Genomic DNA, 56529 nt, shown 5'->3' on the forward strand with positions numbered 1-56529 from the left:
GCGGGGGAGGGGGCGGGGCGGGGGGAACGGGAGACGCGGGCGGCTGCGGAGAGCCCGGCCGGCGGGGTGACGGACGCGGTGTGGCCGGTTGACGGGGGGCCGCGGGGGCGGCCGGTGGTGGAGCGGGGGTTCGAGCCGCCGCGTTCGCCGTACGGTCCCGGGCATCGCGGGGTCGACCTGCGGGCCGGCGCGGGGCTGCCGGTGCGGGCCGCGGCGGCGGGGCGGGTGTCGTTCGCGGGGCGGGTGGCGGGGCGCGGGGTGCTGGCGGTGGACCATCCGGGCACGGGCCGCCCGCCGCTGCGCACGACGTACGAGCCGGTGGTGCCCGCCGTGCGCAAGGGCGAGCGGGTCCGGGCCGGGCAGGTCGTCGGGCATCTGCAGGGCGGCGGGTACCACTGCGCGACGGCCTGTCTGCACTGGGGGCTGCGGCGCGGTCCTGCCTACCTCGACCCGCTGTCGCTGCTGCCGCCCCGGCTGCTCACGGCGGGGCACGCCCGGCTGCTGCCGGTGTTCGGCATCCCGCCGCCCGCCGGCGGCGGCTGACACCGGGCCGACGGCGGCGCCGTCAGCGTGCGGCGGCGCCGCGGAGGGCTACGGCGACGGCCGTGTCGGCGACGGTCTCCGGGGCGTCGGCGCCGAGTTCGGTGCGGCGGACGGCCGCGTCGACGACCCCCTGGAGCAGGGTGGCGGCGAGGCGGGGTTCGTCGTGGCCGAGGTCCGCCAGGGCAGCGACGACCATCGTGACGAGCCCGCCGTGCGCGGCGCGGATCTTCTCCCGGGCGCCGGCGTCCAGTTCGCCTGCGGAGATGGCGACGACGGCGCGGTGGCGGCGGTCGCCGACCAGCGCGAGCTGCGTGCGTACGTAGGCCTCGACCTTCGCCTCGGGGGCGTCGGCCCGTTCCATGGCGGCCTCCACCTCCGCCGCCCAGCGCGGGAAGTCGACCGCGCACAGCTCCTCGACCACGGCGGCGCGGCTGCGGAAGTACTCGTAGACCGACGAGCGCGCGAGGCCGGTGCGCTCGGCGAGCGCGGCGAAGTTCAGCGCTTCGGTGCCGCCTTCGCCGAGGAGTTCGCGCGCGGCGTCGAGCAGCGCGTCGTGCTGCATGGTCCGGTGCTCGGCCACGGAGGCCGCTCGAATCTTCGGCACGGTCCGACTTTAGACCGCACAGGCCGTTCAGCCGCTGGAGTCGGCCAGCTTCGCGCGCAACTGCAGGACGGACTTGGTGTGGATCTGGCTGACTCTGCTCTCGGTGACGCCGAGCACCTGGCCGATCTCGGCGAGCGTGAGGCCCTCGTAGTAGTAGAGGGTGACGACGGTCTTCTCCCGGTCGGGCAGGGTGTTCACGGCACGGGCGAGCAGCCGGCGCAGCTCGCGGTCCTCGGCGACCTCGACGGGGTTGTCGGCGGCGGTGTCCTCAAGGGTGTCCATGAGGCTGAGGCGGTCGCCGTTGTCGGAGCTGACGTGCAGCAGTTCTTCGAGGGCGACGACGTTGGCCAGGGAAAGCTGGCTGAAAACCCCGTGCAGCTCTTCCAGCTGGATGCCCATCTCGGCGGCGACCTCGGCTTCCGAGGGGGTGCGGCGGAGGGCGGCTTCGAGGGTGGCGTAGGCGCGTTCGACGGCCCGGGCCTTCTGCCGTACGGAGCGGGGGATCCAGTCCAGCGCCCGGAGTTCGTCGATCATCGCGCCGCGGATGCGGGTGATGGCGTACGTCTCGAACTTGATGGCGCGCTCGGGGTCGAACTTCTCGATGGCGTCGATGAGCCCGAAGACTCCGGAGGAGACGAAGTCGGCCTGCTCCACGTTGGACGGCAGGCCGACGCTGACGCGTCCGGCGACGTACTTCACCAGGGGTGAGTAGTGCAGGATGAGCTGCTCGCGCAGCCGGCCGTCACGCGTCTCCTTGTACGACCGCCACAGCTCGTCCACCGACGAGGGCGCTGTGCGTGAGGCGGCACGGTCGGACCCGGAGATGTGCTGGGGCATGCGTCGTCGCCTTGAACCGTTCTGGTGGGGGGCCTGGGTTCGGGTGGGGCTGCGGGGGGGGTGCGAGCAGGGTGTGGACGGGGAGCGGAGGGGGAGAGTGAAGCGGTGGGGAGTGCGGGAACGTTCCGCGAGCGTAGCGTGACCGTACCGTCGCATTCTGCGACTGACGGCTCTTCATGAGTACGCAGATTCGTTCCGCGGACCGCACCTGCGGGTTATCGGGAGGTCACAGCGGGGGGACCGCCGCTGGGGCACCGGGTGGGGGTCGGTTTGCATCTCCCCCACCCTTTCACCCGAACGTCCCAGGTCAAGGAACGGCTCGTCACCTTTTGGGGTGCTCACTGGAGCGCGGGGCCAGCCGCCAGCCGGTGCCGTCGCGGCGAACGAACCCGAGGGACTGCAGCTCATGAAGCCTGCCCAAGGCTTCGTCGCGCTCCGTACCCGTCTCTCGTGCGATCTCTTCCGGCCGGGCGGTCCCCCGACCGGGGACGGCTTCGAGCACGCGTGCGGTGGCGGGCGGGAGCAGATCGCGTGGTACGACGGGGCCACGGCGGGCCGGGGCGAGGTCGGCGCCGATGCGGCCGACCAGTTCGACGACCTCGGCGGCCTCGGTGACGAGCTCCGCCTCGCCGCGCAGCAGCTCGTGCACCCCTGAGGAGAGCCCGGAGGTCACCGGGCCGGGCACGCCCATGGCCGGGCGACCGAGGCGCTGTGCCCAGCGGGCGGTGACGAGGGAGCCGCTGCGGCGCTCGGCTTCGACGACGACGGTGCCGCGGGTGAGGGCCGCCATGACGCGGTTGCGCAGGAGGAATCGCGACCGGGTGGGGTGGTCGCCGGGGACGAGCTCGGCGACGATGAGGCCCTGTTCGGCGACGCGGCCGAGGAGCTCGCTGTGGCCGGGCGGGTATACCCGGTCGACACCGCAGGCCAGGACGCCGACGGTGGCTCCAGCGGCGGCGAGCGCGCCGCGGTGGGCGGCGGCGTCGATGCCGTAGGCGGAGCCGGAGACGACGGTCCATCCGGCGTGGGCGAGGCCGTCGGCGAGGGTCCCGGCGACGTGGGCGCCGTATTCGGTACAGGCGCGGGCGCCCACGACGGCGACGGACTTCAGCGCCCACAGCCGCAGGTCGGCGCGGCCGCGGACCCAGAGGCCCACAGGTCGGGCGGCGGCCAGGTCGTCGAGCTGCCGGGGCCACTCGGGGTCGCCGGGGCAGACGAACCGCGCTCCGACGGCTTCGGCGGCGGCGAGGTCCTGCCGGGCGTCGGGGCCGCCGAGCCGCCGCCGGTACCGGACGAGGCGGGTCTCCGCTTCCGGTGAGGGCGGCGGGGCGTCGCCGGTCACCCAGCGCAGGAGCCTCACGGCCCCGTGCGTACGCAGCCACCGCCCGGCGACCTCGTCCCCGGGCTCGACGAGCCGCGTCAGCGCCACCCGCGCCAGCCGTTCCGCGTCGCGGTCCCCGGCCTCGGCGGGAGCAGCCGGCGCGGGCTCCCTCCCCGGGCGGTTACGGCCCTCCGGCGGGGCGCCGGAGTCGCTGCCGTGCCAGGGCCCTGCCGCCGGGTCCCGCGTCATGCCCGGTGCCGGACCGGCCACCGCGACGGAGGGCCCGGCCGGCGACGGGCCCGGGCTGTCGGACGGAGGGCCCGGGTCGGCAGCCTCCGAGCCACCGTCGCCCGCCGCCGGGCCGCCGTACGCGGCAGCCGTGTCCGCCGCGTAACGCGGCGCGGACTCCGGACGCGCGCAGGTCCCGGCCGGCGTCTCGGCCCCCTGCCCCGTCTGCGGCGCGCTGGCCGCCCCGCTCTGCGGGCTCGGCAGCCCGTCGCGCGGCTTCCATACGGGCTTGTCGGTCGTGTTCATTCCACGGGCTCCAGGGTGGCCGGGGTACGGGCGCCTCGGGGCACCCCTGTGCGGAGTTCCAGGGCCGCCGCGACGTCCTCCGGCCCCGGGCGGTCGTGGCCCGCGAGGTCGGCGATGGTCCAGGCGACGCGGAGGACGCGGTCGAGGCCGCGGGCGGTGAGCAGGCCCCGTTCGAGATCGCGTTCGGCCGGGGCGAGGACGCCCGGGGCCGGGTGCCAGCGGCGGCGCAGCTCGTGGCCGGGGACTTCGCCGTTGGTGCGCCAGGCGGTGCCGGCGTAGCGTGCGGCGGCGCGGTCGCGGGCGGCCCGGACCCGGGCGGCGGCGTCGGCGGTGGGCTCGGCGCGCTCCCCGGCGGCCGAGAGTTCGGCGCGGCTGACGGCGTCGACGGCGACCCGGAGGTCGACGCGGTCGAGGAGGGGGCCGGTGAGCCGGCCCTGGTAGCGCCGGATGGCCATGGGCGGGCATTCGCAGCCGCCTTCCTGACGGGCGAAGCGGCCGCAGGGGCAGGGGTTGGCGGCGAGGACCATGAGGAAGCGGGCGGGGAACTGGACGACGCCCGCCGACCGGGCCACGACCACGTGCCCGGACTCCAGCGGCTGTCTGAGGGCGTCGAGGATCCGGCCGCTGAACTCGGGCGCTTCGTCCAGGAAGAGCACCCCGCGGTGGGCCAGGGAGACCGCTCCGGGCTTGGGCAGCGCGTTGCCGCCGCCGATGAGGGCGGGCAGGGTCGCGGAGTGGTGCGGGGCCGCGTAGGGGGCGTCTCCGACGAGGGGCCGGCCTGCGGGCAGGGTGCCGGCCACCGAGTGGATGGCGGTCACTTCGAGCGCCTCGGTCTCGGTCAGGGGCGGCAGCAGCCCGGGCAGCCGTTCGGCGAGCATCGTCTTGCCTGCGCCCGGCGGGCCTTTCAGGTACAGGTGGTGGCCGCCCGCGGCGGCGACTTCGAGGGCGAAGCGGGCCCGGTGCTGGCCGGCGACGTCGGCGAGGTCGGGGCGGTACGCGCCGGGGCCGAGGGCCGCGGGGGTGCACCAGCCGGCGCCGGGCACGGCGAGGCGGGGGGACAGGACGGCCGGGGTGCTGTCGGGGTCGGCCGGCTCGTCCGGGGGCGGCTCGTCGTTGAGGATGGCGATGAGCTGGCGCAGGCTGCGCACGCCGAGGACGGAGACGTCGGGGACGAGGGTGGCCTCGCCCGCGGCGGCTTCGGGGACGACGACCTGGCGGCAGCCGGCGTCGGCGGCGGCGAGCACGGCCGGCAGCACGCCGGGGACGGGCCGGACGCGGCCGTCGAGGCTCAGCTCGCCGACCATGACGAGCCCGGTGAGCGCGTCGGGGGCGATGCGTCCCGCGGCGCCGAGTGTGGCGCAGGCGATGCCGAGATCGAAGCCGCTGCCGGACTTGGGTACGGCGGCGGGGCTGAGGCCGACGGTGAGCTTTTTCTGCGGCCAGTCGACGCCGGAGTTGACGACGGCGGCGCGCACCCGGTCGCGGCTTTCGGTCAGGCTCTTGTCGGGGAGCCCGACCAGCGTGAACGTGGCGACGCCGGGCTCCAGGCCGGCCTGGATCTCGACGACGACGCCTTCGACGCCGACGAGGGCGACCGAGCACGTACGGGCGAAGGCCATCAGGCGGCCCCCCGTACGTGCTCGACGACGGGGGCACCGCGCTCCGGCAGCACCACGCCGACGACGTCGATCCGCATGCCGCCCGGCGGGGCGCCGCCGTGCCGCAGGGCCCAGGCTTCGGCGAGGCGCCGCAGCCGGTCGGCCTTGGCCGGCGGGACGCCGGCCATCGGATGCTCCCAGCCGCCTTCCCGTCTGGTCTTGACCTCGCAGACGACGAGGGCTTCGCCGTCGAGCGCGACGATGTCGATCTCGCCGTCGCTGCATCTCCAGTTCCGCGCCAGGACGGTCATTCCCGCCTGGACGAGCCGCCGCTCCGCGAGCCGTTCCCCGTACTGTCCGAGCGCCTGCCGCTGCTTCGGCATCCGGCACCACCTCCCGCGTCCGACTGTGTCGTGCCGCGGGAAAAGTTGTTGATCTTGGTGGATAACCGACGGGTTGTGGACAACTCCCTCACCCATGAGGGTGAGGGAACAGGGGAACTCAGCCGAGGTCGTCGGAGGGCATCTCCAGGTCGGACTTGCTCAGCTCCTCGATGTTCACATCCTTGAACGTGAGGACCCGCACCTGCTTGACGAACCGGGCCGGCCGGTACATGTCCCAGACCCAGGCGTCCGCCATCGACACCTCGAAGAACACCTCACCCTGGACCGAGTGGACCTGCATCTCGTAGTCATTGGTGAGGTAGAAACGCCGCTCGGTCTCGATCACGTATTTGAACAAACCGACGACGTCGCGGTACTCCCGGTAGAGCTTCAGCTCCATCTCGGTCTCGTACTTCTCGAGGTCCTCGGCGCTCATGGCACGTTCCCCTTCCGCCTGTGCGTCACCCCATTGTGCGTTGCCCGGGCGCGACGGGCCCGGGCATAGCCGGAAACCGGCCCGTAGGCGGCACCGCCCAGGATCAGCGCCGCCCCGGCGACGACCGCGAGCAGCAGCGGCCCCAGCGGCCCGGGCCCGGAGATCCCGCCGGGCAGCGCCGCGAAGCCGTCCGGGCGCTCCAGCGTGCCCACCCTGCCCGGCGGCCACGCCGTCGCGTCGACCCGGCCCTTGACGGCGTCGCGGGGTATGGCGCCGCCGCCCGATTCGGCCAGATGGTGACGGGAGTCGACGGAGTCGCCGCGGCGGTCGCCGAGCAGGAAGATCATCCCCTCCGGCACGGTGGTCGCGGGAAAGCCCTCCTGAGCCGCCCGCTCACTCTCCGTGACGTACGGCTCGGCCACCGGAGCGCCGCCGACCGTCAGCCGCCGCTGCCCGTCGCAGCACCGAACCGTGTCCCCGCCGACCGCGACGACCCGCTTGACCATCGGCAGGTCGCCCCACGCCGCGTCCTCGAAGACCACGACGTCGCCGCGGCGCACCTCGTCGCCCGAGATCCGCTCGGCCAGCACGCGGTCACCGGAGTCGACGGTGGGCGCCATGGAAGACGTCGGCACGGTGTACGGCACGTACACCGCGGCGCCCCAGGCGAAGCCGCCGAGGAACAGCACGCACCCGACCGCCACGGCCAGGCCCGACAGCACGTTCCCCCGGCGACCGGCTCCGCTGCTGCTCATGGCCGCACACTACCCAGCGGCCCGGCAGGCAGTCAGCCCGCTCGGTGAACCACCGTGATCAGCGACACCGACCCCCGCCACGACACCGGCCCCGGCCCGTAAAGCCGCAGATCAGCAGGGCGCGTACGTCATGGAAGGCGCCGCCGCCCCGACGATCACGTCACCCGGACGGCCCCATGCCCCCGCGCACCCGGCGCGGGCCGGCAGCCGGACGCGCGCAGGAGCGAGGGCCCGCCTCAGCCGTTCAGGTCCGCCTTGCGGATCAGCCGGCGCCGCCGCCACAGCACCAGCGGCACCGCACCCAGCAGCCCCAGCGCCGCCGGCGCGGCCCCCGCGGCGGCGTTCAGCCCCGGCTGGTCGAAGGTGCCCGGCACCGGCAGCGTGCCCCAGCGGTCGATCGGCCAGGCCCGCGCGATGGCCCGGCCGACGACCAGGTCCTCGTCGACGAAGCCCTTGTCCGGCGACTTCTCGTGGTAGCGGGAGTCCAGCGAGTCCTGCCTGTGGTCGCCCATCACCCACAGCTTGCCCTCCGGCACCTTCACCGGCCCGAAGTCGTTGTCCTCGCAGGGGGTGTCGCCGGGGAAGATGTACGAAGTCTCGTCCAGCGCCTTGCCGTTGACCTTCACCGGGCCGACGCCCTTGCACTCCACGGTGTCGCCGCCGACCGCGATGACGCGCTTGATGAGGTCCTGCTCCTCCGCCGAGGGCATGAGGCCGATGAAGCTCAGGCCCTTCTGGATGCCTTCGAGTACGGGCCCGGAGTCCGAGGCCGGCGCCTCGTTCAGCCAGCCGCCCGGGTCGTGGAAGACGACGACCTCGCCGCGCTCCGGCTCGGCGCCGAACCACGGCGTGAGCTTGTCCACCAGCACGCGGTCGCCGACCTGCAGGGTGTTCTGCATGGAGTTGGAGGGGATGGAGAACGCCTGGACCAGGAAGGTCTTGATGATCAGCGCGAGCACCAGCGCGACCAGGATGAGGATCGGCAGTTCCTTCCAGAAGGAACGCTGCTTCTTCTCGCCCGCGTCGGCCGATCGACCGCCGTCCGCGTCGTCCCCGCTGCCGCTGCCGCTGCCGCTGCCGCCACTGCCGTCCCCGCCGTCGCTCATCGCTCCCGCTTCCGTCGCCGCAGGGCCGCGGGGAGCATCGGGCGCGGCGTCCTGCGGGACGTCGCCCTTGGCGAGTGAGGGTCGGGGGGCGTCCTCCCGGGAGGTGGCCGCCGGGCCGTCGGACGCCTGCTCCGGAGGGCTGCCAGGAGGGCCGGCAGCCGGCTGCTGCGCCCGCCCCTGGCCGGGCCGGTCTTCGGGATCCTCGTGACCGGACCGGGCGCTGACTGCCACGTCCCCCACATCCACTCCTCATCTTGCCGCTGCCTGCCCCTGGTCAGGTGCAGGCCCACCACTCCCATAACGAGCGAGAGTTCCGCAGGAGTCGGGAGGGGCTCCATTCGGCCCACTTCTTTCGAGGACACCTTATTCGTCTGCGCGTCCGACTCCGGAACCGAGGCGTAGGTGTCCGGTGAGTCGAATTTGTCCCAGTGGCCGAGTGGCCAGGCGATGGCCATGGCCCTGCCGACGACGTCGTCCTCCGCGATGGTGCCCTGGTACGGACCGTCCAGGTGGTAGCGGGAGTCGGCGGAGTTGGAGCGGTGGTCCCCCATGACGAAGATCCGGCCGTCCGGCACGGTGACGTCGAAGGTCCGCTGCGAGGGCTTGTCCCCCGGGTGCAGGTACGACTCCACCAGCGCGCTGCCGTTGACCGTGACCCGCCCGGCGTCGTCGCAGCAGACCACCCGGTCGCCGCCGACCGCCACGACCCGCTTGATGAGATCCTGCTCGTGCTCCGAGGGCAGCAGCCCGATGAACGTCAGCACGTCCTTGACCTGCGCGACGCCCACCGGGTCGTCGAGCCGGTCCTCCTCCCGGTTGCTGAGCCAGCCGCCCGGGTCCTTGAAGACGACGATGTCGCCGCGCTCCGGCTTCGCGCCGAACCAGGGCGTGAGCTTGTCCACGACGACCCGGTCGCCGATCCGGATCGTCTGCTCCATGGATCCGGAGGGGATGACGAACGCCTGCAGCAGAAAGGTCTTGACGCCCAGCGCGATCAGCATGGCCGCGCCGATGATGAGCGGGATCTCCCTTATCCGCGAACGGGTTCTGCGCCGCCGCGCCCGCTTGGCCGCCTTGCGGCGCTCCGCGCGTCCGCCGAGGCGCGGCCCCGGCTCGTCGCCGCGCCTGCGCGCACCGGCCGGCCCCCGCCCGCCCTCTGGCTCGTACGGGTCGTCGCCGTCAGGTCCGGACGAGCCGTCGCCGTGTCCGCCGTGGCCGCCGTCCCGTCCGTACGGGCCGCGGCCGGGCCCGCCGCCCGCGCCGTACGGGCCGCCGCCCCCGTATCCGCCACCGCCGCCCTCGTACGGATCACGGCGCCCCGGCCCGCCCCCCGCGCCGCGCCGGTCCTCCTGACCGCCGCCGCCCGCGTGACGCGCGTGGCTACCCCCCATATTCCGGCCGCCCCAGCGAGCCGGCCCGGTCCGGCGGCCACCCCCGCCAGTCCGCCCTGCCGATCACCTTGTCCACCGAGATCGTGCCGCCGCCCGGCGACCCGAGGTGGTCGCGGGAGTCGCGGGAGTCGCTGCGGTGGTCGCCCATGACCCACAGCCGGCCGGGCGGCACGATGACATCGAACTCGACCAGCGACGGGGCGTCGCCCGGATACAGGTACTCCCGCTCGTCGAGCGGCTCTCCGTTCACCTTCACCCTCCCCCGTGCGTCGCAGCAGATCACCCGGTCGCCGCCGACACCGATGACGCGCTTGACGTAGTCGGTGCCCTCGGGCTCCGCGAGGCCGGTGGCCGCGCCGGCCTTGCGCAGCAGGCCCGGCACCACTCCCCCGCCGTCACCGGCGGCGGCGAAGGTCCCGGAGCCGTCGAAGACGACAACGTCTCCGCGCTTCGGTTCGTCCCCGAACGCGTAAGCGAGCTTGTTGACCAATACCCGGTCGCCGGGCTGGAGAACCGGCTCCATGGAACCGCTCGGGACCAGGAACGGCTGCACGATGAAGGCGCTGACGAGCAGCCCGATGACGGTGAAGCCGGCCGCGAGCGCAACGGCCCAGCGCAACGGACGGACGAAAGAGGAGCGCGACGTCTCCTCCTGCCCGGACTCCGGGGAGGAGGAGGCGTCACGCTCCTCGGGCCGCGGCTCAGTGTCCATCGCAGCGAAGCCTAATATGGCGGTTCGCCCGCGTGGACCGGCCGTGTCAGCTCTCGCGCTTCTCCTTGATCTTCGCGGCCTTGCCGCGGAGGTCGCGCAGGTAGTACAGCTTGGCGCGGCGGACCTGGCCGCGGGTCACCAGCTCGATCTTCTCGACGACCGGGGTGTGCACGGGGAAGGTGCGCTCGACGCCGACGCCGAAGCTGACCTTGCGGACCGTGAAGGACTCGCGGACCCCGGAGCCCTGCCGGCGGATGACGACACCCTTGAACTGCTGGACACGGGAGCGGTTGCCCTCGATGACGCGCACGTGCACGTTGACCGTGTCACCGGGCCGGAAGGGCGGGATGTCGTCCCGCACGGAGGCTGCGTCGACGCTTTCGAGAAGGTTCATGACCGTCTGCTTTCTTCGCCGATGCCACAGGTCATCGACAAGAGTCCGAAGTGGGACAGAGGATGCTGCAGCGTCGTACGGGCGTCGTGTCCCCCTGTGGCAGGGGCGCCGCGTCGGACGGCAGGCAGCAGCGGCCTATTCTTCCACGTCGGCGCCTGTACGCCAAAATCGTCCGTCGGGCCCCTCGGTCCAGCCGAGTTCGGCGAGCAGCGCCCTGTCGTCCTTGTCGTACGCACCGGGGGCGGCCCGTGCGATCAGGTCGGGACGGACCTCGGCGGTGCGGCGCAGCGCCCGGTCGCGGCGCCAGCGGGCGATGCGGCCGTGGTCGCCGCTGAGCAGGATGTCGGGTACGGACCGGCCGCGCCAGTCGGGGGGCTTGGTGTAGACGGGGCCTTCGAGGAGGTCGGCCATGGCACCGGGGGCGAAGGAGTCGTCCTGGTGGGAGGCGGCGTTGCCGAGGACGCCGGGCAGCAGGCGCACGACGGCCTCGGCGATGACCAGGACGGGGGCCTCGCCGCCGGCGAGGACGTAGTCGCCGATGGACACCTCGTGCAGCCGGTAGCGGCCGGCGTACTCCTCGATCAGGCGGCGGTCGATGCCCTCGTAGCGGGCCGGGGCGAAGACCAGCCAGGGCTCGGCGGCCAGTTCCACGGCCAGTTCCTGGGTGAAGGGCCGGCCGCTGGGGGTGGGGACGACGAGCACGGGGTCCCCGGGCCCGGAGGCGGCGACGGCGTCGAGGGCCGCGCCCCACGGCTCGGGTTTCATGACCATGCCGGGGCCGCCGCCGTAGGGGGTGTCGTCCACGGTGTTGTGCCGGTCGAACGCCCACTGCCGCAGGTCGTGGACGCGGACGTCGAGCACCCCGCGCTCGATGGCCTTGCCGAGGAGCGAGAGCCGCAGCGGCTCCAGATACGCGGGGAAGATCGAGACGACGTCGATCCTCACGCCGGGCCCTCTCCCCCGTGCCCGCCGTCCCGGCCGCTCTCCGGAGCGCCGCTGACGGCCACGTCCAGCAGCCCCGGCGGCGGCTCGACGACGACGCGCTGCGCGTCGAGGTCGATCTCGGGCACGATCTCGCTGACGAACGGGATCAGCGCCTCGCCGCCGTCCGGGCGCGCGACGACCAGCAGGTCCTGGTACGGCAGGTGCGCGACCTCCGCGACGCGCCCCACGGGGGTGCCGTCGCGCAGGACGACGTCGAGGTCGGCGAGCTGGTGGTCGTAGTACTCCTCGGGGTCCTCCGGGGTCGCCTCGGGGTCGACGTCGGCGACGAGGAGGGTGTTGCGCAGGGCCTCGGCGGCGGTGCGGTCGGCGACGCCCTCGAAGCGCAGCAGCAGCCGGCCGCTGTGCACCCGCCCGGTGGCGATGGTCAGCGGTCCGGCGGAGGCCGGGTCCGTGGTGAGGACCGCGCCGGGGGCGAGCCGCCGCTCGGGCTCGTCGGTGCGTACCTCGACGGTGACCTCGCCCTTGATCCCGTGGGCGCGGCCGATCCGCGCGACTACGAGTTGCACGGGTGCCTTCCTCTTCGTACGTCGTCGGCCGTCACCCGGTACGCGCCGGGCTGTCGCGAGCGTACGGGACGGCCCGCCGCCCGCGTACGGCGACGGGCCGGGGCGCCTGCCGGCCTCCCCGGCCCGTGCCGGTGACGACTGCTCCGTCCGTCCGCGCGACGGCGGTTCAGCGGACCTGGTCCACGTCGACGAGGTCGACGCGGATGCCACGGCCGCCGAGCGCACCGACGACGGTGCGCAGCGAGCGGGCCGTGCGGCCGTTGCGGCCGATGACCTTGCCCAGGTCCTCGGGGTGCACCCGGACCTCCAGCACCCGTCCGCGGCGCAGGTTGCGCGAGCTGACCTCGACCTCGTCGGGGTTGTCGACGATGCCCTTCACCAGGTGCTCAAGGGCTTCTTCGAGCATCGTCAGGCCCCGGCGGCCTCGGCCGGGCCCTCGGCAGGCTCGGCGTCGGCCTTCTTCTCGGCCTTGTCAGCCTTCTCGGCCTTCTCGGTCTTGTCGCTCTTCTCGGCCTTGTCGGCCTTCTTCGCCTTGGGGGTCACCGCGTTGCCCTTGGGCTCGTCGGCGGCGTCCTTGGCGGCGGCCTCGAAGAGGGCGCGCTTGTCGGCCTTCGGCTCGGCGACCTTCATCGGCTCGGGCGCCGGCAGACCCTTGAACTTCTGCCAGTCGCCGGTGACCTTGAGGATGGCGAGCACGGGCTCGGTCGGCTGCGCGCCGACACCCAGCCAGTACTGCGCACGCTCGGAGTCGACCTCGATGCGCGAGGGGTTCTGGACCGGGTGGTACAGCCCGATCTCCTCGATGGCCCGGCCGTCCCGGCGGGTGCGCGAGTCGGCGACGACGATGCGGTAGTGCGGCGACCGGATCTTGCCCAGGCGCTTCAGCTTGATCTTGACTGCCACGGGAGTGGTGTCTCCTGGAGTTGACGTGATTGGGCCCACCGAGGTGCTGCGTGGGGTTGCAGTGCCCTGGCGCCCGAAGGACGCGCCAGCCGGAGGAGAGAGGGGTCCTGTGCGGCTGTCGAGTTCAGCTGACCATTGTGCCACACGGCCCCGACGCCCTTGTCCGCGCGGTCGCACCCCTGGTACCGCCCGCCGGTGCCCGGGAGGGCGTGCCGGTCGGGCGGCCGGGAGACGTACCCGTATGGGGCGGCTCATGCCGCTTCAGGCGGCCGCCACCGCGATCAGGCCGGCGGGCCGGCGGTCGGCCGGCGCCCGGGCGGGATCGGGGGGTTCGGGAGGTCGGGAGTCCGCGAGCGGGGGTCAGGCCGCGGCGGCGGGCTCCGGAATGCGGAACGGCTTGCCGCAGCCGCCGCAGACGATCGGGGCCTGGGCCAGGACCGAAGGCACGACGCGGACGTTCCGCCCGCAGTCGCACACGGCCTTCACCCGCACGCCGCCGCCCGACGACCCGTGCCGGGCCGCGGGACCGCGGAAGGTGCGCGGGCTGTCGGCGGCGGTGGCCGCGTCATGGGCCCGCAGCGCCTTGCGCAGGCGCTCGCCGGCCGCGCGATAGCGCTTCTTGGCGGCCGGAGTGAGGGTGACCAGGGAGAACCCGCTGCTGGGGTGGGGCTCGTCGGGGTGGTCGAGGCCCAGCTCCTCGGCGATGGCAAGGAAACGTCTGTTGTGGTAGCGGCCGGCCCGGGAGGTGTCCCTGACCCCGCGGGCCGCGGCAATGCCGTGAACGGCTTCGTGCAGGAGTCGCTCGAAGGACAGCTCCGCCCCGCAGGCGGACGAGGACTCCCCGATCAGTGATTCCGGCGCGGCGAGGTCCGGCAACTCCGGGTGGTGCCGCTGAATCTCGGCCCACGCGGCTGCCAGCTCCGCGGCAAGTACAAGTGGTGTCGTGCTCACGTCGGGACTAACGAGCGGGGTGCCTTCGGTGTTCCGATTCCCGGCATCCCAAATAATTTGCATCTACCCGTCAGTTCGCGATGATGCGGTTAGGACGGGGCGCCTGTGCTGATCTGTGGAGGTCTGCCGCTTAAATGATCGGGTCACAACAAAGCCGTACGTGACCGCTTGTGCACCGTCATGCGCCCTTCGCGCCGTGCGTCCCTACGGCGTCCCGCCGGAAGTCGCCGCTCCCGGCGATCAGTACGCCCGGGCGACGACGGCGAGCGTACCGGGCTCGTCGTCCGCTCCCGGCACCGACCCGTCCGCCGTGATCAGGCAGCGCACGGACACGGCCCGTTCGGCCAGCTCGGCCTCGCCCGCGGGGCCGAGGTCCGCCCACGGGATACGGGCCCAGCCGCCGGCCACCGCCGCCTCGGCCGCCTCCGCGACCGTCCGTACGTCCGCCGTCCGCTCCTCACGCATTCGACGTGACTCGGCCAGCAACCGTTCCTGATCGTCTTCGAGAATCTTCGGCAGCATCGCGGCCCGCTCGTCCAGCAGCGCGTCGAGCGCCACCGGCTCCTTGGTGCCGGGTACGCGCCGCACGAGCGTCGCCGTGCCCGCGGCCAGATCGCGCGGGCCGATCTCGACACGTACGGGCACGCCCTTCAGCTCCCAGTCCACGGCCCGCCGTCCGAAGGGGACGTCGACGCGGTCGTCGACCCGGACCCGTACCCCGGCGGCGGCCAGCCTGTCGCCGGTCTCGCGCACCTTGGCGAGCACGGCCTCGTCGCCCTTCACGGCCAGCACCACGGCCTGCACGGACGCGAGCCGCGGCGGGACGCGCAGCCCGTCGTCGTCGCCGTGCACCATGATCATGCCGCCGACCATGCGGGTCGTGGAGCCCCAGGAGGTCTGCCACACGTGCGCGCGGGTGCCGTCCGCGGTCAGGTACTGCGTGCCGAACGCCTTGGCGAAGTTCTGGCCCAGCTCGTGACTGGTGCCCATCTGCAGGGCTTTGCCATCGCGCATCATCGCTTCGAGCGTGAGGGTGTTGAGGGCGCCGGCGAACCGCTCGGCGGCGGTCTTGCGGCCCGGCAGCACGTCGATCGCCAGCACGTTGACCATGAAGTCGGCGTACACGTCGTGCTGGATACGGGCCGCGTACTCCCGCGCGTCCTCCTGCGTGGCGTGGGCGGTGTGCCCTTCCTGCCACAGGAACTCCGTCGTCCGCAGGAACATGCGGGGCCGCAGCTCCCAGCGCACCACGTTGGCCCACTGGTTGATCAGCAGCGGCAGGTCGCGGTAGCTCTGCACCCACTTGGCGAAGTAGTCGTTGACGATCGTCTCGGAGGTGGGCCGGACGACGACCGGCTCCTCCAGCTCCTTGCCCCCGCCGTGGGTGACGACGGCCAGTTCGGGCGCGAAGCCCTCGACGTGGTCCGCCTCTTTGGCCAGGTAGGACTGGGGGATGAAGAGCGGGAAGTACGCGTTCTGCGCGCCCGCGGCCTTGATCCGGTCGTCCATCTCCCGCTGCGTGCGCTCCCACAGCCCGTACCCGTACGGTCGGATGACCATGGTGCCGCGCACCGGACCGTTGTCGGCCAGCTCGGCCTTGGTGATGAGGTCCTGGTACCAGCGCGGGAAGTCGTCCGCCTGGGGGGTGAGTACGGGTGCCTTTGCCATGGCGGAGATCGTAGAGGCCGGCCGCGGGGCCGAGGTACTCGTTTTACGAGCACGCCGGCGGCCCGCCGGCCGCCGCCGTCACAGCAGCTTCTTGAACTCCTCCGGCAGCTCGAAGTCCTGCGGAGGCTGCTCCCCGCCGCCGCCGAACGGGCCGGCGGCAGCCCGGCGGTCGGCCGCGGCCTGCTCGTCGGCCTTGCGCTTCATCGGATTGCCGCTGCGCTGGCGCCCCTTGGCCTTCTTCTGCTGCTTGCCCTTGCGCTTGCCGGCGCCCGCGCCCGGCATCCCGGGCATGCCCGGCATCCCCGGCATGCCGCCGCCCTGGGCCATCCGCGACATCATCTTGCGCGCCTCGAAGAACCGCTCCACCAGGTTCTTCACGGCGCTGACCTCGACGCCCGAGCCGCGCGCGATCCGGGCCCGGCGGGAGCCGTTGATGATCATCGGGTCATGGCGCTCCCCCGGCGTCATCGACTTGATGATCGCCGCGGTGCGGTCCACGTCCCGCTCGTCGAGGTTGTTGATCTGCTCCTTCATCTGGCCCATGCCCGGCATCATGCCGAGCAGCTTGGAGATGGAGCCCATCTTGCGGACCTGCTCCATCTGCGCCAGGAAGTCGTCGAGCGTGAACTCCTTCGGCCCCTTCGCCAGCTTGGCCGCCAGTTGCTCGGCCTCTTGCTGGCTGAAGGTCTGCTCCGCCTTCTCGATCAGCGACAGCATGTCGCCCATGCCGAGGATGCGGGACGCCATGCGGTCCGGGTGGAACGCGTCGAAGTCGTCCAGCTTCTCGCCGTTGGAGGCGAACATGATCTGCTTGCCGGTGACCTGCGCGATCGACAGCGCGGCACCGCCGCGGGCGTCGCCGTCGAGCTTGGAGAGCACCACGCCGTCGAAGCCCACGCCGTCGCGGAACGACTCGGCCGTGCTGACGGCGTCCTGGCCGATCATCGCGTCGACGACGAAGAGGATCTCGTCGGGGCCGACCGCGTCGCGGATGTCGGCGGCCTGCTGCATCATCTCGGCGTCGACGCCGAGACGGCCGGCGGTGTCGACGATCACGACGTCGTACTGCTTGTCGCGGGCGTGGGCGATCGAGTCCTTGGCGACCCGGACCGGGTCGCCGACACCGTTGCCCGGCTCGGGGGCGAAGACGGCGACGGACGCGCGCTCGCCGACGACCTGCAACTGGTTGACGGCGTTGGGGCGCTGGAGGTCGGCGGCGACGAGCATGGGCGTGTGCCCCTGACCCGCCAGCCACTTGCCGAGCTTGCCCGCGAGGGTCGTCTTGCCCGCGCCCTGCAGGCCCGCGAGCATGATCACGGTCGGCGGGGTCTTGGCGAACCGGAGCCTGCGGGTCTCGCCGCCGAGGATGCCGACGAGCTCCTCGTTGACGATCTTGATGACCTGCTGGGCGGGGTTGAGCGCCTGGGAGACCTCCGCGCCGAGCGCGCGCTCCTTGACCTGCTTGATGAAGGCCCGTACGACGGGCAGTGCGACATCCGCCTCCAGGAGGGCGACGCGGATCTCCCGCGCGGTGGCGTCGATGTCCGCCTCGGACAGCCGGCCTTTCCCCCGGAGGGTCTTGAAGGTCGCTGCTAGGCGGTCGGAGAGCGTATCGAACACGGCGTTCGCGATTCCTTGGCTCGGGTGGTCAGGCGGCTGTCGGCTCTCCAGGGTATCCGCCCGGCGGCGCGTGCGGACCGGCGGTGCGCGGCGGACCGGATCAGACCAGCGCGGCCTGGAGCCTCCCGGCCAGTTCGTCGGCCGCGCGGTCGGCGAGGGGGCGGCCGGCGGGGTCGGTGACATAGAAGGCGTCCACGGCGTTGGCGCCCAGGGTGCTGACGTACGCGCCGCGCACCCGCACGCCGGCCGCCTCCAGCGCGCGGCCGATGCGGTGCAGCAGGCCGGGGGCGTCCTGCGCGCGGACCTCGATGACGGTGGCGAGCTGGGAGCTGCCGGGGGCGACGCTCACGCGGGGCGGCGGGCCGGGGGTGGCACGGCGGCGGGGGCGGTACGCCTTCTCCCGCTCGGCGAGGCGGGCGGGGACGTCCAGGGTGCCGTCGAGGACGCGCAGGAGGTCGGCCCTGAGGCGGTCGGCGGCGGGGAGGGAGCCGAACTCGGCGGCGACGCGCCAGTTGAGGAGCAGGACGTGGGGCGCTTCGGGGTCGTCGGCGCCGCCCGGGCCCGCCGCGGGTCCCGGCCCGGCGCCGGCGGGGGGCCGTTCCCGTGCCGCTTCCCGCGCGGGCCCGAGGTCGTCGGCCACGCCCGGGGGCAGCCGCAGGGGGCGCAGCTCCGCGGTGCGTACGGTCAGCCGGTGCAGCGCCAGGACGCCGGCGAGCGCGGCCAGGGCGTCGGGGCGGTCGGGAAGGGCCACCAGCAGCTCCACGCCCAGCGGCCGGGCACCCTGCCGGGTACCGCCCGGGCCCTCCGCCTCCGCCGCGGGCGGCTCCTCGGTCCTGGCGCGCATCGTCAGCGCCGGACCGCGCGTCCGCCACGCCTCCACGGCAAGCCGCTCCTCCGCCGCCCCGGGCGCCCGCTCGGCCCGCTCCTGCGCCGTCGCCGCCGGCTCGCCGGCCAGCGCGGCGTCGACCCGCCCCGCCAGGTCGGCGACGAGCGAGGCGCGCCAGGCGCTCCACGCGGCGGGGCCGGTGGCCAGCGCGTCGGCCTCGGTGAGCGCGTGCAGCAGCTCCAGCGTGCCGCGTCCGCCGACCGCGTCGGCCACGAGGCGTACGGTCGCGGGGTCGTCCAGGTCGCGGCGGGTGGCGGTCTCGACGAGCAGCAGATGGTGGCGTACGAGCGCGGCCACGACATCGACGTCGGCGGGCGGGAAGCCGATGCGCCGGGCCATGTCGCGGGCGATGGTCTCGCCGGTGACGCTGTGCCCGCCGGGGCCGTCCGGCCAGCCCTTGCCGATGTCGTGCAGGAGCGCGGCGACCAGCAGCAGGTCGGGGCGGCCGACGCGGCGGGTGAGCGCGGCGGCCCGTACCGCGGTCTCCACGAGGTGGCGGTCGACGGTCCAGCGGTGCACGGCGTTGCGCTGGGGGCGGCAGCGTACCCGCTCCCAGTCGGGCAGCAGCCGGGTGAGGAACCCCTCCGCCTCCAGGCTCTCCCAGACCGGCACCGTGGCCTCGCCGGCGCCGAGGAGCGTCACCAGTTGCTCGCGCGCCTCGTCCGGCCACGGCACGGGCAGCGGCGGCGCCTGCGCGGCCAGCAGCCGTACGGCGTGCAGCGACAGCGGCAGTCCCGCCTGCGCGGCGGCGGCAGCGGCGCGCAGCGGCAGCACGGGGTCGCGGTCGGGGCGGGCGGTACGGGCGAGGACGACCTCGCCGTCCTGCTCGACGACGCCGTCGGCGAGGGGGGTGCGCTCGGCGGGGCCGCGCTGGCCGGAGCCGATGAGGTTCCGCAGCCGGGCGGCGCCGCGCCTGCCGCCGCGGGCGCGCAGGACGCGGTCGACCTCGCGCCAGGTGACGTCGGTGGCGTACGCGAGGGTGCGGGCGGCCTCGTAGACCTCGCGCAGCAGGGTGTCGGCGTCGAGCAGGCCGAGGGCCTCGGCGACCTGGTCCTGCTCCTGAAGGGCGAGGCGGTCGGTGGCGCGGCCGGTGGTCAGGTGCAGCACGTCGCGGGTGTCGAGGAGCCGCGCGCGGGCGCGGTCCAGGCCCTCGCGGGGGGCGTCGGCGAGCCAGGAGGCGGCGACGGCGCGCAGGGAGGTGGCGTCGCGGAGGCCGCCGCGGGCCTCCTTGAGGTCGGGCTCCAGCAGGAACTGCAGCTCGCCGTGGCGCTCGGCCCGCTCCCGGCCCAGCTCGCGCAGTTCGGGCAGGCGGCGGGCGGCGCGGTTGCGCCAGTCGGCGAAGACGGCGGTGCGCAGCGCGGAGGTGAGGGCGGCGTCGCCGGCGATGTGGCGGGCGTCGAGGAGGCCGAGGGTGACCTTGAGGTCGTCGCCGGCGGTCTTGAGCGCTTCCGCGGGGGTGCGTACGGAGTGGTCGAGGGCCAGGCCCATGTCCCAGACGGGGTACCAGAGCCGGTCGGCGAGGGCGGCGAGGGCGGCGGGCCGGAGGGAGCCGTCGTGGAGGAGAAGCAGATCGAGATCGCTGCGGGGGGACAACTCCCCGCGCCCGTAGCCCCCGACGGCGACGAGGGAGACACCGCCGGGCGCGCGGGGGCCGCGGGCCTCGCCGCTTTCGCGGTGTGCGCGGGCGCCGTCGGGCCCCTGCGCCCTGGGGGTGTCGCGTCCGCCCGAGCCGGATTCCGCACCGGTTACGGGGCCGCCGGCCGCCCCGTGGAGCAGGCCGGCGAGCCACCGGTCGGTGGCCCTCGCCAGCGCGGCCCGCCGCGGCGCGCCGCCCTCGGCGTCGAGCAGCCGCACGCGGGCCGCGGCGTACGCCTCCTCGGCCCGCGGCGCGCCGGATTCACCGGTTTCCGGTACGACCTGCGCCGCGCCGCGCGCCGGTTGCGGGTCCTTCGCACCGGTCGGCGGGGCGGCTCTGACCGCGGACGCGGGCGCTCCGCCGGGGTGCGCACGCTCCCCCGGCGCTTCGGGAGCGGGCCCGGCGGGGGCGGCCACCCCGCCCCCCCCCCCCCGTGCCGAACCCCCCGATGGCCCCCCCGCCCCCCCCCCCGTTCGGGAGGGGGCGCGGGGGGGGCGGCCACCGGGCGGCCCCCGCCCGGTGCCGTCCCCCGCGAGGGCCCCCCGGCACCACCCGCGGTCCGGGCCGTGCCCGGCTCCCCGCCCGTCTGTCCCCCCGGCCGCTGCCGTCCGGTCTCCGTCACCCACGTACTCCCGCCAGTTGGTCCGCCCACGGCCCGCCCGCCCCGTTGCGGGCCGGGCCGTGGGCGGGGGTCGCCGACCGCCAGGTCAGAGCGCGTCGGGGCCGCGCTCGCCCGTGCGGACCCGTACCGCCGTATCGACCGGTACGCTCCACACCTTGCCGTCGCCGATCTTGCCCGTCCGCGCCGCCTTCACCACGACCTCCACCAACTGCTCGGCGTCGTCGTCCTCCACCAGCACCTCGATACGCACCTTCGGCACGAGGTCCACCGTGTACTCCGCGCCCCGGTACACCTCGGTGTGGCCGCGCTGCCTGCCGTAGCCGCTGGCCTCCGTGACCGTCAGCCCCTGCACGCCGAAGGCCTGCAGGGCCTCCTTCACCTCGTCCAGCCGGTGCGGCTTGATCACTGCCGTGATGAGCTTCACGCGTCCACCCTCTTGTCCGCGGCCGCGGCCGCCGTCGCCCTGTCCGTGCCCGGCGCCTGACCGCCCACGGAGGCCGCCGCCGGCGCCGCGGCCACCGCCGCCGAGCCCACGCCGCTGAAGTCGTACGCGCTCTCCGCGTGCTGCGACCGGTCCACGCCCGCGAGTTCCTCGTCCTCGCCGACCCGGAAGCCCACCAGCCGGTCGATGCCCTTGGCAAGCAGCCAGGTGACGGCGAACGTGTACACGAGCACCACGCCCGCGCCCGCCGCCTGCCGGCCGAGCTGTTCCAGCCCGCCGCCGTAGAACAGGCCGATGTCGTCGATGGCGAAGAAGCCGATCGCGAGCGTGCCGACGATCCCGCCGACCAGGTGGACGCCGACGACGTCGAGCGAGTCGTCGTAGCCCAGCTTGTACTTCAGGCCCACGGCCCAGGCGCAGACGGGCCCGGCGATGATCCCCACCGCCAGCGCGCCCACGGCGTTCACCGACGCGCCGGAGGGGGTGATCGCCACCAGGCCGGCGATGGCGCCGGACGCGGCGCCGAGCATCGTGACGGAGCCGTGCCGCACCTTCTCGTAGATCAGCCAGCCGATGACGGCGGCGCCGGTGGCGACCTGGGTGTTGAGGAGCATCGTCGCGGCGACGCCGTCGGCGGCCAGCTCGGAGCCGGCGTTGAAGCCGAACCAGCCGAACCACAGCAGCGCGGCGCCCAGCAGTACGAAGGGCAGGTTGTGCGGCCGCATCGGGTCCTTCTTGAAGCCGATGCGCTTTCCTACGACGAGCACGGCGGCCAGCGCCGCGATGCCGGCGTTGATGTGCACGGCGGTGCCGCCCGCGAAGTCGATGGCCTTGATGTCGCCGTTCAGGCCGATGAAGCCGTCCGGGCCCCAGACCCAGTGCGCGACGGGGAAGTAGACGATCGTGACCCACAGGGCGATGAACAGCGCCCAGGCGGTGAACTTCACCCGGTCCGCGAGGGCGCCGCTGATGAGCGCCGGGGTGATGATGGCGAACATCAGTTGGAAGGCGGCGAACGCCAGCACCGGAATGCCCTCGTCGCCTCCCGTCAGCGTCTCGGGGGTGATCCCGGCCATGCCGACGTGGTCGAGGTCGCCGAGGACGCCTCCGCCGATGTCGTCGCCGAAGGTGAGGCTGTAGCCGTAGAGCACCCACAGAATGCTGACGATCCCGAGCGAGATGAAGCTCATCATCAGCATGTTCAAGGTGCTTTTGACCCGCACCATGCCCCCGTAGAAGAAGGCAAGACCGGGCGTCATCAACATGACCAGCGCCGCGCTGATCAGTACGAATGCGGTATCGGCGCCATTCAACGTCGCGTCTCCTCCTCGTGCGGCCCGTGCGGGCTGAAGTGGTGTGGGCCGGAATGCGCACGAGGCTGGCGCAGCGGGGTTTCCGTCACCGCCCCCCGGTGTTTCGAGGGCGTGACGAAGGCCACGGAGGTGTTACGGGGCGATGAACTTCCCGCGGACGCGCGGGGGGCGGGGTTACTCTCGCACGCACCACGGGGGCGGCCCGTCCGGGGGACGGGCCAGGGTGGCCGGGTGCCGGGGAGCCGCGGGCGTGCGCGTCAGCCGGTGGCTTCCACGGCCTCGGGCAGTTCGCGGGCGAGCCGGTCGGCCAGGTCGGCGACCTCGCCCACGGCGCCGTAGCGGCGCACGGCGGTGTCGACGGTCTTGCGCAGCCGGGTGTTGACCCGCTCGGAGCGCACCTGCCGGGCGACGGTCAGCGCCTCGCCCGCGCACAGCGCGCACTGCTCGGGGTCCTCCTCCAGCAGGTGGACGGTGGCCAGGCCGACGAGGTTCAGCGCGTACGAGCGGCGCCGCTCGGCGTCGGCGGCGAACAGCTCGACGGCGCGCGCCATGACGGGCCGGGCGAGGGCGGCGTAGGTGGGGCTGCGGCCCGCGACGTAGGCGAGGTCCCGGTAGGAGTGGGCGTTCTCGCTGTTGAGTTCGGCCTCGGAGAAGAAGCGGATCCAGTCGGGCTCGGAGCCGCCGGGGTCGATGTCGGCGAAGCAGTCCTCGGCCATGCGGACGGCCCGGTGGCACCGGTCCGGGCGGCCGAGGTTGGCGTACGCGCGTGCCTCCATCGCATACAGCATCGACTGGGTACGGGCCGTCGCGCTGTCGCGGCTGCCGTACTGGGCGAGGTGGATCAGCTCCAGGGCGTCGTCGGCACGGCCGAGGTGGATCATCTGGCGGGCCATGCTGGACAGGACGTACGCGCCCAGCGGCCGGTCAGCGGCCTCCTTGGCCGCGTGCAGGGCGAGGACGAAGTACTTCTGGGCGGTGGGCTGGAGGCCCACGTCGTAGCTCATCCAGCCGGCGAGCTGGGAGAGTTCGGCGGTGATACGGAACAGCCGCTCGGCGACCTCGTACGGATGCGGCTCCTGCAGCAGGTCGGTGATCTCGTGCAACTGCCCGACGACCGCCTTGCGGCGCAGCCCGCCGCCGCACTGGGCGTCCCACTGGCGGAACTTGGCCGTGGTCGTCTCCAGCAGCTCCAGCTCGGGGCCGGACAGGACGTAGGACCGGGCACCGGCGGGCACGGCGGCGGCCGGTGCGGGCACGGTGGCCCGGAGGCCCCCGGGGGCCGGAGGCTGCGCCAGCCAGCGCTGCATGGGCTCGACGAGGACGGGGCCCGCGGCGACGTTCAGCGAGGTGCCGAGGAATCCGCGGCGGGCGAGCATGAGGTCGCTGCGCGAGAATTCACTGATGTGCTTGACGGTTTCGGCGGCGTTCCACGGCAGGTCGACGCCGGAGACGGCGGGGCGGGGGCGGGCGGCGTGTAATCCGAGCTGGTCGACGCCGACGACGCAGCCGAAGCGCTCGGAGAAAAGGTCGGAGAGGATCCGCGGGATCGGCTCGCGCGGCTGCTCGCCGTCGAGCCAGCGGCGGACGCGGGAGGTGTCGGTGCTGAGGTGATGGGCGCCGAGCTGGCGGGCCCGGCGGTTGACCTGCCTGGCCAGCTCGCCCTTGGACCAGCCGCTGCGCAGGAACCAGGAAGTCAGCTCTTTGTTGGGGCCCTTGCCCGCGCCGGTGGCGCCGGTCCGGCTGCCGCCCGTGCCGTCCAACTCCTACGCCCCCATCCCGCCTCGGCCGTCGTGGTACGCCCCGGATTATCCCCGGAACCGAAGCCCCCGAAGCCCGGTGGGAATTCCTGCCGTTGGCATATCCACCTGTCGCATGCCGCCGCCGCCGGCACCTAAAGTAATCCTACGATCACGGTTTCGCGAGCGCGATCCCCGAAACGCCACCATTCGCCACCCCTACGAGTGAACACGGCGCCGCTGACACGCGGTTGACTTGACGAGGGACGACACCGCAGCGGGCGAGGTGACGCCCGGCAAGGGCGCGCGCCGCGGGCCACGCTACCCCCTGGCGCGCCATCACACCCCGAGTACACCTCCCCGACAACACAGTGTTACCAGCAAACTGCTGTGAGTGAGGCGTGCGGAGTGACCACCCGCACCGGCGAGCAGTTGGAGGGGGCATGGGTTTCCCGATCGGCGGCATCCGCGGCCGACGCGACATCGGATCCGTCCGGCGCACCCGTACGTCCGCCGGACACGCGGTGACGGCGGTGGCGGAGTACACCGGGCTGTGGGGCTGGGACGTGCAGCCCGGCGCGCCGCTGGTGCGCGGCGCCGGCGGCGGGCGCGTCTGCTCGTGCGCGCGGGGCGCCGCCTGCCCCGCCCCCGGCGAGCATCCGCTGCCGGACGCCCGCCCCGTCCCCGCCGGCACCCCCCTGGACGAGGTGACGGACGCCTGGGCGGGCACGCCGGGGGCCGCGGTGCTGTTGCCGGTGGGCCGGTCGTTCGACGCCCTGGAGGTCAGTGCCGTCGCCGGACGGCGGGCGCTGCCCCGGCTGGAGCGCCTGGGGCTGCCGCTCGGCCCGGTCTGCGCGACCCCGGACGGGCGGGCGCACTTCTTCGTCGCCCCCGGTGCCGCCGCCGAGCTGCCCCGGCTGCTGTACCGCATGGGCTGGGACGGCGCCCGGCTCGACCTGCGCTGCCTCGGCCGCGGCGACCATCTGCTCGCCCCGCCCTGCGATCTGCGCGGCCTCGGCCCGGTGCGCTGGCTGCGCCCGCCGACGCTGGACACGACGGGTGGCCCGCCGCCGGCCCGGCTGCTGCTGGGCACACTGGCGTACGCGCAGAGCGCCTGGCTGCGCGCGGGCTGACGCCGGCGCCCGCGTACCACGCGGGCGCCGGGAGCGTACGGTGGCGGCCGACCCAGCGGCCGGCGCCGGTCCGACCGCTCAGTCGCCGATCAGCGCGTCCACGAACGCCTCGGGCTCGAACGGCGCCAGGTCGTCCGCGCCCTCGCCCAGGCCCACGAGCTTGACCGGCACGCCCAGCTCCCGCTGCACCGCGATCACGATGCCGCCCTTGGCCGTCCCGTCCAGCTTCGTCAGCACCAGCCCGGTGACGTCCACGACCTCCGCGAAGACCCGCGCCTGCACCAGCCCGTTCTGCCCGGTCGTGGCGTCCAGCACGAGCAGCACCTCGCCGACCGGCCCGTGCTTCTCCACCACCCGCTTGACCTTGCCCAGCTCGTCCATGAGACCGGTCTTGGTGTGCAGCCGCCCCGCGGTGTCGATGAGCGCCACGTCGGCGCCCTCGTCGATGGCCTCCTTCACCGCGTCGTACGCGACGGACGCCGGATCGCCGCCCTCCGGCCCGCGTACGGTACGGGCGCCGACCCGCTCGCCCCACGTCTGAAGCTGGTCCGCGGCGGCGGCCCGGAAGGTGTCCGCGGCGCCCAGCACCACGGACTTGCCGTCGGCGACCAGCACCCGGGCGAGTTTGCCGGTGGTCGTGGTCTTGCCGGTGCCGTTCACGCCGACGACCAGCACGATGCCCGGCACCTCGGCGCCCTCGGGACCGACGGACTCGGCGGTGTCCAGCGCCCGGTCGGCCTCCGTGCCGACGAGCGCGAGCAGCTCCTCGCGCAGCAGCGCGCGCAGCTCCTCGGGCGTGCGCGTACCGAGCACCCTGACGCGCTCACGCAGCCGCTCCACCAGCTCCTGCGTCGGCTGCACGCCGACGTCGGCGGTCAGCAGCGTGTCCTCGATCTCCTCCCAGGTGTCCTCGTCGAGGTGTTCGCGGGAGAGGAGGCCGAGCAGGCCCTTGCCGAGCGAGTTCTGCGAGCGGGCCAGCCGGGCGCGCAGCCGGACGAGCCGGCCCGCCGACGGCGCGGGGACCTCCAGCTCCGGCGCGGGCGCCGGCGGCTCGGCGACGACGGTGCCGGTGGCGGCGGCCTCGCCGGGCAGGTCCACCTCCTCGATGGTCCTGCGCTGCTCGTCTCCGGGCTCCCCCGCCTCCTCGCCGACCTGCGGCTCGGCGGGGGTCCTGGCGCCGGGCGACGGCGGCTGCGGGGGTACCTGCTTCCGGCGGCGGGAGCCGACGACCAGGCCGCCCGCGACGAGGACTGCGACGACGGCAATGGCGATGACGATGAGGATGATGTCCATAACGCCCACCAGTATCGCCCGCCCGCGCGGTGTTCGCGGCACCCCGCCCGCTTCCGGCCCCCGGGACGCGGGGACGGGCGGCTCAGTGGAGCCGCTGGCTGATCACCTTGGAGACGCCGTCGCCCTGCATCGAGACGCCGTAGAGGACGTCGGCGACCTCCATCGTGCGCTTCTGGTGCGTGATCACGATGAGCTGCGAGGTGCGCTGCAGCTCCTGCATCAGCCGCACCAGACGCTGCAGGTTGGTGTCGTCGAGCGCGGCCTCGACCTCGTCCATCACGTAGAACGGGCTCGGCCTGGCCATGAAGATCGCCACCAGCATCGCCACCGCCGTCAGCGACCGCTCGCCGCCGGACAGCAGCGACAGCCGCTTGACCTTCTTGCCCGGCGGTCGCGCCTCCACCTCCACGCCGGTGTTCAGCATGTCGTCCGGGTCGGTGAGGATCAGCCGGCCCTCGCCGCCGGGGAAGAGGCGGGAGAAGACGCCCTCGAACTCGCGGGCGGTGTCGTGGAAGGCGTCGGTGAAGACCTGCTCGACGCGCTCGTCGACTTCCTTGACCACCTGCAGCAGGTCGGCGCGGGTGCGCTTGAGGTCGTCGAGCTGCTCGGTGAGGAACTTGTGCCGCTCCTCCAGCGCCGCGAACTCCTCCAGCGCCAGCGGGTTGACCTTGCCGAGCCTGGTGTACGCGCGCTCCGCGGCCTTGAGCCGCTTCTCCTGCTCGGCGCGCGCGTACGGCCGCGGCCGGTTGCGCGGGTGCTCGGGGTCCTCGGGCAGTTCCTCGCCCTCCGCGGGCAGCGAGGGGGGCACGAGCTGGTCGGGCCCGTACTCCGCCACCAGGTCGCCCGGCTCGACGCCCAGCTCCTCCAGCGCCCGGCCCTCCAACTGCTCGATGCGCATCCGCTTCTCGGCGCCCAGCACCTCGCCGCGGTGGACGGAGTCCGTCAGCTTGTCCAGCTCGTCGGCCAGCTCGCGGGAGAGCCGGCGCTGCCGGCCCAGCTCCTGCTCGCGCTCGGCGCGGGCCCGCTCGGCGGCGGCGCGCTCCTCCTCGGCGCGGGCGAGGGAGACCTCGACGTGGGCGAGGAGCTGCCGGGTGCCGGCGGCGACCGCGGTGGCGACGGCCGCCTCGTGCCGCAGCCGGGCACGGCGGCGCTCGGCGCGGGTACGCGCCTCGCGCTCGGCGCGGGCCGCGCGGTCGAGCCCGTCGGCGCGGCCCGCGAGGCCCTTGACGCGCTCCTCGTGGGTACGGACCTGGAGCCTGGCCTCCATCTCGGTCTGCCGGGCGTTGGCGCCGTCGGCGGCGAGCCGGTCACGTACGGAGGTGTCGGAGCCGTCGTCGCCGTCCTCGGCGGCGCCGGCCTCCTCCTCGGCGGTCTCCAACTGCGCCGCCAGTTCCTCCGCCTCCGCGCCGGCGCGGGCCAGGGCCTCTTCGGCGCGGGCGGCCGCGGCGGCGCTGCGCTCGGCCTCCCCGGCGGCGGCGCGGGCCTGCCCGGCGAGCCGGCCCAGCTCGCCGGCGACGCGGGACTTCTCCCGGTCCGCGGCGCTGCGCCGGCCGCCCAGTTCCTCGACGAGCGCGGCGCACTCCGCGCGGCGGGCGACGGCGGCCTCCTGCCGGTCCCGGAGCTGCAGGCAGCGGGCGTCCAGCTCGGTCAGCTCGGCCGCCGCCTCGTCGACGGACGCCTGCACCTCCAGCAGGCTGGGCGCGCCGGCGGAGCCGCCGTGGGCGAAGTGACCGCCGAAGAGGTCGCCTTCCGCGGTGACGGCGGTCAGCTCGGGCCGGCCGGAGACGAGGTCCTCCGCGTCCTCCAGGGTCGCGACGTACACGGTACGGACCAGCAGCCGGCGCACGGCGGGCAGCAGTTGGTCGGGCCCGGCGACCAGGGCGGCGAGGTGGCGGGCGCCGGGCGGGAGTTCGCCGTCGGGCTGCGGCTCGTACGGGGCGTCGCCGAGGATCAGCGCGGCGCGGCCGGCGTCGTGCTTGCGCAGCAGCCGCAGCGCGTCGGCCGCGGCGGCGGGGCCGGAGACGGCGAGGGCGTCGGCGGCGGCGCCGAGCGCGGCGGCGACGGCGACCTCGTACCCGGGGGCGACGGTGAGCAGTTCGGCGGCCGGGCCGAGCACGCCGGTCAGCTTGTCGCGGGCCTGGAGCAGGGTGCCGGTGCCGTCCTTGCGGCGCAGGCCCAGGGCGAGCGCGTCACGGCGGGCGGTGGTGGCGGCGCGGGTGCGCTCGGCCTCGGCGGTCTCGTCGCGGGCCGCGGTCAGCTCGGCCTCGGCGGCCTGCAGGGCGCTCTTCGCCGCCTCCTGCTCGGCGGCCAGTTCGCCGTCGTCCTCGGCCAGCCCGTCGACCTCGGCCTGCAGCGTCTCGTACGCCTCCTGCGCGACGGCGGCGCGCTCCTCGGCCTCGTCCCGCGCGGTGGCGAGCCGGTCGATCTCGGCCTGCGCGGAGGCGGCCCGGCCGCGGGCGGCGGTGACCTTTCCGCTGAGCCGGGCGAGCCGTTCGCGGCGGTCGGCGACGGCGCGGGCGGCATCCTTCAGCCGCCGCTCCTCCGCGGCGAGTTCGCGCTCCAGCTCGGCGCGGTGGGCGACGGTGTCCTCCAGCGCCCGTTCGGCGGCCTCCAGGGCGGCTTCGAGCTCGGCCTCCTGCTGGCGGATGCGCTGCGCCTCGCGCTCCAGGTCCTCCGGGTCGCGGCCGCGGCGCTCCTCCTCGGGGGCGGCGGTGGCGTGCTTGGCGCGGGCGTCGGCCAGGCTCACGGTGCCGCGGACCCGCTCGGCGAGCTGGCCGAGTTCGTGCCAGGCGCTCTGCGCCTCGGTGAGCCGCGGGGTGAGGGCGCGTACCTGCTCCTCCAGGGCCGATTCGCGGGTGCGGGCGGCGGTCAGCTCGGCCTCGGCGGCTTCCTTGCGTTCCTTCAGCGCCGCTTCGTCGGCGATCTCGGCGGACAGGGCCGCGCGCAGGGTGACGAGGTCGTCGGCGAGCAGCCGGAGCCGGGCGTCGCGCAGGTCTGCCTGGATGACGGCGGCCCGGCGGGCGACGGCCGCCTGTCGGCCCAGCGGTTTGAGCTGGCGGCGCAGTTCGTCGCTGAGGTCCTGGACGCGGGCGAGGTTGGCCTGCATCGCGTCCAGCTTGCGCAGCGCCTTCTCCTTGCGCTTGCGGTGCTTGAGGACGCCGGCGGCCTCCTCGATGAAGGCGCGGCGTCCCGAGGGGTCGGCGTGCAGGACGGAGTCGAGCCGGCCCTGGCCGACGATGACGTGCATCTCGCGGCCGATACCGGAGTCCGACAGCAGTTCCTGGATGTCGAGAAGGCGGCAGGTGTCGCCGTTGAGCTGGTATTCGCTGCCGCCGCTGCGGAACATCGTCCGGGTGATGGTCACTTCGGAGTAGTCGATGGGCAGCGCGCCGTCGGAGTTGTCGATCGTCAGCGAGACCTCGGCGCGGCCGAGGGGCGGCCTGCCGGTGGTCCCGGCGAAGATCACGTCCTCCATCTTGCCGCCCCTGAGGGACTTCGCCCCCTGCTCTCCCATCACCCAGGACAGCGCGTCCACCACGTTGGACTTTCCCGAGCCGTTCGGGCCGACGACACAGGTGATACCCGGCCCGAAGCGGAGGGTGGTGGCGGAGGCGAAGGATTTGAACCCCCGGAGCGTGAGGCCCTTCAAGTGCACTGGCGACGTCTCCTCCGGCGACGAAACATGTGCCGGAGACTCTATCGCGCAAGCCGGTTTCACTGGGTAACCGCCGGGGCACATCAATTACGGAGCATCACCCCCCGGGGTGCCGGCTCCCGGGGCGGGTTCCCTGGCGGGGGATCCGTAAGAGAGACGGAGAAACGACGAAGGGACGCCGTTAAGCGTCCCTTGACAGTTATCTCAAGCGGTTGAGGTGCAGACCTGACGGTTCTCGCATGATTGTCAGGTAAGCGCAGGCTCCGCCTGGGGTACGTCGAGCAGTGACTCGCTGTTGTGAGCAGCGGCGGCGGCGAGCATGTCGTTCTCGGCCTGGACGCGGACAAGCTCCGACTCCAGGTCCTGGACACGCTGCTGCAGCCGTCGCATCTCGGCGAGGAGTCGCGGGTCAGTGCCGCCGACGTAACCGAGAAGCGCCTTTGCCATGATTGAAGGTCCTCCACACTGAGTGACCGACCGAGCGGTGTGGGTCGTGAGGGTTTCGCACCCGCGTGTCTGCCCATGGCACAAACAGCTAGGGTGCGCGGGGCTTCAAGCGTCTCACCAAATGGTTTGACGGTCAACACGATCACACCCCGTATCGGGCACAGCCCGTGCAGTTGCAGGCCGCGGGGGGTGGCGGGACCCGTCTGGTGTGAGAGCTTTGCACGCCCGGAAGCCGTTGGCAACCCGCTGGTCATCCCTGCCGGACCAGCCCTTATGGCGGAGCGTGCTCAGCGGATGGCAAATGAGTGATATCCGCCGCGCGGCTCGTCCCAGATCTCCGTCACACCCGAGACGCGGCCCGGCGTGTCGGCGGAGCGCAGCCACTCCAGCAACTCCTGACACTGCGCTCGCGGACCCTCGGCGACGATCTGGACCCGGCCGTCCGCGAGGTTGGCGGCGAAGCCGCTGAGGCCGCCGATCTCCAGCGCGCGGGCGCGGGTGAACCAGCGGAAGCCGACTCCCTGGACCACGCCGCGCACCCATACCGTCATGCGGACGTCCGTACTCATGTGACGCACGTTATCCGGACGATCGGGCCGGGGGCACGTCCGGTGCGGGGGTCATGGCGTACAGTCTCCCGACAGCAATATCACTCGTGTGTGCGAGTGGACGTATGTGCAGCAGTTGTTGTCGTCGGACGTGAGGGGTCAGCCGGATGGGCCGCCACAGTCGCTCGGAGCCGCAGCCCCCGACAGGCCGCCGCCGGGACACGCCCGGCGCGTACGGCTCGTACGACCCCTACGGCCGCGAGGCACGCGGCGCCGGCCGGCCGCGCGGGCAGCACCGCAGGCAGAGCCCGGCCAGGGCCGGGATGCTCGGAACGTCGGCGGCGCTGGCCGTGGGCGCGGTGGCGATGGCCTCCGGGGTCCTCGGCAACGGCTTCGACCTCGACCGCGGCAACGGCGGTCCCGCCGGGAACGTCCAGGCGGGTGACCCGCCGGCGCCCAGCACACAGGGCTTCTCCGACCTGCCGACCCAGGAGGCGTCGCCGTCCGCGAGCGGCGGCTCGGACCGGCCGGAGAGCAGGACGCCGGAGGCGAAGAAGGCCGGCGGCAAGGACACCGGGGACGGCGGGGAGTCGAAGAGCGCCTCACCGTCCACCTCGGCGCCCGAGCGCGAGAAGCAGGAGTCCGCCGACCCCTCGTCGGAGTCCCCGAGCCCGTCCCGTACGGAGTCGACGTCGACGTCGCCGTCGCCCACGAAGACGGAGACCTCCGAGCCCACCCGCTCCGCGAAGCCGACCGCCACCGCCGACGCCACCACAGCCGCCGAGGCGGAGGTGCTGCGGCTGGTCAACCAGGAGCGCGCGCAGGCGGGCTGCCGCCCGCTGACGAACGACCCGGAACTGGCGAAGCTGGCCGGCGACTACAGCCAGGACATGGCCGCACGCGGCTTCTTCGACCACACCGACCCCGACGGCAACGACCCGTGGGAGCGCGCGCAGGACTACGGCATAGCCGACCTCGGGGGCGAGAACATAGCCCGCGGCCAGGCCAACGCGCAGTCGGTGATGGACGCCTGGATGAACAGCGAAGGCCACCGCGCGAACATCCTGAACTGCGACTTCCGCACCCTGGGCGTCGGCGCGCACTTCGCCGACGGCGGCCCCTGGTGGACCCAGAACTTCGGCTTCTGAGGCGCCGCCCGCGGGCGTTCCGTCCGTCTCAGGCGCGCGGTGGGCGCTGGCAGCGCGGGCAGAAGTAGCTGGAGCGGTTCATCCATGGGCGGCGGCGGATCGGGGTGCCGCAGCGGCGGCAGGGTTCGTCCTCGCGGCCGTACGCGTCGAGCGAGCGGGCGAAGTAGCCGGACTCGCCGTTGACGTTGACGTACAGGCTGTCGAAGCTCGTGCCGCCGACGTCGAGCGCCTCGTTCAGCACCGCCCGGACGTGCCCGAGGAGTTCCGCGGTACGGGGCCGGGTGAGGCCGGCGGTGGGGCGCTCGTAGTGGAGGCGGGAGCGCCACAGGGCCTCGTCCGCGTAGATGTTGCCGACGCCGCTGATCAGCGACTGGTTGAGCAGCGCCCGCTTGATCGTGGTGCGGCTGCCGCGCAGCGCCGCGTGGAACGCCGCGTCGTCGAACTCCGGGTCCAGCGGGTCCCGGGCGATGTGCGCGATGACGTCCGGCAGCCCCCCGGCCACGTTCGGGTGCAGCGAAAGACCGCCGAACGTGCGCTGGTCGACGAAGCGCAGCTCCGTGTCCGTCTCGTCCGCGAAGCGGACCCGGATCCGCAGGTGCCTCTCGTCCGGCGCCGCCTCCGGCTGGACCAGCAACTGGCCGCTCATGCCCAGGTGCGCGAGCACCGACTCGGGCCCGTCGGCCAGCGGCAGCCACAGGTACTTGCCGCGGCGCCGCGGCTCCCCCAGCGGGTGCCCCGTCAGCCGGGCGGCGAAGTCGGCGGCGCCCGCGGGGTGCCGGCGTACGGACCGGGGGTGCAGCACCTCGACGGAGGCGACCGTGCGGCCCGCGACCCACTTCGCCAGGCCGCGGCGCACCACCTCGACCTCCGGCAGCTCCGGCATCGCCGCGCTACCGGTCGGCGGCCTGCGCCGCCCCGGCGGGGCCCGCGGCGGCGTCACCGTCCGCGGAGTCCGGTACGTCCGTGGACGTACCGGCGGACGCGGGCGCGCCGTCGGACGCGGGCGGGCCGCCGGGCCCGCCGGCCGGCGCGGAATCCGGCGCCGCGACCGCGGAGCCGTTGCTCCCCGCCGCGCCCTTGCCGGCCTCGCCGTCCGCCCCGGCCGCGCTGATCGCGCGCCAGGCGGTGTCCGCCGCCTGCTGCTCCGCTTCCTTCTTGCTGCGGCCGGTGCCGGTGCCGTACGTGACACCACCGACGCGGGCGGCAGCCGTGAAGGTCTTCTCGTGATCCGGACCGGTCTCGCTGACCAGGTACTCCGGCACGCCCAGTCCCCTGGCGGCCGTCAGCTCCTGCAGCGACGTCTTCCAGTCCAGGCCGGCCCCCAGGTTCGAGGACTTCTCGATCAGCGGGTCGAAGAGCCGGTGCACCAGCTCCGAGGCCGCCTCCAGTCCCTTGTCCAGGTAGACCGCGCCGATCACGGCCTCCAGCGTGTCCGCGAGGATCGACGCCTTGTCCCGGCCGCCCGTGCCCTCCTCGCCCCGGCCGAGCCGGATGAACGCGCCCAGGTCCAGCCCGCGGCTGACCTCGGCGAGCGCACGCGAGTTGACCACCGCGGCCCGCAGCTTGGCCAACTGGCCCTCGGGCAGGTCGGGGTGGCCCCGGAACAGCGTGTCGGTGACCACCAGGCCGAGCACCGAGTCCCCGAGGAACTCAAGCCGTTCGTTGGTGGGCAGACCGCCGTTCTCGTACGCGAACGAGCGGTGGGTGAGGGCGCGTACCAGAAGGGCGGGCTCGAGTTCGTACTCGAGCCGCCCTTCCAGGATCTTGGGGGACGAGGCTGTGTCGGCCGGCGCCTTCCGCGGCGTAATGGCATCTGACATGAGCCTTCTCCCCGTCGCTCAGACCTCGAGGACCTGGCGGCGGTTGTACGTGCCGCAGTTCGGGCATGCGATGTGCTGCTGCTTCGGCTCGTGGCAGCGCTCACATGCCACCAGGTGCGGGACCGCAGCCTTCCACTGCGACCGGCGGTGGCGCGTGTTGCTGCGCGACATCTTCCGCTTCGGAACGGCCACGGCTACTTCTCCTGCTTCTCGCCGGCGCCGTCGTCAGCGCCGCTCGTATCGTCCTTCTCGCCGTCCGAGACGGTCTCGGCGAGTCCCTGCAACGCCGCCCACCGGGCGTCGACGACGTCGTGCCGGTGGTCCGGGTCGTCCGCGAGCCGCGCCCCGCAGTCGGGGCACAGACCCGGGCAGTCCTCCCGGCACACCGGCTGCAGCGGCAGTGCCAGCACCACCGCGTCGCGCAGCTCCGGTTCGAGGTCGAACATGTCGTCCTCGAGGTACAGCGTCCCCTCCTCCGCTTCCGCCTCCTCGGCGTCCGCGGCGGAGCCGCCGCCGCGGGCCACACGGCCCCTGGCGTCGGTCTCCGGGTAGGAGTACATCTCCTGGAAGTCCACTCCAAGCTCCTGCCCGAGTGGCTCCAGACACCTTACGCACTCGCCCGTCACCCGTGCCCGGGCGGTGCCCGTGACGAGCACACCCTCCATCACCGACTCGAGCCGCAGTTCCAGCTCGACGGAGTCGCCCTCCGGCACGCCCACCACCTCGTTGCCGAGGTCCTTGGGCGCCGGCACGGTGCGGGTCAGCCGCTTGAGCGTACCGGGACGGCGGCCCAGGTCCCGTGTGTCGAACACGAGAGGGGCGCGGTGGTCCGGATGGGCTTTCAGGGCTTTCCTGCTTTCGTGCACCCTGCGCATGGTGGGCAGGGACGGGCGCGGCGCGATACGGCGAGGGTCCAGAATACTTGAGACCCCGCCCAAGACCCAATCCGGGCGTCCGTCCGCGGCCGGGCCCGGCGGTACTCCCCCGCGGCTCAGCGGCCGCGGTCGTCGTACTGCCGGAGCTGCTCCAGGTCGATCATGCTGGTGTCGAAGAGGCTCGTCTCGTCCAGCGCCGCGGGTGCCGGGGTGTAGCCGCCCTGCTGCGACAGGTGCGCGTCGCCCTGCCCGTACGGCATCTGCTGCCCGGCGTACGCACCGGCCCCGGCCTGCTCCTGCTGCCCGGCCTGCTGCGGCCAGCCGTAGCCGGGGTCGGGCTGCTCGTAGCCCTGCTGGTACCCCTGGCCGTAGTTCTGCGGGTAGTCGGGCTGCTCCGGCTGCGGGTAGCCGGACTGGGCGTAGCCCTGCGCGGCGCCGCCGTCGTAGTACGCGGCGGCGGGCTGCGGGGCGGCGTGCGAGGGCTGCTGCGCGGGCGGCGGCGGGATCGCGGGGCCCTGGGCACCGCCGGGGGCGTGCGCCGGGCCCGGGGGCGGGTCGGCCAGCTCGGCCAGCTCCGCGAGGTAGTTCTCGTCTGTGGTGCCCGCGTGCCCCAGGCCGGACTGCCCGAAGGTCTCGCCGAGCTGGTCCGTGGGCCGGGCGCCCTGGAGCTTCTGCCGGCCGCGGCCGACCGCCTCCAGCGTCTTGGACAGCACCGACTGGAACGCCTGGAACTGCGCCTCGACGTACGTGTCCGCGCGTCTGCGCTGCTCCTGCGGGTCGGCGCTGCGCTCGGGCGCCTCGCCCGCCGGGTCCTGGCCGGCGTCGAACCCCTGCGGGTCGTCGTATCCGGGGGCGCGGCCCAGCAGCTTGTCCCGGCCGCGGTCCACCGAGCCGATGGTCTTGGTGAGGACGACCTCGAAGTTGGCGAGCTTGCTGTCGACGTAGTCGTCGGCCTCGGCGCTGATCTGCTCCGCCTCCTGGCGGGCCTCGCCCAGGATCCGGTCGGCCTCGGCCTGGGCGTGCCGGGCGACCTCGGTGTCGGAGATCAGCGCGGTGCGCCGGTTCTGCGCCTCGTCGAGGATCTGCTCGGCCTCGCGGCGTGCCTCCTCGACCAGTTGCTCACGCCCGCCGAGCAACTGCTGCGCCTGGGCGAGCGACCCGGGCAGGGCCTCGCGCACCTCGTTCAGCATGCCGAGCAGCTCGGCGCGGTTGACCACGCACGACGCCGACATGGGCATGGACCGCGCGCCCTGCAGGGCCTCCGCGATCTCGTCGAGCTTCCTCTGCACGTCCATGGGGAAAGACTCTACGGCGCCCGGCTAGGAGTTGGTGAGGCGTTGGTCAAGTGCCCGGTTGACAACCGGGGGTACGAGGTGGGATACGTCACCGCCCCAGGTGGCCACCTCCTTGACCAGGCTGGAGGAGAGGAAGCTGTAGGTCGGGTTGGTGGGGACGAAGAGGGTCTCCACGCCCGACAGCCCGTTGTTCATCTGGGCCATCTGCAGCTCGTAGTCGAAGTCGCTGACGGCGCGCAGCCCCTTGACGATGGCGGGGATGTCGCGCTCCTTGCAGTAGTCCACGAGGAGGCCGTGGAAGCTCTCGACCTCCACGTTGCCGTACTCCGTCGTGCACTGGCGGATGAGGTCCATCCGCTCCTCGACGGTGAACATCCCTTTCTTCGACTTGTTGATCATCACGGCGACGTGCACGACGTCGTAGAGCTTCGAGGCCCGGGCGATGATGTCGAGATGCCCGTTGGTGATGGGGTCGAAGGACCCCGGACAGACGGCGCGGCGCAACGGAGGTTCCTCGCTCTCGGTTCCGGTCGTGTGGGGCATGAGGGTCATGAGGGTTTCGGTGACGGTCCAGGGTCTGGGGACGGGACGGGACGGGGGGACGGGGCGGGCGGTCATGGGGCCGGTGAGGCGGCGCGACCGTACCAGAGCGTGCCTTCGCCGTACCGCCTGGCCCGCAGCCCCTCGAACCCGTGGGGCCAGGGGAATTCGCCGCCTCGGGTGCTGCGCTCCACGGTGGCGAGCGCGCCCGGGGACAGCCAGTCGTGGGCACGGAGTGTGACGAGTATCTCGCCCACGGCCGCGTCCCCCACCTCGTACGGCGGGTCGAGGAAGACCACGTCGTACGGGTCCGGGGGCGGCGGCCCGGCGACGACCTGCTCGGCGCGGGCGGCGCGCACCTCGGCGCCCGGCAGGCCGAGGGCACGGACGTTCTGGCGGATGACGCGGGCGGCACGGGCGTCGGCCTCGACGAGCAGCGCGTGCGCGGCGCCGCGGGACAGCGCCTCCAGGCCGACGGCGCCGGAGCCGCCGTACAGGTCGAGGACGCGCAGGCCGTCGAGCGGGCCGATGAGGGCCTGCCAGGTGGAGAAGAGACCCTCGCGGGCGCGGTCGGACGTGGGCCGGGTGCCGGTGCCGGGCGGCACGGCTAGGCGCCGCCCGCCGGCGGTGCCGGCGATCACGCGGGTCATGGCTGCTGGGTGTCCTTGTCCTCACGGGCGCGGTCCATCCCACGATATGCCTCCTGGGTGACGGCCGCGGTGCCGCCCGGTGGCCCGCGGGCGGCGGGGCCGTCACGGCTTCCGCCGCACCCGGCGGCACGGCCGCTGCCGCGGGCCGCCTTTCAGCCCTTGTCGAGGAACTGCTCCCGCTCGTCGTCCAGCAGACTCGCCAGCGCGCCGCGCAGCTCCGGGTACGCCGCCAGCTCCGGGTCCTCGGCCACGATCGCCGCGGCGGCGTCCCGGGCCTCGGCGATGACCTCCTCGTCATCGATGACCGTGAGCATCTTGAGGCTGGAGCGGGCCCCGGACTGCGCCTGGCCCAGCACATCGCCCTCGCGGCGCTGCTCCAGGTCGATACGGGAGAGCCGGAAGCCGTCCTGCGTGGCGGCGACCGCGTCCAGCCGGGTCCTGGCCGGCGTGCCCTCCGGCATCTCGGTGACCAGCAGGCACAGCCCGGCGGCCGACCCGCGGCCGACCCGGCCGCGCAACTGGTGCAACTGGGAGACGCCGAAGCGGTCGGCGTCCATGATGACCATGACGGTGGCGTTGGGGACGTTGACGCCGACCTCGATGACGGTCGTGGCGACCAGCACGTCCACCTCGCCGGCGGCGAACCGGCGCATCACGTCGTCCTTGGCGTCCGGCTGCATCCGGCCGTGCAGCACCTCGACCCTCAGCCCGGCCAGCGGCGCCCCGGAGGCGGCGGAGAGCTGCGCGGCGACGTCGAGGACGGCCAGCGGCGGCCGCTTCTCCGCCTCGTCCTCCGGCGACGGCGCCTCCTTCGCGCCCTTGGCGCCCTTGCTGCCCTTGCCGCTCCTGCCGCCCTTGGGCTCCGCCTCCTCCACGGAGTCGCCGATGCGCGGGCAGACGACGTACGCCTGATGGCCGCCCTCGACCTCCTCGCGCACCCGCTCCCAGGCGCGGGAGAGGAAGTGCGGCTTGTCGGCCGCCGGCACGACGTGGCTGGCGATCGGCGAGCGGCCGGCCGGGAGCTGGTCGAGCACGGAGGTCTCCAGATCGCCGAAGACCGTCATGGCGACCGTGCGCGGGATGGGGGTGGCGGTCATGACCAGCAGGTGCGGCGTGCGCTTGTCGTCCCCGCGGTTGCCCTTCGCACGCAGCGCGTCGCGTTGCTCGACGCCGAAGCGGTGCTGTTCGTCGACCACGACCAGACCCAGGTCGTGGAACTGCACCTTGTCCTCGATCAGCGCGTGCGTCCCGACGACGATCCCGGCCTCACCGGTGGCCAGGTCGAGCAGCGCCTTGCGGCGGGCCGCCGCGCCGGAGGAGCCGGTGAGCAGCTCGACCTTCGTACCGTGCTCGGCGCCGCCCAGGAGGCCGGCCTCGGCCAGCTCGCCCATCATCTCGGTGATCGAGCGGTGGTGCTGCTGCGCCAGCACCTCGGTCGGCGCGAGCATCGCGGCCTGCCCGCCCGCGTCCACGACGGCGAGCATCGCGCGCAGCGCCACCAGCGTCTTGCCGGAGCCCACCTCGCCCTGGAGCAGCCGGTGCATGGGGTGGTCGGTGGCCAGGTCGGCGAAGATGTCGGCGGAGACCCGCTGCTGGCCCTCGGTGAGGGTGAACGGCAGCCGGGCGTCGAAGTCCGCGAGCAGCCCCTCGGCGGGCGCCACCCGCGGCACCGCCGGCAACTGTCCGTCGGCGTGCCGCCGCCGGGCCAGGGCGACCTGGAGGACGAACGCCTCGTCCCACTTCAGCCGGTCCCGCGCCACCCACAGGTCGGCCTTGGTCTTCGGCCGGTGCACCTTCAGCAGCGCCTCGCGCAGCGGTACGAGCCCGCGCTCGGTCCGCAGCGCCGTGGGCAGCGGGTCGGCGACGCCCTCCCAGCCCGTGGCCTCCAGCCCGTCCAGCACCGTGTCGACGGCCTGCTGGAGCTGCCAGGAGGCGAGCTGCCGGCACGCCGGGTAGAGCGGGAGGAGCTTGCCCGCCCACTCGTCGGCCTCGGCGTCGGCGCCCGCGCCGTCCCGGCCGGACAGCGGCTTGTAGTCGGGGTGGGCGAGCTGGCGCTTGCGGTTGAAGACGGTGACCTTGCCGGCGAAGAGGGCGCGCCGGCCGGGCAGCAGTTCCTTCTGCGGGTGGTACGCGCCGCGCCCGAAGAACACGAGGGTGAGCCGGCCGCTGCCGTCGGTGATGACCACTTCGAGCCGGCGCCCCCGGCCCGTACCGAGCATGGCGGCTTTCTCCACCTGCGCGACGACCGTGACGTGCTCGTCGGTCTCCAGGTCAGCCAGCCGCGTCAGCTCGCCGCGCTCGGCGTACCGCCGGGGGTAGTGGTGCAGCAGGTCTGCGACCGTGTGCAGATCCAGGTGCTCCGCCATGGCCTTGGCGGTCCGGTCGCCGACGGACTTCTTCAGGGGCTCTTCCAGCACGGACACGCGTCCATTGCACACCATCGGGCCGACAGAGCGTGGAAACCCCTGGTAACCCGGACCCGCGCGGTCCTACGATGGTCCGCCTCGAACTCCCCTTCGCGATCACCGACGCCGATCGGGATCGCCCGACCCGCGCCGCCCTTCCACCCCCCGCCGGCGCTCCCGTGATGACATCTGAGAACGCTGCGCCCGCCTCGTCCCACACCTTCCAGGTCGATCTGCGCGGGCTGGTGGACCTGCTCTCCCACCACCTGTACTCCAGCCCGCGGGTCTACCTGCGCGAACTGCTGCAGAACGCCGTCGACGCGGTCACCGCCCGGCGCGCGGCCGACCCCGGCGCGCCGGACCGGATCCGGCTGTACGCGGAGCCCGTCACCGGCGGCGCCGCGGAGGACGGCGGCGACCCGGCCGCCGGGCTGCGCGTCGAGGACAGCGGGGTGGGGCTCACCGAGGCGGAGGTGCACGAGCTGCTCGCCACCATCGGCCGCAGCTCCAAGCGCGCCGGGGGCCTGGAGTCCGCGCGGGCCGAGTTCCTGGGGCAGTTCGGCATCGGGCTGCTGGCCTGCTTCCTGGTCGCGGAGCGGATCCGGGTGGTCAGCAGGTCGGCGCGGGATCCCGAGGCGCCGCCGGTGGAGTGGACGGCCGCCGACGACGGTTCGTACACGGTACGGACCCTCCCCCCGGCCGCCCGCCCCGAGCCCGGCACCACCGTGTACCTGACGCCGCGGCCGGGCTGCGCCGAGTGGTTCGAGCCCGCCCGCGTCGCCGCCCTCGCCCGCGACTTCGGCTCGCTCCTGCCGTACGACGTGCGCGTCGGCGAGACGCCGGTCACCGAACTGCCCGCCGTCTGGGACCGCCCGTACCCGAGCCCGGCCGCCCGCCGGGTGGCGCTCGCGGGCCACTGCCGGGACGTCTTCGGCTTCACCCCGCTCGACTCCGTCGAGCTGGACGTGCCGCTCGCGGGCGTGCGCGGGGTCGCGTACGTGCTGCCGTCGGCCGTCAGCCCCGCCCAGCGCGCCGGGCACCGCGTGCATCTGAAGGGCATGCTGCTCACCGCGCGTGCCGAAGGGCTGCTGCCCGACTGGGCGTTCTTCGTCCGCTGCGTCGTCGACACCGACAGCCTGCGCCCGACCGCCTCGCGGGAGGCGCTGTACGAGGACGAGACGCTCCTGGCCGTACGGGAGGCGCTCGGCGGCGCCTTACGCGACTGGCTGACGTCGCTGGCCACCGGCGATCCGGACCGGCTCGCCCAGTTCCTCTCCGTGCACCACCTGGGCGTGAAGTCGCTGGCCAGGCACGACGAGGAGATGCTGCGCACGATGCTGCCGTGGCTGCCGTTCGAGACCACCGACGGGCAGCTTTCGCTGGACGAGTTCGCCCAGCGCCACCCGGTGGTGCACTTCACCCGCAGCGTGGAGGAGTTCCGGCAGGTCGCGCCGATCGCCTCCGCGCAGGGCATCGGCGTCGTCAACGGCGGCTACACCTACGACGCGGAGCTGGTCGAGCTGCTGCCGCGGGTACGCCCCGGGACCGCGGTCGCCGAGCTGGACCCGGACACCGTCACCGCGCACCTGGACGGCGTCGACCCGGCCGAGGAACTGGCCCTGTCCGGCTTCCTCGGCGTCGCCCGCGCCCGCCTCGATCCGCTCGCCTGCGACGTCGTGCTCCGCGCCTTCCACCCGCTGACGGTGCCCGCGCTCCATCTCGACGACCGCGCCGCCCGGCACGAACGGGCCCGCGCGGACGAGGAGGAGCAGGCCGACGAGCTGTGGGCGGACATCCTCGGCAGCCTGCGCGACGGCGCCCCGCGCGCCCGGCTCGTGCTGAACCACCGCAGCCCGCTGGTGCGCCGGATCGGTTCCCTCGGCGCCCCCGAGCTGGTCGGCAGCGCGGTCGAGGCCCTGTACGGGCAGGCGCTGCTGATGGCGCAGCGCCCGCTGCGCCCGGCCGACTCGGCTCTGCTGAACCGGGCGTTCGCCGGTCTGCTGGAGTGGGCGACGCACCCGCCGGGGGCCGCGGACCCCGCGGGCGGCGGCGACCGTGGCACCGGCGGGGAGGACGGCCGATGAGCACCTCTGCCCCCTCCCCCGGGCCCGCCGTGCCCCCCGCCGACATCCAGGCGTTCCGCCAGGCGATGCACGACAACGCGCAGGAGCCGGAGGGCCCCGGCCGCAACGCGGGCGCGGAGCGGCTGCTCGCCGAGGCGGAGCAGACGGGCCAGGCCGCATTCGTCGTCGAGGGCCTGATCCACCTCCTGCAGACGTACAACTTCAGCTCCGAGCAGGACAAGATGTTCGTCCCCTTCGCGCGGCTGCTGCGCATGTGGGACGAGCGTCCCGACGACTTCGACGAGGAGGACGCCCACCACCTGTTCTGGATGTTCAAGTGGGTCTCCTCCGGGATGACCGACCAGCCGCACATCCCGCTGGCGGCGATGGAGAAGTGGCTCGCCGAGATGGAGCGCCGCTACCGCCTCGCGGGCCACAGCGAACGTGCCGTGCGGCAGGCCGAGTACCACATCGCCGACCACGTCGGCGACGACGCGCGCGCCGCCCGCGCGTACGCCGCCTGGCGCGCCGCGGAGCGCGACGCCACGAGCGACTGCCACGCCTGCGAGCTGCGCGGCCAGGGCAGTTGGGAGGCGGGGCACGGGAACGACGCCGCGGCGCTGGAGCTGTGGGCGCCGGTGCTCGGCGGCGTGCACGCCTGCGCGCACGAGCCGCACGCCACGCTGGCGGAGTCGCTGCTGCCGCTGCTGCGGCTGGGCCGCGTCGACGAGGCGCGGGCCAACCATCTGCGCGGGCACCGGATGGTGCGGCGGATGGAGAGCATGCGGTTCGCGTTCGCGCGGCACGTGGAGTTCTGCGCGCTGACGGGCAACGAGGCGCGGGGTCTCGAACTGCTGGCGGAGCGTCCCGCGTATCTGACGGACCGGGGTGAGCCGTCGAGCCTGATGGCGTACCTGGCGGTGACGGCGCTGCTGGCACGGCGGCTGGCGGGGCTGGGCCTCGGTGCGGAGCCGGTGGTGGGCCCGCCGGGGGCCGGGAGTCCTGGCCGGGAGTGGACGGTCGCCGAGCTGGGGGCGTACGCGGAGCGCGAGGCGCTGGCGCTGGCGGCACGCTTCGACGCGCGCAACGGCACGGCGGCGGTGTCGGAAGGCGTACGCGAGCGGATGGCGCGGGAGCCGCTGGCGGAGCGGCTGCCGCTGGGGCTGCGCGTGGGCCGGCCCGCGCGGCGGGCCGCGGCTCGCACGGCCGGTGCCTCGGCGTCGCCCGCCGCCGCAGCACCCGCGGAACCTCCCGGGGTGGCGGAGTTGCTGGCCACGGCCCGGGAGCGGACGCAGGCCCGCCACCCCGACGCGGTACGGGCCTGGGCGGACGCGGCGCGCGCGGCGGCGGAGGCGGGCACCGAGCTGCCCGTCCGCGATCGCGCGGAGGTGACCGCCCACCGCGCGATGCACCCCGACACGGCGGTCGGCGAGGTCGCGGCCCTGCTCGGGACGGCGGCCGAGCTGTTCGAGGCCGCGGACGACCCGGGCCAGGCCGCGGCGTCGCGCGCCCGCGCGGCGTTCGCCCTGGCGCGCGCAGGCCGTGCGGAGGACGCCCTGGCGGCGGTCGCGGAGCCCTGCGCACGGGCGCTGGCGCTGCACGCGGAGGGCCGCGCCACGGCGGGCGAGGCGGCGTCGGCGCTGCTCTGCCGGGCCCGTATCCACACGATGCGCGGCGACACCGGCTCCGCGGACGCGGCACCCGGCGAGCCGCCCGTCCCGGACCCGGGCCCGCCCCGCACCGCCGCCGAGGCGGTGGCCGCGGTGCTGGCCTTCGCCGCGCCGTACGCGGACGATCCGGTCGTCGCCGGCCGGATCGCCGAGGCCCACGAACTCCGGGCCGAACTCGCCGCCCACCGCGGCGAGATGGAGCCCGCCGCGGCACTGTACGCGCAGGCGGTCGACGCGTACGCCGCCGCAGGCGTGCCCTGGTACGCGGTGCGGGCCCAGTCCGCGCTGGCCGCCATCGCCTCCCGGCTCGGCGACCGCGAGACCGCGGAGCGCGCCGCCCGCGGGGCGCTGGAACAGGGCGCCGTGCACGCCCATCCCGCCGGGCAGGCGGGCCTGCACCTGCAGCTCGCCGACATCCTCTGCAACACCGGCCGCGACGCCGAAGGCGCCGAGCACCTGCTCGAAGCCGCCCTCTGGGCCGACGAGGCCGGCGACGCCGCCGACATGGGCGCCTGGGCCCGCCACCACCTCGGCGGCGCCCTGCTCCGCCTCGGACGTGCGGCGGAGGCGGCGGCGGTGCTGGAGGACGCGCTCGCCGACCTGAGCGCGGAGCTGCACGGCGAGGACTCCCTGGTCCAGACCCGCTGGTGGCTGGGCGACGCCACGGGCCGGCTCAGGGAGCACAAGCAGGCGGCCGAGCAGTACGTACTGGCCGCGGAGATCACCGCGGGCCGGCCCGGGGGCGGCGGCCGCGACCACGCGATGCTGGCGACGCTGGCCGCGCAGTCGCTGAGCGCGGCGGAGCTCGACACCCAGGCCGCCCGCGCGTACGAGCGCGCGGGCGCGCTGTGGCGGGAGCTGGGTGACGTCCCGTCCCTGATCCGCACGCTCAGGGCCCGCGCCTGGCTGGCGCTGCGCCCGGCCCAGGCGGGACCGGAGGCGGGCCGGGCGCTGATGGCGGAGGCGGAGCGGGAGTTGACGACGGCCCTGGCGGCGACGCCCGGGCCCGGTGGCCCGGCGGGGACGGCCCCGGCCGCCGGGGACGGAGCGGCGGAGGACGCCGCGGCAGCGGCGGCCGCGGGAGCACCGCCCGTGCCCGGTACGCCGGTCCCGGACCCCACGGCCGCCCCTTCCTCCGCGCCGTCGGCGGGCGGCGATCCGCGACGGGGCGGAGCCGGCCCGGCCGCCGGTGGCGCCCCGGTCCGCGGGGGGCGCCGCGACGTCCTGCTCGCCGAACTGGCCGCCACGCACCGGCAGACCGGCGACCTGATCACCGCCGCCGTCGGCGGTACGCCGCACGACCCCGACGAGGCCGCCGCCGCCACCGCCCGGGCCGCGTACGAGGAGGGCCTGGCCCACGTCGTACGCGCCGTGGCCGGCTTCGCCGAGCTGGGTCCCGACTGCCGCGACGAGTACACCGGGGCCCACCTCCTCGCCGCCTGGCTGGAGGCCGACCTCGGCCGGCCCGGGGCGGCGGCGCAGCGAGCCCGCTCGGTGCTCGCCGCGTACGCGGACGACGACACCGCCACCGAGACCGCGCAGTCCCGCCTCGACGAGGCCCGGGCGCTGCTGACCTACACGGGCGACTGAGGCCGCCGCCGGGCCCTGACCGCCGCAGCACCCCGCACCGCAGGCATCGCCGCCACCCGGCGTTCGTGCGGCGGGATCGGCGGCCGGGGCCCCTCCGCCGGGCGCCGCCCCGCAGCGAGCGGCCCGCTACTCCACCCCGACCAGCAGCGGTGCCGACTGGCTGCCGCCCTCGTACACCACCGTGTCGACCGCCAGATGCCCGCCCCGTACGTGCGCCTCCAGACGGGCGCCGAAGCCCGCGGGCAGGTCCGGGCCCAGTACCAGCGTGACCAGCTCGCCGCCGCCCGCCAGCATCCGGTCGAGCACCGCCTCCGCGGTCTCCGCGAGGTCGGTGCCGACCACCGCCACGTCGCCCTCCACCACCCCGAGCACGTCGCCGGGGCGGCAGATCCCCGCCGTCGTCCACGCCTCCTGCTCCGCGACCGCCAGCTCCGCGTGCCGCGTGGCACCGGCCGCGGCCGTCATGGAGACCACGTCCTCGTCGAACCGACGCCCCGGGTCGTGCACCGCCAGCGCCGCAAGGCCCTGGACCGCCGCCCGCGTGGGGATGAGGGCCGCACGTATGCCGGACGCCCGGGCCTCCTCGACCGCCACGGCCGCGGTGTGCCGCAACTCCGCGTCGTTCGGCAGCAGGACGACCTCCCGCGCGCCCGTCCGCCGCATCGCCTCCGCCAACTCCCCGCTCGCGGGCGGCTCCCCCTCCCGTACGGTCACCACGCCCGCTCCCGCCTCCGCGCAGAGCGCCGCAAGCCCGTCGCCCGGCACGACGGCGACGACGGCCCGGCCCTCGTGCCCGCCGCCGGAGGCACCGCGCGGGGGCGCGGCGAAGGCGGCGCCGGCCGGGAGGTGGGTGATCTGGATGCGGTACGGGCGGCCGGCCTCGACGCCCGCCTCGACGGCGGCGCCGGCGTCGTCGACGTGCACGTGCACCCGCCACAGCCCGTCGCCGCCGACGACGACGAGGGAGTCGCCGAGCCCGTCGAGCCGCGGCCGGAGCCAGGTGACGGCCTCGTCGTCGGCCTCCAGCAGGTAGATCACCTCGTACGCGGGCCCGGCCCCGTCCGGCACCGCACACGCGCCGCCGTCGTCGCCGGGGTCGTGGCGGGCGGCGGTCCTGCGGCCGGCGGAGCCGCGGCCCGCCGGTCCTTCGAGCCCCAGCTCCGTGGGGCGGGCGGCACCGCTCAGCGCGTCGGCCAGCGTGCCCAGCACCGCCACCAGGCCCAGTCCCCCGGCGTCCACGACGCCCGCCCGGCGCAGCACGTCCAACTGCCCGGGCGTCGCGGCCAGCGCCTCCCGGGCGCCGTCGTACGCGCCCCGCGCCACCCGCGCCGCGTCGCCCGCGCCCGCCCCTTCGGCCGCCGCGGCGGCGGCGTCGGCGACCGTCAGCATCGTGCCCTCGACCGGGTGCTCCACCGCCGCCCGCGCGGCGTCCGCGCCCCGCCGCAGCGCAACGGCCAGCAGCTCCCCGGCGCCGGAGCCGGCGTCCGCACCGGAGGCCGCGTCCGACACCACCGCGCCCGTCAGCCCCCGCAGCAGCTCCGCCAGGATCGTCCCCGAGTTGCCCCGCGCCCCGATCAGCGCCCCGTGCGCCATCGCCCGCAGCACGTCGGCCACGGCCGGCTCCACGCCGCCGCCGTCCGCGCCCTCCGCCGCGAACGCCCCGTACACCGCGTCCACCGCCTGCGCCGCCGACTCCACGGTCAGGTAGAGGTTCGTCCCGGTGTCGCCGTCGGCGACCGGGAAGACGTTGACGGCGTCGATCTCCTCCCGGCCGCGCCCCAGCGCCTCCAGGGCCAGGACGCACCAGGCCCGCACGGAAGCGGCGTCGAGCACCTGCACAACCCCCTCGGAACGGACGACGGCACGGCCGGGTACGGTGTAGCCGCAGCGTAGCCGCTGGACCGGCGATTTCCTCCGCCGGGAAGCGCCGTAGTATGCTGCACAGGTTGCCCGGTCCCGTACCGGGCCTTCCTTCCCCCGGCACGGCCGACCTGCTCCTTTCCGGAGAAGGGCGCGCTGCCGGGATCCGACCGTACGTGCATCAGAAGCTTGGAGTGACCCGTGGCTGCCAACTGCGACGTCTGTGGCAAGGGGCCGGGCTTCGGCAACAACATCTCCCACTCGCACCGCCGCACCCGCCGCCGCTGGAACCCCAACATCCAGCGGGTGCGCGCCGTGGTCGGGGGGACGCCGAAGCGCCTCAACGCCTGCACCTCGTGCATCAAGGCGGGCAAGGTCTCGCGCTGACGTAGCGCAGCCGCCCACGCACGGCGAGCCGGTCCACCGCAGGTGGGCCGGCTCTCTCGTGTCCGCGGGGGCCCTCCGGGCCGTACGGGAAAGGGAGTTCACGCCCGTACGGAACGCGGGCCCGTGCCCTCACGGCACGCAGACCTCAGGTCCTCCGCCCCGCACCGCCAACGCGCCACCGCCACCCGTGGTCCACCGGCCCCGTCCCCTCCCCCAGCGGGAACCCCGCGGCGATCGCCCCCGTGACGTACTCCTTCGCCGCCGCCACCGCCTCCGGCACCGCCCGCCCCCGCGCCAGATACGCGGCGACGGCGCTCGCCAGCGTGCAGCCCGTGCCGTGGGTGTGCGGCACGTGGATCCGGGGCGCGCGTAGCCAGTGCTCCTCGGTGCCGTCCGTCAGCAGGTCCACGGCGCCCTCGTCCGCCGGCAGGTGGCCGCCCTTGACCAGCGCCCACCGCGGCCCGTACGCCAGCAGCGCCGCCGCCGCCCGCCGCATGCCGGCCTCGCCCGCCACCCGTATCCCCGTCAGCCACGCCACCTCGGCCAGGTTCGGGGTGACGACGGTCGCCACCGGCAGCAGCCGCGTCCGCACCACGTCCAGCGCCTCGGCGGCCAGCAGCCGGTCGCCGTGGGTCGAGACCCCCACGGGGTCCACCACGACCGGGGCGGGCGTCCCCGCCAGCAGCTGAGCGACGGCGGTCACCGTCTCGGCACCCGCGAGCATGCCGGTCTTGACGGCCTGGACCCCGATGTCGTCGACGACGCTGCGGAACTGGCCGCGCACCGCGGCCACCGGCAGCGTCCAACTGTCCTGCACCCCCAGCGAGTTCTGCGCGGTCACGGCGGTGATGACGCTCATGCCGTGCACGCCGAGCGCGAGCATCGTCTTCAGGTCGGCCTGGATGCCCGCGCCGCCGCCGGAGTCGGAACCGGCCACGGTCAGCACCCGCGGGGGCGCGCTCCCGCCGTCCCCGGCGCCCGCCGGCTCAGCCACCGAAGTGGTCCCAGCCGGCCGCGCCCCGCCACGGCTCGCCGTCGACCGTCACCTGCGCCGTCGCCGACGGCGCCTGCACCTCGCCCACGACCCGCCACCGCGCGGGCAGCTTCACCTGCGGCGGGAACGTCGCCACGATGGCGTGGTCCTCGCCGCCCGTCAGCACCCACTGCAGCGGGTCCACGCCCACCGCCTTGCCGATGTCCGCCATCTGCCCGGGCACGTCGAGGGCCGCGGTGCGGATGTCGATACGGACCTTCCCCGCCGCCGCGACGTGCCCGAGGTCGGCCAGCAGCCCGTCGCTGACGTCCGTCATCGACGTGGCGCCGAGCGCGGCCGCCGCCGGACCCGCCTGGTAGGGCGGTTCGGGGCGGCGGTGGGCCTCGACGAAGGCGCGGGGCGAGCGGAAGCCGCGGGCCAGCACGGCGTGACCGGCCGCGGACCAGCCGAGCCAGCCGGTCACCGCCACCACGTCGCCGGGGCGGGCGCCGGCGCGGGTGATCGGCTCGTGGCCCTGCATGTCGCCGAGGGCGGTGATCGCGAGGGTGATGGCGTCGCCCCGTACGACATCGCCGCCGACGACGGCGGCGCCGGCGACCTGGCACTCGTCGCGCAGGCCGTCCATCAGCTCCGCGGGCCAGGTGACGAGCAGGTCGGCGGGGACGACGAGGCCGAGGAGCAGGGCGGTGGGGACGGCGCCCATCGCGGCGATGTCGGCGAGGTTCTGGGCGGCGGACTTGCGGCCCACGTCGTACGCCGTGGACCAGTCGCGGCGGAAGTGGCGGCCCTCGATGAGCACGTCCGTGCTGGCCACGACCCGGCGGTCGGGGGCGCTGATGACCGCCGCGTCGTCCCCGGGCCCGATCCGTACCGCGGGGGTCGTGGTCAGCCGGGAGGTCAGCTCCCGGATGAGCCCGAACTCGCCCAGCTCCCCCACGGTGCCCTGGCCCTGCCCGTGGCCCCTCATCGGATCGCTCCTTCCGTCAACCCGGCGCCCGCGGTCTCGCCCGTCACGGCCGCTCCCGACCCTCCCGCGCCGGCCGGACTACGCGATACGGTTGCGTCTCTCCCCCCATGATCCTCGAAGCCGCCCCTGGAGGTTCCGTGGTACAGGCTTACATCCTGATCCAGACCGAGGTCGGCAAGGCGTCGGCCGTCGCCGAAGTCATCGCCAAGATTCCCGGAGTGATCCAGGCCGAGGACGTCACCGGGCCGTACGACGTGATCGTGCGCGCGCAGGCGGACACCGTCGACGAGCTCGGCCGGCTCGTGGTCGCCAGAGTCCAGCAGGTGTCGGGTATCACCCGGACCCTGACCTGTCCGGTCGTCCATCTCTAGGCCCCCCGTATGCTCGGCCGGTGATGAGCACACCGTCCCGGCCGCCCCGCACCTCCCGGCGCTCCGGCGCCGCGCGCCGCAGCGCACGGAGCGACCGCTCCGCCCTGCACTTTTGCCCCACCCGGCCATACCGCTCCGCTCTCCGCCTGCCCGCCGCGCTGCTGCTGCTCGCCGCCCCGCTCGCCTGCTCCGGGGGCGGCGGCGGCGCGCCGCAGGTGGCCGTACCGACCCCGCAGGGGAAGGCCGTGGACCACTGCCGCGAGCTCGCCGACCGGCTGCCCGGCACCGTCGACGGCCAGGAGCGCCGCGAGACCGATCCGGTCTCGGCGCTGACCGCCGGGTGGGGTGACCCGGCCGTCGAGCTGCGCTGCGGCGTGGCCAGGCCGGAGGTGCTCACGCCCGGGAGTGAACACTACAACCCCACCGCCGACGCGGTGAGCGTGAACGGCGTCGACTGGCTGTACGAGGAGCTGGACGACGGGGCCCGCTTCACCACCACGCAGCGCGGGGCGTTCGTGGAGGTCACCGTGCCCGGCGCGTACGCGCCCGAGGTGAACGCGCTGACGGACCTGGCGGAAGCGGTCGACACGTCCGTCCCGGGCACGCTCTGACGCCCTCGCGGACAACGGACCGGGGGCCGCAAGGGGCCGCTAGCGCAGCCCCGTCGAGCGGCGCAGCGCCGCCTGGATGAGCCGGTCGACCAGCTCCGGATAGCTGACGCCGCTCTCCTGCCACATCCGCGGGTACATCGAGATGGGCGTGAAGCCGGGCATCGTGTTGATCTCGTTGATCACGAACGCGCCGTCCTCCGTGCGGAAGAAGTCCGCCCGCACCAGGCCCTCGCAGGAGCACGCCTCGAACGCGGCGACCGCCAGCCGCTGCACCTCGGCGGTCTCCTCCCCGGTCAACGGGGCCGGCACGATCCCGTCGGCGGAGTCGATGTACTTGGCCTCGAAGTCGTAGAAGTCGTGGCTGGTGGTCGGCGGGATCTCGGCGGGCACGCTGGCCCGCGGCCCGTCCTCGAACTCCAGCACGCCGCACTCGATCTCGCGTCCGCTGACGGCCGCCTCGACGATGATCTTCGGGTCGTGCCGGCGCGCCTCGGCGATCGCGTCCTCCAGCGCGCCGAGTTCGCCGACCTTCGTGATGCCGATGGACGAACCGGCCCGCGCGGGCTTCACGAACACCGGCCAGCCGTGGTCGGCGGCGAAGTCCACGATCTTCTTACGGGCCGCCGCGCCCTCCTGCCCGGGGGCGCCCTGGTCCCACTCGCGCGGCCGGATCACCACGTACGGGCCGACCGGCAGCCCGTACGAGACGAAGACCCGCTTCATGTACTCCTTGTCCATGCCGACCGCGGAGGCCAGCACCCCGGAGCCCACGTACGGCACGCCGGACAGGTCGAGCATGCCCTGCAGCGTGCCGTCCTCGCCGTACGGGCCGTGCAGCATCGGGAAGACGACGTCGACCTCGCCGAGCGCCTTGGGCACCTGCCCCGGCTCGGCGTAGACGACCTCGCGGCTGCCGGGGTCGGCGGAGAGCACGACGGCGCCGTCCTCGGCCTCCTCGTCGACCAGTTCCTCCACGCGCGGCACCTGGCGGTCGGCGATGGCCATGCGCGCGGGGTCGTCCGCGGTGAGCGCCCAGCGTCCGTCGGCGGTGATGCCGATGGGCAGCACCTCGTACTTGTTCCGGTCGATGGCGCCCATCACGGCACCCGCGGTGACCACGGAGATGCCGTGCTCGGAGCTGCGCCCGCCGAAAACGACGGCGACGCGCGGCTTGCGGCCCTGGCTTTCGTAGGAGTGCTCGCTGCTCATCGCTCGCACACTACCCGCTGTGCCGGGGAACGTCAGTGTCCCTCCGCCTTGGCGCTGCGCGACATCAGCTCCTTCAGCGCCACGAGCGGCGGCTTCCCGTCGTGCACGATGCTCACCACGGTCTCCGTGAGGGGCATGTCGACGGCGTGTCTGCGGGCCAGATCGAGCACCGACTCACAGGACTTGACGCCCTCGGCGGTCTGCTTGGTGGCGGCGATGGTCTCGGCCAGCGTCATGCCGCGGCCGAGGTTGGTGCCGAAGGTGTGGTTGCGGGAGAGCGGCGAGGAGCAGGTGGCGACCAGGTCGCCCATGCCGGCCAGGCCGGCGAAGGTGCGCGGATCGGCGCCCAGCACGCTGCCGAGGCGGGCGGTCTCGGCCAGGCCGCGGGTGATGAGCGATGCCTTGGCGTTGTCGCCGAGGCCCATCCCGTCGGCGATGCCGACGGCCAGCCCGATGACGTTCTTGACGGCGCCGCCGAGTTCGCAGCCGACGACGTCGGTGTTGGTGTACGGCCGGAAGTACGGGGTGTGGCAGGCGGTCTGCAGCCGGCGGGCCACCTCCTCGTCGGCGCAGGCGACGACGGCGGCGGCGGGCTGCCGGGCGGCGATCTCGCGGGCGAGGTTGGGGCCGGTGAGCACGGCGACCCGGCCGCGTACGCCGTCGGGACCGCCCGCGACGCCCGCGCCGGCGCCCGCCTTGGCGACGACCTCCTCGATGACCTCGCTCATGCGCTTGGCGGTGCCCAGCTCGACGCCCTTCATCAGACTGACGAGCACGGTGCCCGGGCCGAGCAGCGGCGCCCAGTGCTCCAGATTGCCCCGGAGGGTCTGCGACGGCACGGCGAGCACGGTGAACTCGGCGTCCCGGGCGGCCTCGGCGGGGTCGGCGGTCGCGGTGACCGTGTCGGGGAGGCGTACGCCCGGGAGGTAGTCGGGGTTCTCGCGGGTGGCGTTGAGGGTGTCGACGAGCGCGGCTCTGCGGCCCCACATCGTCACCCGGCAGCCGGCGTCGGCCAGCACCATCGAGAAGGCCGTGCCCCACGACCCGGTGCCGAAGACGGCGCAGCGCGTCACGAGTTCTCCTTACGGTCCGCGGAGCGGCGGCGCTGTGCGGCGCGCACGGTCTTCGGGTCGAAGCGCGCCGCGGGCGCCTGCTCGCCGCGCAGCTCCTCCAGCAGGCGGGTGACGGCGTCCATGATGACCTCGGTGACCTCCGCGAGCACCTGCGGGGTGGGCTCCTTGCCGTAGAAGTCCGACAGGTCCACCGGCGGCCCGGCGAGCAGGTGGAAGGTCTTGCGCGGGAAGGGCCGGGGCTTGCCGTAGGGCGGCAGCAGTTCGTTGGCGCCCCAGTGGGCGACGGGAATGACGGGCGCCCTGGTGACGAGCGCGACCCGGGCGGCGCCGGTCTTGCCCTTCATCGGCCACAGGTCCGGATCGCGGGTGAGCGTCCCCTCGGGGTAGAACGCGACGCACTCGCCGTCCTCGACGGCTTTGACCGCGGCCCGGAATGCTTTGGAGGCGTCGGTCGACTCGCGGTAGACGGGAATCTGCCCGGTGCCGCGCATCACGGTGCCGACGACGCCCTTCTTGAACAGTCCGTCCTTCGCCAGGAACCGCGGCACGCGGCCGGTGTTGTACTGGAAGTGGGCATAGAAGAACGGGTCGAGATACGAGTTGTGGTTGACGGCGGTGATGAATCCGCCGTCGGCCGGTATGTGCTCCGCGCCACGCCAGTCCCGCTTGACGAGCAGCCTCAGCGGCGGCTTGCAGATGGCCGCGACCAGCCGGTACCAGAAGCCGATCCTCCGCCGTGACACGGTCCTTTTCACCTTCCCGGATTTTCCTCGGTGCACGTTTCGTGGCCGAAACAGTCTCGCCCCGGGTCTCACGTCTGTCGAGAACACCGTACGCCCATGTGACCGGCCCGCCCCGCCGCGCGGAGCACGGACAGGCGACAATGGGGCGTAACGACGATGACGAAACGCACGGCACCTGCGCAGACGGAACTCCCCGGCCGACCGGACCGGCGGCTCTGGCATGCCGTCGTACCGCTGAAGCCGCTGGCGCTGGCGAAGTCGCGGCTGGGCCCGGCGGCGGGCGAGCCGGGCCGGGGGCGGCTGGCGCTGGCGTTCGCGCTCGACACGGTGGCCGCGGCGCTCGACTGCCCTGCGGTGGCCTCGGTCACGGTCGTCACGGACGACGCCGAGGCGGCGCGGCAACTGGCTGCGGCGGGGGCGCGGGTCGTACCGGACACCCCGCGGGCGGGCCTGAACGCCGCGCTGACGCACGGAGAGCAGCGGGTACGGGCGGCGGAGCCCGGCGCCGCCGTCGCGGCGCTGAACGCGGATCTGCCGGCGCTGCGCCCCGCGGAGCTGGCCCGGGTGCTCGCGGCCGCGGGCGGCGGCCGGGCGTTCCTGGCCGACGCCCCGGGCGTGGGCACGACGCTGCTGGCGGCGGATGCGGGAGCGGCGCTGGCGCCGGGGTTCGGGGTGGCGTCGCGGGCGCGGCACCTGGCGTCGGGGGCGCGGGAGATCGGGCTGACCGGGGTGGACTCCGTACGGCAGGACGTCGACACGGGCGCGGACCTGCGGGCGGCGCTGGCGCTGGGGGTCGGGCGGCACACCGCGGCGGCGCTGGCCCGGCTGGAGGCGTACGGCGGGCGGGCCCGCGACCGGAACGGCCCACCGGACCGGTGCCCGGAGCACGCCCCGGGGGCCCGGGCGGCGTGCGACGGCGTGTGCGGCTGAGCGCCGGCCGGTAACCTGCCGCGCATGCAGGCCACAGCGTTCACGTACGACCCGCAGACCCGCAGCGGCAGCGTGCTCCTCGACGACGGCACGCCGCTGCCCTTCGACGGCGCCGCGTTCGCGGCGGGCGGGCTGCGGCTGCTCAGGCCGGGGCAGCGGGTGCGGATCGAGACCGAGGGCGCGGGCGAGGCGCGCAGGATCGTCCTGGTGACGCTGCAGACCTTCTGACGCTACGGACCGGGGCCCCCGCCCCGTCCCGTACGGCGGCGCACGGCCGGACCCGGACATGCCGCGGGCCGGTCTCCCCGAGGGGAGCCGGCCCCGCTTGCGGACCCTGCGCCGGGTCCGTCATCGCTTCCTGGCAGTGGTCTTCTTCGCGGTGGTCCGCCGGCCGGCGGCCTTGCGGGCCGGCGCCTTCTTGGCGGTCGCCTTCTTCGCCGGGGCCTTCTTGGCCGACTTCTTGGCGGCCGTCTTCTTGGCGGAGGCCTTCTTCGCCGCGGCCTTCTTGGCCGTCGTCTTCTTCGCCGAGGACTTCTTGGCCGCGGTCCTCTTCGCCGGCGCCTTCTTGGCCGCGGCCTTCTTGGCGGTCGTCTTCTTCGCCGCGGCCTTCTTGGCCGTCGTCTTCTTCGCCGCGGCCTTCTTGGCGGCGGCCTTGGCGGTGGTCTTGGTGCCGCCGGACAGGCTGCCCTTCGGGGCCTTCTTCACGGCCGTGTCGTGCTTCGGCAGTCGCTTGGAGCCGGAGACGAGGTCCTTGAAGCCCTGGCCCGCACGGAACCGCGGCACGGAGGTCTTCTTGACCCGGACGCGCTCGCCGGTCTGCGGGTTGCGGGCGTAGCGCGCCGGGCGCTCCACCTTCTCGAAAGAGCCGAAGCCCGTGACCGATACACGCTCGCCGGAGACGACCGCACGAATGATCGCGTCGAGGACGGCGTCCACGGCGTCGGAGGCCTGCTGGCGGCCACCCATCTTGTCGGTAATAGCTTCAACGAGCTGGGCCTTGTTCACGTCTTCCCCTTCGGAGGCATTGATTGCCGGAACGAAATGTTCAAGCTTTTTCGCACGTTAGGCAGATATATACCGCAAATCAAAGGCAAAACGTCTCTCATCACCCTTGTGTCGCAACGGACTCCCGCTACGAGCGCGCGTCCAGCTCCCGCCGCAGCCGCTCCAGCCGCCTTGCGGCTCCGGCGAGATCGTGCTTCGCGGCACCCGTGATGGCGAGCAGGCGCCTTGTCAGCTCTGCCCGTTCGGCGTCCGTCGCGGCCACCTCGCGCACCTGGCGGTGGGCCTCCTTCAGCCCGGCGGCGACGGCCTCGTAGAGCGCGAGTTGGCCGTCGGGATCCATGCGCCGATTGTGCCATCTGCGGTGAGTTGTCGCCCGTCGGCATGCCAACGCACCGGCGCACAAAGCCCCGCGCCCGCCACCGGTCGGTGGCGGGCGCGGGGCCTGGGCTGGGGCGGAAACCGCCGGTCAGCCCTGCACGGTCTGCGGCTTGAACGCCGGCCGGCCCGTCTCGAAAGCGGCGATGTCGGCTTCGTGCCGAAGGGTGATGCTGATGTCGTCGAGACCGTTCAGCAGCCGCCAGCGGGCGTTCTCGTCCAGCTCGAACGACGCGGCGAACGCGGGCTCCCCCGCCGCACCGCCGGCGCGCACCTCCAGGCCCTCCAGGTCGACCGTCACCTCGGTCCGCGGGTCGGCCTCGACCAGCTCCCACAGCCGCTCGACGTCCGCCTGCGGCAGCACGACGGTCAGCAGGCCGTTCTTGAGCGAGTTGCCGCGGAAGATGTCGGCGAAGCGGGACGAGACGACGGCCTTGAAGCCGTAGTTCTGCAGCGCCCACACGGCGTGTTCGCGGGACGAGCCGGTGCCGAAGTCAGGACCGGCGAGCAGGACGCTGCCACCCCGGTACGCCGCGCTGTTCAGCACGAACTCCGGGTCCTTGCGCCACGCCTCGAAGAGGCCGTCCTCGAAGCCGTCCCGGGTGACCTTCTTCAGCCAGTGGGCCGGGATGATCTGGTCGGTGTCGACGTTGCTGCGGCGCAGCGGCACGGCGCGCCCGGTGTGGGTGGTGAAGGCTTCCATGGATCAGACCTCCGCGGTGATCAGGTCGGCCGGGGAGGACAGCCGGCCGGTCACGGCGGTGGCCGCGGCGACCTGCGGGGAGACCAGGTGCGTACGGCCGCCCTTGCCCTGCCTGCCCTCGAAGTTGCGGTTGGAGGTGGACGCCGAGCGCTCGCCGGGGGCGAGCTGGTCGGGGTTCATACCCAGGCACATCGAGCAACCGGCGTGCCGCCATTCGGCCCCGGCGGCCGTGAACACCTTGTCGAGCCCTTCCTCGACGGCCTGCAG

General features: G+C 74.3%; 53 protein-coding genes and 1 pseudogene (1 of these 54 only partly in view). 10 read left to right on the forward strand and 44 right to left on the reverse strand.

Going from position 1 to position 56529, the window contains the following annotated elements; genetic code table 11:
• Window positions 1-543: M23 family metallopeptidase (locus ABGA99_RS32435; protein WP_347584046.1), on the forward strand; the 543-nt coding region annotated here is incomplete at its 5' end.
• A gap of 22 nt (window positions 544-565) precedes the next feature.
• Here ABGA99_RS32435 and ABGA99_RS32440 read toward each other — a convergent pair.
• The 22 genes and pseudogenes from ABGA99_RS32440 to ABGA99_RS32545 form a co-directional block, all read right to left on the reverse strand.
• A complete protein-coding gene (locus ABGA99_RS32440) occupies window positions 566-1123 on the reverse strand; it encodes a helix-turn-helix domain-containing protein (RefSeq protein ID WP_347581223.1) in 558 nt (185 codons plus the stop codon).
• Window positions 1124-1174: 51 nt separating this feature from the next.
• On the reverse strand, window positions 1175-1984 hold the full coding sequence (gene whiG, locus ABGA99_RS32445) for an RNA polymerase sigma factor WhiG (RefSeq protein WP_101421209.1): 810 nt from the start codon (window positions 1982-1984) through the stop codon (window positions 1175-1177).
• A 322-nt stretch (window positions 1985-2306) separates the two neighbouring features.
• Window positions 2307-3839 carry a DNA-processing protein DprA gene (dprA, locus tag ABGA99_RS32450; RefSeq protein WP_347584047.1) on the reverse strand — a complete coding sequence of 511 codons (1533 nt, stop codon included), beginning with the start codon at window positions 3837-3839 and terminating at the stop codon, window positions 2307-2309.
• Entirely contained in the window at window positions 3836-5458 is a 1623-nt protein-coding gene (locus tag ABGA99_RS32455) for a YifB family Mg chelatase-like AAA ATPase (RefSeq protein ID WP_347584048.1), read from the reverse strand. The genes dprA and ABGA99_RS32455 overlap by 4 nt, the downstream gene beginning before the upstream one ends.
• Window positions 5458-5820, reverse strand: coding sequence for a YraN family protein (locus ABGA99_RS32460; RefSeq protein ID WP_347581179.1), 363 nt, complete (start codon window positions 5818-5820; stop codon window positions 5458-5460). Before ABGA99_RS32460 ends, ABGA99_RS32455 begins: the two co-directional genes overlap by 1 nt.
• A gap of 118 nt (window positions 5821-5938) precedes the next feature.
• The gene (locus ABGA99_RS32465) at window positions 5939-6256 is read right to left on the reverse strand and encodes a DUF2469 domain-containing protein (RefSeq protein ID WP_101421213.1); all 318 of its coding nucleotides are present in this window, start codon (window positions 6254-6256) and stop codon (window positions 5939-5941) included.
• Window positions 6253-7011, reverse strand: coding sequence for a signal peptidase I (gene lepB, locus ABGA99_RS32470; protein WP_347584049.1), 759 nt, complete (start codon window positions 7009-7011; stop codon window positions 6253-6255). The genes ABGA99_RS32465 and lepB (ABGA99_RS32470) overlap by 4 nt, the downstream gene beginning before the upstream one ends.
• Window positions 7012-7247: 236 nt before the next feature.
• Complete coding sequence (lepB, locus tag ABGA99_RS32475; protein WP_347584065.1) at window positions 7248-8117, reverse strand: signal peptidase I; 870 nt, start codon at window positions 8115-8117, stop codon at window positions 7248-7250.
• 196 nt (window positions 8118-8313) lie between these two features.
• Window positions 8314-9208 (reverse strand): annotated as a pseudogene (lepB, locus tag ABGA99_RS32480) (signal peptidase I); the annotation flags it as partial.
• Window positions 9209-9497: 289 nt separating this feature from the next.
• Complete coding sequence (gene lepB, locus ABGA99_RS32485; protein WP_347581181.1) at window positions 9498-10220, reverse strand: signal peptidase I; 723 nt, start codon at window positions 10218-10220, stop codon at window positions 9498-9500.
• 46 nt (window positions 10221-10266) lie between these two features.
• On the reverse strand, window positions 10267-10614 hold the full coding sequence (gene rplS, locus ABGA99_RS32490; RefSeq protein ID WP_347581182.1) for a 50S ribosomal protein L19: 348 nt from the start codon (window positions 10612-10614) through the stop codon (window positions 10267-10269).
• A 135-nt stretch (window positions 10615-10749) separates the two neighbouring features.
• On the reverse strand, window positions 10750-11559 hold the full coding sequence (gene trmD, locus ABGA99_RS32495; RefSeq protein ID WP_347584050.1) for a tRNA (guanosine(37)-N1)-methyltransferase TrmD: 810 nt from the start codon (window positions 11557-11559) through the stop codon (window positions 10750-10752).
• The gene (gene rimM, locus ABGA99_RS32500; RefSeq protein WP_347581184.1) at window positions 11556-12125 is read right to left on the reverse strand and encodes a ribosome maturation factor RimM; all 570 of its coding nucleotides are present in this window, start codon (window positions 12123-12125) and stop codon (window positions 11556-11558) included. Before rimM ends, trmD begins: the two co-directional genes overlap by 4 nt.
• Before the next feature lie 166 nt (window positions 12126-12291).
• The gene (locus ABGA99_RS32505) at window positions 12292-12531 is read right to left on the reverse strand and encodes an RNA-binding protein (RefSeq protein ID WP_027771538.1); all 240 of its coding nucleotides are present in this window, start codon (window positions 12529-12531) and stop codon (window positions 12292-12294) included.
• A gap of 2 nt (window positions 12532-12533) precedes the next feature.
• Complete coding sequence (rpsP, locus tag ABGA99_RS32510; RefSeq protein WP_347584051.1) at window positions 12534-13028, reverse strand: 30S ribosomal protein S16; 495 nt, start codon at window positions 13026-13028, stop codon at window positions 12534-12536.
• Window positions 13029-13388: 360 nt separating this feature from the next.
• Window positions 13389-13979, reverse strand: a complete 591-nt coding sequence (locus ABGA99_RS32515; RefSeq protein WP_347581187.1) for a hypothetical protein — start codon at window positions 13977-13979, stop codon at window positions 13389-13391.
• A gap of 240 nt (window positions 13980-14219) precedes the next feature.
• On the reverse strand, window positions 14220-15647 hold the full coding sequence (gene proS / locus ABGA99_RS32520; RefSeq protein WP_347584052.1) for a proline--tRNA ligase: 1428 nt from the start codon (window positions 15645-15647) through the stop codon (window positions 14220-14222).
• Window positions 15648-15725: 78 nt separating this feature from the next.
• Window positions 15726-17267, reverse strand: coding sequence for a signal recognition particle protein (gene ffh / locus ABGA99_RS32525; RefSeq protein WP_347581189.1), 1542 nt, complete (start codon window positions 17265-17267; stop codon window positions 15726-15728).
• A 100-nt stretch (window positions 17268-17367) separates the two neighbouring features.
• Window positions 17368-20205, reverse strand: coding sequence for a [protein-PII] uridylyltransferase (locus ABGA99_RS32530; RefSeq protein WP_347584053.1), 2838 nt, complete (start codon window positions 20203-20205; stop codon window positions 17368-17370).
• Window positions 20206-20496: 291 nt separating this feature from the next.
• Complete coding sequence (locus ABGA99_RS32535) at window positions 20497-20835, reverse strand: P-II family nitrogen regulator (RefSeq protein WP_027771544.1); 339 nt, start codon at window positions 20833-20835, stop codon at window positions 20497-20499.
• The gene (locus ABGA99_RS32540; RefSeq protein ID WP_347581191.1) at window positions 20832-22166 is read right to left on the reverse strand and encodes an ammonium transporter; all 1335 of its coding nucleotides are present in this window, start codon (window positions 22164-22166) and stop codon (window positions 20832-20834) included. The genes ABGA99_RS32535 and ABGA99_RS32540 overlap by 4 nt, the downstream gene beginning before the upstream one ends.
• Before the next feature lie 257 nt (window positions 22167-22423).
• Entirely contained in the window at window positions 22424-23926 is a 1503-nt protein-coding gene (locus ABGA99_RS32545; RefSeq protein WP_347584054.1) for a hypothetical protein, read from the reverse strand.
• 419 nt (window positions 23927-24345) lie between these two features.
• On the opposite strand from ABGA99_RS32545, the gene ABGA99_RS32550 reads away from it, so the two are divergent.
• Window positions 24346-25035, forward strand: a complete 690-nt coding sequence (locus ABGA99_RS32550) for a bifunctional DNA primase/polymerase (RefSeq protein ID WP_347581193.1) — start codon at window positions 24346-24348, stop codon at window positions 25033-25035.
• 78 nt (window positions 25036-25113) lie between these two features.
• On the opposite strand, the gene ftsY is transcribed toward ABGA99_RS32550, so the two are convergent.
• The 4 genes from ftsY to ABGA99_RS32570 form a co-directional block, all read right to left on the reverse strand.
• Complete coding sequence (ftsY, locus tag ABGA99_RS32555; protein ID WP_347581194.1) at window positions 25114-26328, reverse strand: signal recognition particle-docking protein FtsY; 1215 nt, start codon at window positions 26326-26328, stop codon at window positions 25114-25116.
• A gap of 82 nt (window positions 26329-26410) precedes the next feature.
• A complete protein-coding gene (gene smc, locus ABGA99_RS32560; protein WP_347581195.1) occupies window positions 26411-29983 on the reverse strand; it encodes a chromosome segregation protein SMC in 3573 nt (1190 codons plus the stop codon).
• 246 nt (window positions 29984-30229) lie between these two features.
• Complete coding sequence (locus ABGA99_RS32565; RefSeq protein ID WP_047018321.1) at window positions 30230-30430, reverse strand: hypothetical protein; 201 nt, start codon at window positions 30428-30430, stop codon at window positions 30230-30232.
• A gap of 287 nt (window positions 30431-30717) precedes the next feature.
• Window positions 30718-30999, reverse strand: coding sequence for an acylphosphatase (locus ABGA99_RS32570; RefSeq protein WP_347581196.1), 282 nt, complete (start codon window positions 30997-30999; stop codon window positions 30718-30720).
• A gap of 146 nt (window positions 31000-31145) precedes the next feature.
• Between ABGA99_RS32570 and ABGA99_RS32575 the strand changes: the two genes are divergently transcribed.
• Window positions 31146-32126, forward strand: a complete 981-nt coding sequence (locus ABGA99_RS32575) for a CAP domain-containing protein (protein WP_347584055.1) — start codon at window positions 31146-31148, stop codon at window positions 32124-32126.
• Between the two features lie 28 nt (window positions 32127-32154).
• On the opposite strand, the gene mutM is transcribed toward ABGA99_RS32575, so the two are convergent.
• The 8 genes from mutM to recG form a co-directional block, all read right to left on the reverse strand.
• Window positions 32155-33009 (reverse strand): bifunctional DNA-formamidopyrimidine glycosylase/DNA-(apurinic or apyrimidinic site) lyase, encoded by an 855-nt coding sequence (gene mutM, locus ABGA99_RS32580; protein WP_347584056.1) that lies wholly within the window; start codon window positions 33007-33009, stop codon window positions 32155-32157.
• Between the two features lie 7 nt (window positions 33010-33016).
• Window positions 33017-33946, reverse strand: a complete 930-nt coding sequence (gene rnc, locus ABGA99_RS32585; protein ID WP_347584057.1) for a ribonuclease III — start codon at window positions 33944-33946, stop codon at window positions 33017-33019.
• An 18-nt stretch (window positions 33947-33964) separates the two neighbouring features.
• A complete protein-coding gene (gene rpmF / locus ABGA99_RS32590; RefSeq protein ID WP_018844671.1) occupies window positions 33965-34138 on the reverse strand; it encodes a 50S ribosomal protein L32 in 174 nt (57 codons plus the stop codon).
• A 2-nt stretch (window positions 34139-34140) separates the two neighbouring features.
• The gene (locus ABGA99_RS32595) at window positions 34141-34821 is read right to left on the reverse strand and encodes a YceD family protein (protein ID WP_347581200.1); all 681 of its coding nucleotides are present in this window, start codon (window positions 34819-34821) and stop codon (window positions 34141-34143) included.
• A 116-nt stretch (window positions 34822-34937) separates the two neighbouring features.
• Window positions 34938-36116: an ATP synthase F0 subunit B gene (locus ABGA99_RS32600; RefSeq protein WP_347581201.1), complete on the reverse strand. Its 1179-nt coding sequence runs from the start codon at window positions 36114-36116 to the stop codon at window positions 34938-34940.
• 24 nt (window positions 36117-36140) lie between these two features.
• Complete coding sequence (coaD, locus tag ABGA99_RS32605) at window positions 36141-36620, reverse strand: pantetheine-phosphate adenylyltransferase (protein ID WP_347581225.1); 480 nt, start codon at window positions 36618-36620, stop codon at window positions 36141-36143.
• A gap of 110 nt (window positions 36621-36730) precedes the next feature.
• Entirely contained in the window at window positions 36731-37306 is a 576-nt protein-coding gene (rsmD, locus tag ABGA99_RS32610) for a 16S rRNA (guanine(966)-N(2))-methyltransferase RsmD (protein WP_347581202.1), read from the reverse strand.
• Between the two features lie 152 nt (window positions 37307-37458).
• A complete protein-coding gene (gene recG, locus ABGA99_RS32615) occupies window positions 37459-39747 on the reverse strand; it encodes an ATP-dependent DNA helicase RecG (protein WP_347581203.1) in 2289 nt (762 codons plus the stop codon).
• 146 nt (window positions 39748-39893) lie between these two features.
• On the opposite strand from recG, the gene ABGA99_RS32620 reads away from it, so the two are divergent.
• Entirely contained in the window at window positions 39894-41795 is a 1902-nt protein-coding gene (locus tag ABGA99_RS32620; protein WP_347581204.1) for an HSP90 family protein, read from the forward strand.
• A complete protein-coding gene (locus tag ABGA99_RS32625; RefSeq protein ID WP_347584058.1) occupies window positions 41792-45034 on the forward strand; it encodes a tetratricopeptide repeat protein in 3243 nt (1080 codons plus the stop codon). Before ABGA99_RS32620 ends, ABGA99_RS32625 begins: the two co-directional genes overlap by 4 nt.
• Before the next feature lie 126 nt (window positions 45035-45160).
• Here ABGA99_RS32625 and ABGA99_RS32630 read toward each other — a convergent pair whose 3' ends face one another.
• Window positions 45161-46873, reverse strand: a complete 1713-nt coding sequence (locus ABGA99_RS32630; protein WP_347584059.1) for a DAK2 domain-containing protein — start codon at window positions 46871-46873, stop codon at window positions 45161-45163.
• A gap of 222 nt (window positions 46874-47095) precedes the next feature.
• Here ABGA99_RS32630 and rpmB point away from each other — a divergent pair, with 222 nt between their 5' ends.
• Window positions 47096-47281 carry a 50S ribosomal protein L28 gene (rpmB, locus tag ABGA99_RS32635; RefSeq protein ID WP_018839653.1) on the forward strand — a complete coding sequence of 62 codons (186 nt, stop codon included), beginning with the start codon at window positions 47096-47098 and terminating at the stop codon, window positions 47279-47281.
• 145 nt (window positions 47282-47426) lie between these two features.
• On the opposite strand, the gene thiD is transcribed toward rpmB, so the two are convergent.
• The gene (thiD, locus tag ABGA99_RS32640) at window positions 47427-48275 is read right to left on the reverse strand and encodes a bifunctional hydroxymethylpyrimidine kinase/phosphomethylpyrimidine kinase (protein ID WP_347584060.1); all 849 of its coding nucleotides are present in this window, start codon (window positions 48273-48275) and stop codon (window positions 47427-47429) included.
• On the reverse strand, window positions 48268-49242 hold the full coding sequence (locus ABGA99_RS32645) for a thiamine-phosphate kinase (protein WP_347581208.1): 975 nt from the start codon (window positions 49240-49242) through the stop codon (window positions 48268-48270). The genes thiD and ABGA99_RS32645 overlap by 8 nt, the downstream gene beginning before the upstream one ends.
• A 137-nt stretch (window positions 49243-49379) precedes the next feature.
• Here ABGA99_RS32645 and ABGA99_RS32650 point away from each other — a divergent pair, with 137 nt between their 5' ends.
• Both ABGA99_RS32650 and ABGA99_RS32655 read left to right on the forward strand, forming a co-directional pair.
• Window positions 49380-49613, forward strand: a complete 234-nt coding sequence (locus tag ABGA99_RS32650; RefSeq protein ID WP_018839656.1) for an Lrp/AsnC ligand binding domain-containing protein — start codon at window positions 49380-49382, stop codon at window positions 49611-49613.
• 23 nt (window positions 49614-49636) lie between these two features.
• Entirely contained in the window at window positions 49637-50224 is a 588-nt protein-coding gene (locus ABGA99_RS32655; protein WP_347581226.1) for a DUF3515 domain-containing protein, read from the forward strand.
• A 39-nt stretch (window positions 50225-50263) separates the two neighbouring features.
• On the opposite strand, the gene ABGA99_RS32660 is transcribed toward ABGA99_RS32655, so the two are convergent.
• The 3 genes from ABGA99_RS32660 to ABGA99_RS32670 are packed head-to-tail and all read right to left on the reverse strand — an operon-like array spanning window position 50264 to window position 53249.
• A complete protein-coding gene (locus ABGA99_RS32660; protein ID WP_347584061.1) occupies window positions 50264-51433 on the reverse strand; it encodes a D-alanine--D-alanine ligase family protein in 1170 nt (389 codons plus the stop codon).
• Between the two features lie 32 nt (window positions 51434-51465).
• Entirely contained in the window at window positions 51466-52506 is a 1041-nt protein-coding gene (locus ABGA99_RS32665; RefSeq protein ID WP_347581210.1) for an NAD(P)H-dependent glycerol-3-phosphate dehydrogenase, read from the reverse strand.
• A complete protein-coding gene (locus ABGA99_RS32670; RefSeq protein WP_347581211.1) occupies window positions 52503-53249 on the reverse strand; it encodes a lysophospholipid acyltransferase family protein in 747 nt (248 codons plus the stop codon). Before ABGA99_RS32670 ends, ABGA99_RS32665 begins: the two co-directional genes overlap by 4 nt.
• 156 nt (window positions 53250-53405) lie before the next feature.
• Here ABGA99_RS32670 and cofC point away from each other — a divergent pair, with 156 nt between their 5' ends.
• Together cofC and ABGA99_RS32680 are read left to right on the forward strand one after the other, a co-directional pair.
• Window positions 53406-54179 carry a 2-phospho-L-lactate guanylyltransferase gene (gene cofC / locus ABGA99_RS32675; protein ID WP_347584062.1) on the forward strand — a complete coding sequence of 258 codons (774 nt, stop codon included), beginning with the start codon at window positions 53406-53408 and terminating at the stop codon, window positions 54177-54179.
• Between the two features lie 24 nt (window positions 54180-54203).
• Window positions 54204-54407, forward strand: coding sequence for a hypothetical protein (locus tag ABGA99_RS32680; RefSeq protein ID WP_101421246.1), 204 nt, complete (start codon window positions 54204-54206; stop codon window positions 54405-54407).
• A 120-nt stretch (window positions 54408-54527) separates the two neighbouring features.
• Here ABGA99_RS32680 and ABGA99_RS32685 read toward each other — a convergent pair whose 3' ends face one another.
• The 4 genes from ABGA99_RS32685 to leuC form a co-directional block, all read right to left on the reverse strand.
• Complete coding sequence (locus ABGA99_RS32685) at window positions 54528-55184, reverse strand: HU family DNA-binding protein (RefSeq protein ID WP_347581213.1); 657 nt, start codon at window positions 55182-55184, stop codon at window positions 54528-54530.
• A gap of 127 nt (window positions 55185-55311) precedes the next feature.
• On the reverse strand, window positions 55312-55524 hold the full coding sequence (locus ABGA99_RS32690) for a hypothetical protein (protein WP_047018302.1): 213 nt from the start codon (window positions 55522-55524) through the stop codon (window positions 55312-55314).
• 126 nt (window positions 55525-55650) lie between these two features.
• Complete coding sequence (gene leuD, locus ABGA99_RS32695; protein WP_347581214.1) at window positions 55651-56262, reverse strand: 3-isopropylmalate dehydratase small subunit; 612 nt, start codon at window positions 56260-56262, stop codon at window positions 55651-55653.
• Window positions 56263-56265: 3 nt separating this feature from the next.
• Window positions 56266-56529, reverse strand: the end of a protein-coding gene (gene leuC, locus ABGA99_RS32700; protein ID WP_347584063.1) for a 3-isopropylmalate dehydratase large subunit. The gene runs 1149 nt beyond the window's last position; the window shows 264 of its 1413 coding nt (coding positions 1150-1413); its start codon lies beyond the right edge, outside the window; it ends in the stop codon at window positions 56266-56268.

The organism is Streptomyces sp. B5E4 (genome assembly GCF_039871555.1).
Taxonomy (GTDB): domain Bacteria; phylum Actinomycetota; class Actinomycetes; order Streptomycetales; family Streptomycetaceae; genus Streptomyces.

What these genes read in the sequence shown, in the direction of transcription:
- whiG (WP_101421209.1), bottom strand. Translation starts at nt 1,984, where the DNA reads ATGCCCCAGCACATCTCCGGGTCCGACCGTGCCGCCTCACGCACAGCG.
- dprA (WP_347584047.1), bottom strand. Translation starts at nt 3,839, where the DNA reads ATGAACACGACCGACAAGCCCGTATGGAAGCCGCGCGACGGGCTGCCG.
- ABGA99_RS32455 (WP_347584048.1), bottom strand. Translation starts at nt 5,458, where the DNA reads ATGGCCTTCGCCCGTACGTGCTCGGTCGCCCTCGTCGGCGTCGAAGGC.
- ABGA99_RS32460 (WP_347581179.1), bottom strand. Translation starts at nt 5,820, where the DNA reads ATGCCGAAGCAGCGGCAGGCGCTCGGACAGTACGGGGAACGGCTCGCG.
- ABGA99_RS32465 (WP_101421213.1), bottom strand. Translation starts at nt 6,256, where the DNA reads ATGAGCGCCGAGGACCTCGAGAAGTACGAGACCGAGATGGAGCTGAAG.
- lepB (WP_347584049.1), bottom strand. Translation starts at nt 7,011, where the DNA reads ATGAGCAGCAGCGGAGCCGGTCGCCGGGGGAACGTGCTGTCGGGCCTG.
- lepB (WP_347584065.1), bottom strand. Translation starts at nt 8,117, where the DNA reads ATGAGCGACGGCGGGGACGGCAGTGGCGGCAGCGGCAGCGGCAGCGGC.
- lepB (WP_347581181.1), bottom strand. Translation starts at nt 10,220, where the DNA reads ATGGACACTGAGCCGCGGCCCGAGGAGCGTGACGCCTCCTCCTCCCCG.
- rplS (WP_347581182.1), bottom strand. Translation starts at nt 10,614, where the DNA reads ATGAACCTTCTCGAAAGCGTCGACGCAGCCTCCGTGCGGGACGACATC.
- ABGA99_RS32505 (WP_027771538.1), bottom strand. Translation starts at nt 12,531, where the DNA reads ATGCTCGAAGAAGCCCTTGAGCACCTGGTGAAGGGCATCGTCGACAAC.
- proS (WP_347584052.1), bottom strand. Translation starts at nt 15,647, where the DNA reads ATGGCAAAGGCACCCGTACTCACCCCCCAGGCGGACGACTTCCCGCGC.
- ABGA99_RS32550 (WP_347581193.1), top strand. Translation starts at nt 24,346, where the DNA reads ATGGGTTTCCCGATCGGCGGCATCCGCGGCCGACGCGACATCGGATCC.
- ftsY (WP_347581194.1), bottom strand. Translation starts at nt 26,328, where the DNA reads ATGGACATCATCCTCATCGTCATCGCCATTGCCGTCGTCGCAGTCCTC.
- ABGA99_RS32565 (WP_047018321.1), bottom strand. Translation starts at nt 30,430, where the DNA reads ATGGCAAAGGCGCTTCTCGGTTACGTCGGCGGCACTGACCCGCGACTC.
- ABGA99_RS32570 (WP_347581196.1), bottom strand. Translation starts at nt 30,999, where the DNA reads ATGAGTACGGACGTCCGCATGACGGTATGGGTGCGCGGCGTGGTCCAG.
- ABGA99_RS32575 (WP_347584055.1), top strand. Translation starts at nt 31,146, where the DNA reads ATGGGCCGCCACAGTCGCTCGGAGCCGCAGCCCCCGACAGGCCGCCGC.
- mutM (WP_347584056.1), bottom strand. Translation starts at nt 33,009, where the DNA reads ATGCCGGAGCTGCCGGAGGTCGAGGTGGTGCGCCGCGGCCTGGCGAAG.
- rnc (WP_347584057.1), bottom strand. Translation starts at nt 33,946, where the DNA reads ATGTCAGATGCCATTACGCCGCGGAAGGCGCCGGCCGACACAGCCTCG.
- ABGA99_RS32595 (WP_347581200.1), bottom strand. Translation starts at nt 34,821, where the DNA reads ATGCGCAGGGTGCACGAAAGCAGGAAAGCCCTGAAAGCCCATCCGGAC.
- ABGA99_RS32600 (WP_347581201.1), bottom strand. Translation starts at nt 36,116, where the DNA reads ATGGACGTGCAGAGGAAGCTCGACGAGATCGCGGAGGCCCTGCAGGGC.
- rsmD (WP_347581202.1), bottom strand. Translation starts at nt 37,306, where the DNA reads ATGACCCGCGTGATCGCCGGCACCGCCGGCGGGCGGCGCCTAGCCGTG.
- recG (WP_347581203.1), bottom strand. Translation starts at nt 39,747, where the DNA reads ATGGTGTGCAATGGACGCGTGTCCGTGCTGGAAGAGCCCCTGAAGAAG.
- ABGA99_RS32620 (WP_347581204.1), top strand. Translation starts at nt 39,894, where the DNA reads ATGACATCTGAGAACGCTGCGCCCGCCTCGTCCCACACCTTCCAGGTC.
- ABGA99_RS32625 (WP_347584058.1), top strand. Translation starts at nt 41,792, where the DNA reads ATGAGCACCTCTGCCCCCTCCCCCGGGCCCGCCGTGCCCCCCGCCGAC.
- ABGA99_RS32645 (WP_347581208.1), bottom strand. Translation starts at nt 49,242, where the DNA reads ATGAGGGGCCACGGGCAGGGCCAGGGCACCGTGGGGGAGCTGGGCGAG.
- ABGA99_RS32655 (WP_347581226.1), top strand. Translation starts at nt 49,637, where the DNA reads ATGAGCACACCGTCCCGGCCGCCCCGCACCTCCCGGCGCTCCGGCGCC.
- ABGA99_RS32660 (WP_347584061.1), bottom strand. Translation starts at nt 51,433, where the DNA reads ATGAGCAGCGAGCACTCCTACGAAAGCCAGGGCCGCAAGCCGCGCGTC.
- cofC (WP_347584062.1), top strand. Translation starts at nt 53,406, where the DNA reads ATGACGAAACGCACGGCACCTGCGCAGACGGAACTCCCCGGCCGACCG.
- ABGA99_RS32680 (WP_101421246.1), top strand. Translation starts at nt 54,204, where the DNA reads ATGCAGGCCACAGCGTTCACGTACGACCCGCAGACCCGCAGCGGCAGC.
- ABGA99_RS32690 (WP_047018302.1), bottom strand. Translation starts at nt 55,524, where the DNA reads ATGGATCCCGACGGCCAACTCGCGCTCTACGAGGCCGTCGCCGCCGGG.
- leuD (WP_347581214.1), bottom strand. Translation starts at nt 56,262, where the DNA reads ATGGAAGCCTTCACCACCCACACCGGGCGCGCCGTGCCGCTGCGCCGC.